Source organism: Puniceicoccaceae bacterium, assembly GCA_040224245.1.
Lineage (GTDB): Bacteria > Verrucomicrobiota > Verrucomicrobiia > Opitutales > JAFGAQ01 > JAKSBQ01.
Window position 1 is genome coordinate 1 of record JBEGIR010000076.1, and the last position, 40,661, is coordinate 40,661.

General features: G+C 53.4%; 37 protein-coding genes and 1 tRNA gene. 24 read left to right on the forward strand and 14 right to left on the reverse strand.

Annotated features, from left to right (window positions below; genetic code table 11):
• Nucleotides 1–102: 102 nt before the first annotated feature.
• A complete protein-coding gene (locus ABQ298_13345; GenBank protein MEQ9825364.1) occupies nt 103–1,083 on the reverse strand; it encodes an aldo/keto reductase in 981 nt (326 codons plus the stop codon).
• Between the two features lie 58 nt (nt 1,084–1,141).
• Nucleotides 1,142–1,218 (reverse strand) — tRNA-Met (locus ABQ298_13350).
• A gap of 200 nt (nt 1,219–1,418) precedes the next feature.
• Between ABQ298_13350 and ABQ298_13355 the strand changes: the two genes are divergently transcribed.
• Nucleotides 1,419–4,634, forward strand: coding sequence for a response regulator (locus ABQ298_13355; GenBank protein ID MEQ9825365.1), 3,216 nt, complete (start codon nt 1,419–1,421; stop codon nt 4,632–4,634).
• Between the two features lie 25 nt (nt 4,635–4,659).
• Here the strand turns inward: ABQ298_13355 and ABQ298_13360 are convergent, their stop codons facing one another.
• Nucleotides 4,660–5,103, reverse strand: coding sequence for a hypothetical protein (locus ABQ298_13360; protein MEQ9825366.1), 444 nt, complete (start codon nt 5,101–5,103; stop codon nt 4,660–4,662).
• Between the two features lie 114 nt (nt 5,104–5,217).
• Nucleotides 5,218–6,282, reverse strand: a complete 1,065-nt coding sequence (gene trpS, locus ABQ298_13365) for a tryptophan--tRNA ligase (protein ID MEQ9825367.1) — start codon at nt 6,280–6,282, stop codon at nt 5,218–5,220.
• 294 nt (nt 6,283–6,576) lie between these two features.
• Here trpS and ABQ298_13370 point away from each other — a divergent pair, with 294 nt between their 5' ends.
• Both ABQ298_13370 and ABQ298_13375 read left to right on the forward strand, forming a co-directional pair.
• Nucleotides 6,577–7,422 (forward strand): phosphopantetheine-binding protein, encoded by an 846-nt coding sequence (locus tag ABQ298_13370; protein ID MEQ9825368.1) that lies wholly within the window; start codon nt 6,577–6,579, stop codon nt 7,420–7,422.
• Between the two features lie 65 nt (nt 7,423–7,487).
• A complete protein-coding gene (locus ABQ298_13375) occupies nt 7,488–8,762 on the forward strand; it encodes a glycosyltransferase family 4 protein (protein MEQ9825369.1) in 1,275 nt (424 codons plus the stop codon).
• A gap of 47 nt (nt 8,763–8,809) precedes the next feature.
• Here the strand turns inward: ABQ298_13375 and ABQ298_13380 are convergent, their stop codons facing one another.
• From ABQ298_13380 to scpB, 3 genes are read right to left on the reverse strand one after another with little or no spacing between them, the layout of a single operon-like run.
• Nucleotides 8,810–10,012, reverse strand: coding sequence for a pyridoxal phosphate-dependent aminotransferase family protein (locus ABQ298_13380; protein MEQ9825370.1), 1,203 nt, complete (start codon nt 10,010–10,012; stop codon nt 8,810–8,812).
• 37 nt (nt 10,013–10,049) lie between these two features.
• On the reverse strand, nt 10,050–11,135 hold the full coding sequence (pheA, locus tag ABQ298_13385) for a prephenate dehydratase (GenBank protein MEQ9825371.1): 1,086 nt from the start codon (nt 11,133–11,135) through the stop codon (nt 10,050–10,052).
• 53 nt (nt 11,136–11,188) lie between these two features.
• Nucleotides 11,189–11,872, reverse strand: coding sequence for an SMC-Scp complex subunit ScpB (gene scpB, locus ABQ298_13390; GenBank protein ID MEQ9825372.1), 684 nt, complete (start codon nt 11,870–11,872; stop codon nt 11,189–11,191).
• 308 nt (nt 11,873–12,180) lie between these two features.
• Here scpB and ABQ298_13395 point away from each other — a divergent pair, with 308 nt between their 5' ends.
• From ABQ298_13395 to ABQ298_13420, 6 genes are all read left to right on the forward strand, one after another.
• Complete coding sequence (locus ABQ298_13395) at nt 12,181–13,764, forward strand: glucose-6-phosphate isomerase (protein MEQ9825373.1); 1,584 nt, start codon at nt 12,181–12,183, stop codon at nt 13,762–13,764.
• Nucleotides 13,765–13,844: 80 nt separating this feature from the next.
• Nucleotides 13,845–14,627, forward strand: a complete 783-nt coding sequence (locus tag ABQ298_13400) for a hypothetical protein (protein ID MEQ9825374.1) — start codon at nt 13,845–13,847, stop codon at nt 14,625–14,627.
• A gap of 130 nt (nt 14,628–14,757) precedes the next feature.
• Nucleotides 14,758–14,910, forward strand: coding sequence for a hypothetical protein (locus tag ABQ298_13405; protein ID MEQ9825375.1), 153 nt, complete (start codon nt 14,758–14,760; stop codon nt 14,908–14,910).
• A 93-nt stretch (nt 14,911–15,003) separates the two neighbouring features.
• The gene (gene rsmI, locus ABQ298_13410) at nt 15,004–15,708 is read left to right on the forward strand and encodes a 16S rRNA (cytidine(1402)-2'-O)-methyltransferase (protein ID MEQ9825376.1); all 705 of its coding nucleotides are present in this window, start codon (nt 15,004–15,006) and stop codon (nt 15,706–15,708) included.
• Nucleotides 15,708–16,670, forward strand: a complete 963-nt coding sequence (locus tag ABQ298_13415) for a hypothetical protein (GenBank protein MEQ9825377.1) — start codon at nt 15,708–15,710, stop codon at nt 16,668–16,670. The genes rsmI and ABQ298_13415 overlap by 1 nt, the downstream gene beginning before the upstream one ends.
• Before the next feature lie 264 nt (nt 16,671–16,934).
• A complete protein-coding gene (locus ABQ298_13420) occupies nt 16,935–18,314 on the forward strand; it encodes an HD domain-containing protein (GenBank protein MEQ9825378.1) in 1,380 nt (459 codons plus the stop codon).
• A 59-nt stretch (nt 18,315–18,373) separates the two neighbouring features.
• On the opposite strand, the gene ABQ298_13425 is transcribed toward ABQ298_13420, so the two are convergent.
• The 3 genes from ABQ298_13425 to ABQ298_13435 are packed head-to-tail and all read right to left on the reverse strand — an operon-like array spanning nt 18,374 to nt 20,979.
• A complete protein-coding gene (locus tag ABQ298_13425; protein ID MEQ9825379.1) occupies nt 18,374–18,799 on the reverse strand; it encodes a hypothetical protein in 426 nt (141 codons plus the stop codon).
• Nucleotide 18,800: 1 nt separating this feature from the next.
• On the reverse strand, nt 18,801–19,610 hold the full coding sequence (locus tag ABQ298_13430) for an endonuclease (GenBank protein MEQ9825380.1): 810 nt from the start codon (nt 19,608–19,610) through the stop codon (nt 18,801–18,803).
• A 4-nt stretch (nt 19,611–19,614) separates the two neighbouring features.
• Nucleotides 19,615–20,979, reverse strand: coding sequence for a DNA cytosine methyltransferase (locus tag ABQ298_13435; GenBank protein ID MEQ9825381.1), 1,365 nt, complete (start codon nt 20,977–20,979; stop codon nt 19,615–19,617).
• Between the two features lie 239 nt (nt 20,980–21,218).
• On the opposite strand from ABQ298_13435, the gene ABQ298_13440 reads away from it, so the two are divergent.
• From ABQ298_13440 to ABQ298_13500, 13 genes are all read left to right on the forward strand, one after another.
• Nucleotides 21,219–22,091, forward strand: a complete 873-nt coding sequence (locus ABQ298_13440) for a hypothetical protein (GenBank protein MEQ9825382.1) — start codon at nt 21,219–21,221, stop codon at nt 22,089–22,091.
• A gap of 236 nt (nt 22,092–22,327) precedes the next feature.
• Nucleotides 22,328–25,087 (forward strand): leucine--tRNA ligase, encoded by a 2,760-nt coding sequence (leuS, locus tag ABQ298_13445; GenBank protein ID MEQ9825383.1) that lies wholly within the window; start codon nt 22,328–22,330, stop codon nt 25,085–25,087.
• 21 nt (nt 25,088–25,108) lie between these two features.
• Nucleotides 25,109–25,951 carry a UDP-2,3-diacylglucosamine diphosphatase LpxI gene (lpxI, locus tag ABQ298_13450; GenBank protein MEQ9825384.1) on the forward strand — a complete coding sequence of 281 codons (843 nt, stop codon included), beginning with the start codon at nt 25,109–25,111 and terminating at the stop codon, nt 25,949–25,951.
• A gap of 77 nt (nt 25,952–26,028) precedes the next feature.
• Complete coding sequence (locus ABQ298_13455; GenBank protein ID MEQ9825385.1) at nt 26,029–27,003, forward strand: MerR family transcriptional regulator; 975 nt, start codon at nt 26,029–26,031, stop codon at nt 27,001–27,003.
• Between the two features lie 109 nt (nt 27,004–27,112).
• Nucleotides 27,113–27,268 carry a hypothetical protein gene (locus ABQ298_13460; GenBank protein MEQ9825386.1) on the forward strand — a complete coding sequence of 52 codons (156 nt, stop codon included), beginning with the start codon at nt 27,113–27,115 and terminating at the stop codon, nt 27,266–27,268.
• Between the two features lie 9 nt (nt 27,269–27,277).
• Nucleotides 27,278–28,699: a deoxyribodipyrimidine photo-lyase gene (locus tag ABQ298_13465; GenBank protein ID MEQ9825387.1), complete on the forward strand. Its 1,422-nt coding sequence runs from the start codon at nt 27,278–27,280 to the stop codon at nt 28,697–28,699.
• A gap of 8 nt (nt 28,700–28,707) precedes the next feature.
• On the forward strand, nt 28,708–29,172 hold the full coding sequence (locus ABQ298_13470; GenBank protein MEQ9825388.1) for an SRPBCC family protein: 465 nt from the start codon (nt 28,708–28,710) through the stop codon (nt 29,170–29,172).
• Between the two features lie 42 nt (nt 29,173–29,214).
• Nucleotides 29,215–29,418 carry a hypothetical protein gene (locus ABQ298_13475; GenBank protein ID MEQ9825389.1) on the forward strand — a complete coding sequence of 68 codons (204 nt, stop codon included), beginning with the start codon at nt 29,215–29,217 and terminating at the stop codon, nt 29,416–29,418.
• Nucleotides 29,419–29,873: 455 nt separating this feature from the next.
• Nucleotides 29,874–30,299, forward strand: coding sequence for an Hsp20/alpha crystallin family protein (locus ABQ298_13480; GenBank protein MEQ9825390.1), 426 nt, complete (start codon nt 29,874–29,876; stop codon nt 30,297–30,299).
• A 75-nt stretch (nt 30,300–30,374) separates the two neighbouring features.
• The gene (locus ABQ298_13485; protein ID MEQ9825391.1) at nt 30,375–30,755 is read left to right on the forward strand and encodes an Hsp20/alpha crystallin family protein; all 381 of its coding nucleotides are present in this window, start codon (nt 30,375–30,377) and stop codon (nt 30,753–30,755) included.
• Between the two features lie 160 nt (nt 30,756–30,915).
• Nucleotides 30,916–31,386, forward strand: coding sequence for an FKBP-type peptidyl-prolyl cis-trans isomerase (locus ABQ298_13490; GenBank protein ID MEQ9825392.1), 471 nt, complete (start codon nt 30,916–30,918; stop codon nt 31,384–31,386).
• A gap of 107 nt (nt 31,387–31,493) precedes the next feature.
• The gene (gene rarD / locus ABQ298_13495; protein ID MEQ9825393.1) at nt 31,494–32,399 is read left to right on the forward strand and encodes an EamA family transporter RarD; all 906 of its coding nucleotides are present in this window, start codon (nt 31,494–31,496) and stop codon (nt 32,397–32,399) included.
• Between the two features lie 3 nt (nt 32,400–32,402).
• Nucleotides 32,403–33,212, forward strand: coding sequence for a TatD family hydrolase (locus tag ABQ298_13500; protein ID MEQ9825394.1), 810 nt, complete (start codon nt 32,403–32,405; stop codon nt 33,210–33,212).
• 42 nt (nt 33,213–33,254) lie between these two features.
• Here the strand turns inward: ABQ298_13500 and ABQ298_13505 are convergent, their stop codons facing one another.
• From ABQ298_13505 to ABQ298_13520, 4 genes are all read right to left on the reverse strand, one after another.
• Nucleotides 33,255–34,670, reverse strand: a complete 1,416-nt coding sequence (locus tag ABQ298_13505) for a TonB-dependent receptor (GenBank protein ID MEQ9825395.1) — start codon at nt 34,668–34,670, stop codon at nt 33,255–33,257.
• Nucleotides 34,671–34,816: 146 nt separating this feature from the next.
• On the reverse strand, nt 34,817–36,550 hold the full coding sequence (locus ABQ298_13510) for an ABC transporter ATP-binding protein (protein MEQ9825396.1): 1,734 nt from the start codon (nt 36,548–36,550) through the stop codon (nt 34,817–34,819).
• 160 nt (nt 36,551–36,710) lie between these two features.
• Nucleotides 36,711–38,090 carry a hypothetical protein gene (locus ABQ298_13515; GenBank protein ID MEQ9825397.1) on the reverse strand — a complete coding sequence of 460 codons (1,380 nt, stop codon included), beginning with the start codon at nt 38,088–38,090 and terminating at the stop codon, nt 36,711–36,713.
• A gap of 102 nt (nt 38,091–38,192) precedes the next feature.
• Entirely contained in the window at nt 38,193–38,780 is a 588-nt protein-coding gene (locus ABQ298_13520; GenBank protein MEQ9825398.1) for a DUF4254 domain-containing protein, read from the reverse strand.
• Nucleotides 38,781–38,954: 174 nt separating this feature from the next.
• Between ABQ298_13520 and ABQ298_13525 the strand changes: the two genes are divergently transcribed.
• Together ABQ298_13525 and ABQ298_13530 are read left to right on the forward strand one after the other, a co-directional pair.
• Nucleotides 38,955–40,184: an ABC transporter permease gene (locus ABQ298_13525; protein MEQ9825399.1), complete on the forward strand. Its 1,230-nt coding sequence runs from the start codon at nt 38,955–38,957 to the stop codon at nt 40,182–40,184.
• A gap of 4 nt (nt 40,185–40,188) precedes the next feature.
• A partial coding sequence (locus ABQ298_13530) for an ATP-binding cassette domain-containing protein (protein MEQ9825400.1) occupies nt 40,189–40,661 on the forward strand: 473 nt, incomplete at its 3' end.

The following is a 40,661-nucleotide window of genomic DNA, read 5'->3' on the forward strand; positions in this document are numbered from 1 at the left end:
TGGCATTCGCATCGCTTCCAGTTGGGTATCGACACAATTCGGGACAATTGTAGGCGTTTTCACAAAATCTCGCGTCGCGGGATGTTCATGTGATGACGATGTTCATTTACCTCCATACCAAAACCCCTTGGGCCAATTGAATGGGTGCAACTCCACTCGCAATGACTCCGGGAGTGGCTTCCGCTCCGAAAGCAACATGTTTTCGGCAGCCTGCTGCTCCGTTCGCACTCCGGTAATGACCGTGCTCACAGCATCGCAGTCGAGTGCGAAACGAGCCGCCGCCTCCCGAATACTGTAGCCTGAACCGTTCAGACACGCCTCAATTCGCCGAACCCGCTGCGCTGTTCTCGCCTGCCGATCACCCGCAAAATAGCGACTGCGGAAGTCTCCTGACGAAAACTCCCGCTGTTCTGAAAATCGCCCCGCCAGTGAACTCTCATCAAACACCACCCTCACAATCACTCCGGTTTCCGTCTGTTTTGCGACCGGAAGCAACTCTGCAGCTGGTTCCTGTTCAAAGAGGTTATAGATCACCTGCACCGTATCCACCAAACCGTCGCGCATGAGATCAATCACCGCATTCTGGTCGTGTTCCGGAGTGGAAACGCCCACCCATCGGATGCGTCCCTTTTGCTTCTGCTGCTGCAACCATTCCAGTGCAGCCGGGTTGCGGTTCCAGGCGCGTGTCCAAGTGTGCAATTGCAACAGGTCGATGCAGTCGGTCTTCAAATTTTTCAACCGTGTCACCAAACTCTGTTCCAGATACGAAACCGGATAGCGATCATGGATCTCGCAATAGGGTGACGGTGGCCACGGACCGGGCATTACCGGATGTATCTTCGTGGCAACGTACACCAAGTCCTTCCCTTTCTGCTCCAGTGCCTTCGCGATCACCTGCTCCGAGCGACCGTCTCCATATCCTGCAGCAGTATCAATGAAATTACATCCCATTTCGATCGCTTTGTGGATCGTTCGGATAGACAGATCCACAGGCTGTTCGCCCCAGTCACTGCCCATCGCCCAAGTTCCAATGCCGATCTCGGATACCTGCACACCACATTTGCCCAACGCACGATAGTTCATCAATATCCTCTCCTGCTGAAATGGCGAAGGCCCAAGGGGGTTTCCCTTGAGCCTTCATTGGGTGCAGGGCCTGGATTTGAACCAGGGACCTTCAGGTTATGAGCCTGACGAGCTACCGGACTGCTCCACCCTGCAACACACATAAAGTTCCATGTATGAATCGTCTCCTGCCTGGACTCAAGCTTTTATTTCAAAAATCCGGATAAAGTGTTTATCGTAAATCTCTGCAGAAGGGTGGATTCTTGAATTGTAAAGGTTGCAAAAGCAAAGTAGACCTATGCGGACTGAAAATTCGAGATACGGCCTTATCAAGGCGCCTTGACGCACCCAACAACATGACCATCAGGATTTCCAGACTACCACTTCCCCCCTTGATAGCCCTGATTCTGCTGCTTGCAGGATATGCGTCCCCATCCCTCTCGGCTGACAGCGATCTGATAACCTCAACACTGGAAGCCACCCAAGATCCACCACCAGAAGCACTTGAGGATGCTCTCAGCCGCATTCCCGCCGCTCTGCAGGAAGCCCAGCGACTAGGGCGCTTTGCGGACACAATCAAACTCCTTGAGCAAGCAGCCCAACTGGCTGAACGCAAAGCAGACTGGGTCGAGGGAACCCGTTTTTGGAAAACAGCGATCAAGCTTGCAAGCCAACACCTCGATGCGTCGGACATCGCGCGCATGCGCATCGCATTCGCAGCCTTCCTGCGTAACGCAGCAACCCCCGACAAGGCCCTCGCTCAACTTCGAATGGCCGAGACTTACTTTCGGGAACAACGAAACGCTCCTTCATCCATCACAGTACAACAGGAAATTGCCCTGATCCTGGCTGAGCAGAACCAAGCCGATGCTTCCCTGGCAGCCGCCAACGCTTCAGTCTCATCGGCCATCGCACTTGGAGACCTGAACCTGATGGGAGAGACCCAGCAAACCCGCGCGCTCTGCGCCATGATTCTGGAGCAAAGCCACCAGCGGGAACTCGCGCATGCCATCCTGCAGCATATTCGCTTGCTGCATGCCCAGGAGAGCATCGAAAAGGCAATCTCGACCCACCATCAGACTGCACTTCAATCGCTCGAAAGTGCTATCGGTTATTTTGCTCAAACTGGAGCGGACGCCAGACGTGCGACCAGTCTGAAACTGAAGGGAGACATTTTCCTGAGAGCGAGTCGCATCGCGGATGCCCGCCGCTACTACGAAGAAGCATACCAGGCCTTCTCAACCACCACCCAACCCTCTGGGCTTGTGGAACTGCAGGTTGCCCTTGCGGTTTTGGAAACCATTAACTCCTCAATGGACTCGGCTCTGTTGTGGATCAATCAGGCAATCCAGTCCTCCAGCACCCACCCAGACCTAGCCTGGATCCTTTTGCTCAAGGCGGAAATCGCCTTACAGGACTTCAATGATACCTTGGCAAAAACCACCCTGCAGCAAGCCATTGCCATAGCAGATTCCCAGCACGACCTCGATGCGCTCATTGCTCTGCATCAACTGCGATCCCTTGTCGAAATTAACCTTGGAAACTTCAGGGAAGGGTTTGATGCGCTCGACACCGCAACGCAGTATCAGGTTCAGCAAATCCATGCTGAAAAGGAACAGATCGAAAAGGCTCGGATTTCCGATTTGCATGACCAGCATGCCACGTTGAGTGCACAATTCCAGGAGCGCGAGCAACTGCTCGAAACCCGACTGTTCGAGTATCAGGTGATCGTACGCAATCTGTGGATCATCGCAGCCATATTTACCGTCTGTTTTGCGGGTTGGTTCGCACTCAAACTGCGCCGAAACCGACGAAAGGAGCAAGAGTTGCAGGAACTCCGGAATGCATTGCACAACAGCCGTGAAGCACTGCGTCAGTCAACTGATGATCACCTCACCTTGTTCAAGCATCTGGCACATGAACTCCGCACCCCAATGAACGGCATTGTGGGATCCATCCCGCTGCTGTATGATACCACCCTGTCCCCACTTCAGGAAAATTGTGTCAACATCCTCGATGTCAGCAGTCGGTCCATCACCACACTGATTAATGACATTTCTGATCTGACCCAACTCAATTCGGGAAGATTGCAACTTGCCAGCGAACCCCTATCACTCGCCCAGATTGTGGAAACGGTTGTACACCTGTTCGAAGCTGACACCGAATACAACAGGGTGGAGCTTCTGAGTGATATTCCTTCCGATCCAATCCCTCTGGTCGATGCCGACCCAAACCGGATCCAACAGATCCTCATCACACTGACAGGATGGGCGCTCCAACGAACACCCGAAGGCCAGGTATCGCTGCATCTGATGTGGCTTGAACCTCACTCAGGAAACAAGTGCAACTTTCGCATCGTTGTCGAAACCAGTGGCTACGAATTGTCACCGGATACCCGAAACCAGCTTTTCGAGATTCACCCTTCCAGCACTCCTCAATCCTCAGCAAACCCATCCAGTATGATGGGCATGTCGCTGACTCAGAAGCTGATCGATATGATGCAAGGAGGCATCACAGTGATTCCCGGCAACCCGGGAGGCACGCGTATCCAGGTGGATCTGCCGCTTCCCATTCATGGGTGGCATCCCGAATGGCACAAGCCCGAGCCTCTTGAACGTTTCCCCCGGAAGCGCGCATTGATCGTTGATTCATCCCAGCGTGCTGCACAGATTCTAGCCCGACATCTGCAGTGCTGGGCCATGCACTCTGAACACGTCGAAGACGTATCTTCTGCCAACAACCTGCTCGAGCACACCCATGGGTTTGATATCATTTTTCTCGACTCTGCTCAGGCAGACCCCGGACTGACACTGCTCGAACAAATAGCAGCTATCCGCAGTCACGCCGATTATTCCCAAACTCCCATCGTTTTAATGACTCGCTTTTCCCAGCAGCAATCCAGCCTTGAACTCCACCGCCAACCCTTCATTTACCATCTCTCAAAACCACTGACTCTTCATCTGCTCCACAACACCCTGTGCCGTATTTTTTCCTCAAAATCTTCCCTGGCAAAATCCTACGCCACCCTTACGCCCGAATCCACATCTGCTGCCGAAGCAGCACCTGAATCCCATACAGAAAATCCCCGCCATCCGCGCGGGTTTCACTTCATGCCTTATATTCTACCGATGCGGCGCGATATCGATGTTGACCCAGGATTGACCATCCTGCTCGCTGAGGACAATCCAGTGAACCAAAAGGTCACCAGTCTCATGCTGAAAAAAATGGGCTATGACATCGACATCGTTCCCAATGGAAAGCGCGCCGTTGAAGCGGTTCAAGAGGGTCGATACGATGTGGTGTTAATGGATAAAATCATGCCCATTCTGGACGGTTTGGGTGCCGCACGGGAGATCCGCAAACTTGAGAACATCACCCAGCCCATCATCATTGCGCTCACAGCGTCAGCCACTATGGAAGACGAAATTGCCTGTCGCAAAGCCAGCATGGATAACTTCCTGGCAAAGCCTGTACAACTTGATAAAATGAAAGCCGCACTGGGCTTTGCCACTCACGAGCTCAAACAGCGCAGACTCGCACAGCAGGAGACTTTCCCGCGAAGCGAAACGTAGCAGCTCGACGTTCCCTAGAACAGGGTTATTCTTCAGTCAACGCTTCGCGCAGCTCGTTGACCTTTGCCTGCAGTTCCTCCCATTTCTGTTCGAGTGCTTCCTTGGCTTGGTCAGCCTTGTCTCCCGAAGTCTCCCCAAAGGCTTTCAACTGTGCTTGTGCATCTTTCTGAAGCTCCTTCACTTCACTCATCAACTCCGCAACACGTTCCTGGTTTTGACTGCTGACCTTCACAACCTTGTCCTTGAGTTCAACAATGGACTTCTCTGTATCTTTCCACTCTGCCGCAGTAAATGACTTGATCTGCGCCCAGCGTTCCTTGCTCAGCTCGACAGCCTGTTCCCAATTCTGGGCAGCCTCAGCTTGTACGGATTCAAGAGTGGTCTGCTCGTCGTTTTCTGTCGAACAGGAGGCAAACAACAGGAGTGAGGCGATCAACAGGCAACTTGAGATGGGATAAAGAGGTTTCATAAGATACGGATTTGAAGGTTTAGCGGCCCACTGCGAAGCCAGTGGATATCCAATGACAATGCTAACGTCGATTGCTCCGGAGTGCAAGCTGCTCACCAGAATTCCCACTTCCGATCATCGCACCCGATCCACAAACCCAACCTTGCGATACACTTTTGACAGCGTTTTATAGGCTCTCGACTGCGCCTTTTCCGCACCGGCTTTCAAAATGCGTTCGAGTTCAGCTTTTTCACTGATGATCGAGTGATACCGCTCCTGTACAGGTTTGAGTGCTTCCACGACCACGTCTGCAACTTCACTTTTAAAAGTGGCATAATTCGCACCCTCAAAATGTTTCTCAAGCTGTTCGATGGTCTGACCCGACAACACGCTGTGTAAGGTAAGCAGATTCGAAATTCCGGGTTTCTCTGGCGCGAACCGCACTTGGGTGTCGGAATCCGTTACCGCACTCATGATTTTCTTGCGCAGTTTCGCGGGTTCCTCCAGCAGGTAGAGCGTACCCCCTTCCTGCTCATCCGATTTTGACATTTTACGCGTCGGCTCCTGAAGAGACATGATTTTTGCGCCCGACTTGGGAATGTAAGCTTCCGGCACATTAAATGTTGGCGAAAAATGGTGGTTGAACCGAACCGCCAGATCCCGGGTCAGTTCCAGATGCTGGCGCTGATCCTCACCCACAGGGACCGCGTTGGCGTTGTATAACAAAATATCCGCCGCCATCAGCACAGGGTAGTACAACAGGCCCGCATTGACCGATGCCTGCGCCTTTGCGCCATCATGGGTGAATTTGAGATCATCACCATCCGACTTGACCTCAAACCCCAGCTTTGCCGCCTTTTCCTTGAACTGCGTCATGCGCTGCAAGTCCCCGATGGGGGTATGGCAACCCAGAACCCACGCGAGTTCGGCATGCCCGATCACATGCGACTGCATGAACAGTGCGGATTTTTCAGGATCCAGCCCACAGGCGATGTATTGCGCAAGGCAGGAGTAGGAGGCATTCCTCAGCTCCGACGGTGTGCGCTTCACCGTGATTGCGTGCATGTCCACAATCCCGAAAAAACACTCAAAATCCTCCTGCATGGTGGTCCAGTTTTTGACAGCACCAATGTAATTACCAATGGTCAGAACCCCGGTAGGCTGTGCGCAGGTGAGAATGACGGGCTTTGCTTCGCTCATGATGTTTTTCGGAATCAAAACGCGAATCCAACACCCCCTTCCGCAGAGGTCAAGTCTCGGTTCCGGTGCTTCATCCGACGACCACACACCCAATTGATTCTCACAACCATGCAACTCATGCCATTGCCTCCATGAGGAAATATTCAGGTGGATCCTTTCATTTCCACAATGGCTGTCACTTGCGCTAAACGGAATAGGTATTGATTCTTGGAATCGAATCAGGCAAAGTCGGGTATTACCGATTCCGCTCCAAAGACGAGTGGAACATGCAACACTAATTTCTTTCAGATTAACGTGGCTACCACCCAACTCACACCTTCGGAAATCGACGCGATCAAGGAATCCCTGCGCCGCTGCTCAGATTCCACAGTCGAAGCCGCCATTGCCTTTCGCACATCGAGGGATCCGGCACTGCTGCCAGTGATCGTCACTGGCATTATCGAACGCTTCCTCGAACCCGATCTCAAACCGCTCCTGAAAAAAGGAGATGACTCGCTCGCACTCTTTGACGATCTGGGCGTCGACTCACTGACCATGATGGAGATTGTCATCCTGGTTGAGGAAACCATAGGCATTTCCATCGAAAATGAAGAACTGCGGGACCTGCGAACCATCGCCGATGTCAAGGCCTTCATCGCAGCAAAGGGAGGCAGTAGTGCAGCATCAGCACCCGCTCCAGATACAGAAAAGTATCCCATCACCCAATCCGAAATTCTCGCCTGCATGCGCTATGCAGATCCATTCCTGTTTGTGGAGCAGGCTGCGATTTCAGGAAAGAAGGCCTGCGGCACTTACCACATTTCTGGGAACGAAAACTTCCTGAAGGGGCACTTTACCAACAATCCGGTTTTCCCGGCATCCATTTCCCTTGAGGCATTGGGCCAGCTCGCCGTGCTGTTCCTGATCAAGGCGGACCCCTCAGACACTGGTGGAACAGTAGATCCGCACACCATTTATTTCACCTCCTGCGATGGCATCCGTTGTCACAAGGAATGTAAACCCGGTGTCGTGTTTGAGATGGAAACGACACTCAAGCGCCTGCGCCACCCCATGGCAACCTTCGAGGGCAACATCAAGGTGAATGGCGAAAAAGTCGTCTTTGCCGAGGAAATCACGCTCCTGTTCGACTACGCAAGCTGAGCTGCGATCATCCATCACGCGGCGCTCGCATCTTTTTTTCCGAGTCCTAGCGATCCTATACCACCATGGCAGGGCACTCATCATCCCGTCCCTCACCGCGGATTTGCTATCTCTACACCACATTCCCACTGGTGAGCGAAACCTTCCTTCAGCGCGAAATGCGGGTGATGCGCACCCAAGCTGCCCATTTGCGCCTTTACAGCATCTGGGGAGGTAAAGCGGAGTTCGAAGGGCAGTCCGTCGAATGTTTTTCACTATGGGAACTCGCAAAACTATTCTACTGGCTCCCCTATTGGATTGTACAAAAACCCAGGGTGGTCGGCGGATTTTTCAAGGACCTCCTGATTCACCGGCCGCGCTATACCCAAAACCTGCTGGAAACCCTGCTTGGATTCGCATTCGCCCTGATCCGCGCGAGAGAGATTGAAGCCTGGAAACCCGACTGGATGCATGCTGTCTGGGCAACCATGCCTGCAACGTCTGCCCTCGTGCTCCAAAAACTCATCGACATCCCCTTTTCCATGGGTGCCCACGCCTACGATATTTTTCAAAAGGGAGGAGACTGCCTGCTCGATGCAAAAATTGAGGCGACCGCGTTCATTCACACCTCAACCAAATTTGCCAAAACCCACCTGCAGGACCGCGGAGCACCCGCCACAAAGGTTCATCTCATCCGACGCGGCTTATCCACTTTTCCTCCACTCAATGATCTTCGAACCGAGATCGACCGCATTCGCTTTCTGTCGATCGGACGCTTGGTGGAAAAAAAAGGCTACGCCGAACAGTTTCGCATCTACCGCGATCTGCGCAAGCGCGGCATTCCCTTTCTCGCCGAAATCATCGGTGAAGGGCCGCTCAAGGCCGAACTCGATGCCCTCATCATCGATTACGATCTGCAGGATTGTGTGAATCTGGTTGGCAAAGTTCCCCACGAAAACATTCAGGCCTACTATCACCGGGCCGATCTCTTCATCTTCACGGGAAAAGTCGCACCCAACGGGGACCGCAACGGACTCGCCAATGTGATCCCGGAGGCCATGGCTCGCGGGATTCCAGTGCTCACCACACCCGACTCAGGCATTGTCGAAAACTTTCGTTCGGGCTATGAGGTCATCATACTTCCCATCCGTCCCGTCGATCCCTGGGTTGAGACGATTCGCAATCTCGTCTCCGACGCCGATATGCGGCAGACCATCGGTGCCAACGCGCGGGACTGGGTCGAAAAACATTTCAACGCCAAGCGCAATACGGGAAAACTGTACCGCCTGATCGAAAAAAACGTTCGTGAATCCAGGCGAATCCAGGCAGAATCAGAACTCCCGGAAGATTCAAATGGCTGATTGGCAGCTATGCTCAAGCAAGAGCGTCCCCCGGCAGCGCATCGCACTCAAAGGTGTTTCTTAACTGCCTTTCGAAACGCATTTTCGATAATTCCGAAATCCTCATCGCTCATGCGCGCCGACGCCGCCGTGCGGATCATGTCCTTGCCCGGAGGCACCGCAGGCGAGGTCGACAATACTCCAAAAACACCATTTTCCAACAGCGTCTTCCAAAAGAAATAGGCACGCATGCGATCCCCGATCACCACCGGAATCGCCGGAGTGGTGCTTCCCCATACATCGAGTCCCAAACTCTCGTAGATGCCGCGCAGACGGGCGGTGTTTTCCCAAAGGCGCTGCAGGTGCTCCGGCTCCTGTTGCAGAACTTCGAGCGACGCCATCGCACACGCCACCTGAGTTGGCGCAATTGCCGCACTGAAAATCGTCTGCTTTGAATGCGTGCGCAAATATTCAATCAGCGCACGCGACCCCGCCACAAAGCCACCCGTGCTGGACAGTGCCTTCGAAAAACTTCCGCAGAGAATATCCACCTCGTCCACACAATCAAAATGATGTGCCGTGCCACGACCCCCTTCTCCCATCACACCAAACCCGTGCGCATCGTCCATCACCACAAAACACTGGTTGGCCTTTGCGACCTCCAGCAACTCTGGAACCGGCGCCAGGTGTCCTTCCATGGAATAGATACCGTCAAACACCAGCAGACGCCCAGTTTGCCGGGGTTCATGCGCCAGGATATCCCGCAGATCCTCCGGATTGTTGTGACTGAAGCGCTCCACCCGGGTATCGGCCAACTTCATGCCGCTGACCAGTGAGGAGTGAATGTTCTTGTCCGCAAGAATCACATCGCCTCGCTGCGCAAAGGTTGCCACCGCCGACATGCAGGAAATGTATCCCGCAACCGACACATGACAGGCTTCCTTTCCAACAAACGCGGCAATTTTCTCCTCCAGCTCCTCGTGAAAACGACGGCTGCCATTGGCAGAGCGTGCTCCTGTCGGACTCGACCCCCATTCATCCAGTGCCTGTTTGCCGGCTTCAATCACTTTGGGGTGTTCGCTCAGCCCAAGGTACTCGTTGCTGGTGATCATCACCTTCTCCTCACCCTGCAACCACACTCTTGTACCGCGCTGTTTGTCAAAGCTGAGGTAGAGCGGATTGTATTTCAATCGCTCTCGGGTAAGCTTGTCGTCCAGACAGCGCTGGGTGATGGGATCGTTCTTCAACGTCGCTCGTTTGAAAATTGCCATATGGGATTGTCCTCTTCTGGGGAAAAACTGAAATCACTCAAAGGCTGCGCATTTGGGTATTGGGATAACTGCCCAACCACTTCACAAAGTTGGATTTCCCCCGCAACTGCTCGAGTGCCGACTGAACATCGGTATCTTCAAAATGTCCGATGAAATCGATGAAAAAGAAGTAGTCCCAGCTCTTGCGGCGCGTCGGACGCGACTCGATCTTGCAGAGATTGATTCCGTGGCGGGAGAAGATGTTGAGGGCCTCCTGCAACGCGCCCACTTCATCATTCAGGGAAACCACGATGCTCGTTCGGTCCTTGCCAGCACCCAGGCGCTTCGCAGGGTCCTTGCCAATCACCAGAAAGCGCGTGATATTGTCACTGCGGTCCTGAATGTTGCGCTCCACGATCGGCACCCCCCATTTTTCGGAAGCCAGTGCACTGGCGATCGCTGCCACACCCGGTTCGCCCATGGCCATCTTGACCGCCAGGGAGGTGCTCTCGACTTCCTTCTGAAGGGCATCCGGTAGGTATCGCAGCAGCCAGTCCCTGCACTGTCCAAGGGCTTGATCCTTCGAACAAACCACCCGGATTTCACTGAGCGGAGAATTGGAGATGAGACAGTGCTCAATATCAAGATACACCTGATTGACGATGAACAGTTTGGTATTCACCAGCATATCCAGCGAATGCCGTACAATTCCATCCGTCGAGTTTTCGATCGGCAGCACCCCATAATCGGCTGAACCTTTTTCAACCAAGGTAAAAATCTCCGGAATCGAACCCACCGGCGTGTAGTGCATGGATGCGCCAAAAATCGCCAGTGCCGCCTGATTCGTATACGTTGCTTCAGGACCGAGAAACGCAATGCGCGTGGGACCTTCGAGTGCCTTTGCCGAGGAGATGATCTCACGATAAATTGCGCGTAAGGCTGCATTTGACAGCGGTCCCTGATTCAGGCCTGATACCTTCTCATACACGATCTCCTCACGGGATGGATCATAAATGGTACCACCTTTTTCCGCCTTGATGCGCCCAATCTCAGCAGCGACCTCAGACCGCTTGTTGAGGATCGTCACCAGCTCACGATCACAGGCATCAATCGATTGTCTCAAATGCTCCAGATGTTCATTCATAGTTCAAGGCTCCAGGGTCTTGCCAGATTTGCATGTTTTCCGCTGCCCAACCCTTATACTTTCAGGTCCAGGGATTCCTGACCATCCTCAAATTCATTTGAAGGTCGGTTCACCCATTCATCCAGCTTGTCCGAGGAAACGATGTCCGAGGTTGGCAGATCCGACAAACTTTCGAGTCCACAAAAATCCATAAACTTATCCGTAGTTCCATACTGAAGTGGTCTTCCGGGTAACTCCGCCCTTCCCCGTGAGATCACAAGATCCAGCTCCAGCAGGCGACTGAGCGCACTATCCACTGACACCCCGCGAATGCGCTCCATTTCAGCACGAGTGACCGGTTGGCGATAGGCAATGATGGCGAGGGTTTCAAGAGCGGCCTGACTCAAACGCAGGGGCTTGGTTTCACCCCGCAACGCGCGCACCCACTCTCCATATTCAGGTGCCACGCAGAGCCGATAACCATCCTTGGTGGACAGGAGTCGGTACACTTCTCCCCGGCTCTCAAATTCGCGTTCCAACTCGCCCATGGCCTCACGAATCGAGGAGGACGTCAGCAAGACGGGAAATCCCACATGAGATGGGGTTTCGCTCTCAGATTCTCCTGCCGACTGGCGCTCACGCTCCTCCAGCTGCTGCTCGCGAACTCGATTGTACACCCATTGAATCTGTTTGATATCCAGCGGGTCGGACGTTGAGAACAACAACGCCTTGAGCCAGGATTTGATATCGAATTCCATGAGTGATGTAAAACAATCAGTTGTGCAGCGCCTGTGCGCAACAGGTCGAAATTGACAAGTGCCATGGGGATTTCAAGTTTCTTTTGCCCCAGCTCCGGACAGTTCGACTCTCGTCAATGCCAATGAACCACTCCGCTGGCATATTCCACATCCACAGAGGCATGTCGCCTGAACAGAGTCAGATTCACGACACATTTGGGTTGCCTGCACGGGTTCGCATTTGAAAAACTCGATGAACTCGAACCCAAGGAGCCGGAATCGGTGAATTGGCGTTTCGTCCTTTGTCAACCACTGCCAATGCAAGCAACATGAGTTCCTGGAATACCTTCTGTGAGCGTTATTTTCACTTTGAGTCCGCAGCACTGAGCCTCGACCTGAGTCGGGTTCGTTTTCCCGATTCGTTTCTGGAGTCGATGGAACCCGCCATGCAGAAAGCCTTCACGGCGATGGCTCAACTCGAACAGGGTGCCATTGCCAATCCCGACGAAGATCGCATGGTTGGACACTATTGGTTGCGCAATGCACGGCTGGCGCCTTCACCCGAAATCCAGCAGGCCATCGAAGCCACGTTGGAAAAGATTCAGTCCATCGCGGATCAGGTTCACTCGGGCCAGATTCGTGGAGCAGACGGAGCGTTTGAACACCTGCTGATCATCGGCATTGGTGGCTCGGCGCTCGGCCCACAATTTGTAGATCGCGCCCTGCGCCACCCAGCAGCCGACCGCCTGCAAACCCACTTTTTTGACAATACCGACCCAGACGGAATCGATCTGGTGCTTGCGGAGCTCAAGGGTCAACTGGGGCGCACGCTCAGTGTTGTCATTTCAAAATCCGGAGGAACCCCGGAAACGCGCAATGGCATGCTCGAGGCCCGCTCCGCCTACGAGCGGGATGGCCTCAAGTTTTCTGAGCATGCGATTGCCGTGACGGGTGAAGGCAGCGCGCTCGACAAGGTCGCACAACAGGAACAATGGATCACACGCTTTCCCATGTGGGATTGGGTGGGTGGGCGCACCAGTGAACTCGCAGCCGTAGGCCTGCTGCCCGCTGCATTGCAGGGACTCGACTACCGTGGCATGCTCACGGGGGCCGCCGCGATGGACCAGCTCACACGCGCGACCACCACACAGGAAAATCCCGCAGCCCTGCTCAGTCTGATGTGGTACTATCTCACGGATGGCAAGGGGTCCAAGGACATGGTGATCCTGCCCTACAAGGACCGGCTCGAGCTATTCTCAAAATACCTGCAACAGTTGGTCATGGAGTCCCTCGGCAAAGAGTGCGATCTGAATGGCAAGGTGGTCAATCAGGGCATAGCGGTCTACGGGAACAAGGGTTCTACCGACCAACACGCCTACGTTCAGCAGTTGCGGGAGGGGTTGCACAACTTCTTTGTTACCTTTATTGAGGTCTTGGAAGCTCGCAAGGGAGCATCCATCGATGTCGACGATGCCACGACTTCAGGTGACTACCTGCAGGGATTCTACCTCGGCACACGTGATGCCCTTTTTGAAAAGGATCGGGAATCCATTACGATCACCGTTCGCAGCGTTGATGCCTTCACAGTAGGTGCGCTCATCGCACTGTTCGAGCGCGCGGTTGGACTCTACGCAAATCTCGTCAACATCAACGCCTACCACCAGCCGGGCGTGGAAGCAGGCAAAAAGGCTGCTGCCAGTATCCTCGACCTGAAAAACCGGATACAGGACCTGCTGCAATCCCGACCTGGCCAGGAACTCAGCGTCGAGGACATTGCGAAGGAACTCGGCTCCAAAGACCTCTGCGAAAAGGTGTTTAAGCTTCTCACTTCCAAGGTCGTCAACGATCCGACCCACTACCGGGGGACCGGATTGCACGACCCCAGATCCGCGCTTTTTGCGTACCTGGGTTGAATTCCCTACAGATTTCTACACCCGTTGAGTCGGCCACTCTTCCCGACTCAACGGTCGTCCTCCCCGAACAACCTCCCCTCATGAAATTGCTCTCACTCGTGCTACGACTGACCGCCATTGCCGCCGCAGTGGTGGTGGTCACATTCTACTTCCGCGGCGGCAATCAACTGACTGACACACGCCAGCTGCTGACACAATCTGAGTCCCGGAATACGGAATTGAATGCGAACCTTGCAAAGGTCGAACAACAAAAGACCGAGTTTCGCGAACGCGTAGAGCACATGACGCTCGAAATTGCAGATCTCAAGCGCGACCTACGACTGCGAGAGAGTGAGGCACTGCTTGTCCGGCAAGAACTCACCCAGGTCCAGGAGAAACTGGAAGAGGCACAATCCAGCAACACAACCCTTCTCTCTCAGAACGAATCCCTTCGCAGGGAAGTCATCGAGCTGAAAGCCCAGGGAATTGACCCCAATCGCGATCCCCGACAACTGACTGCACAGATCGAAACCCACCGCGCCCACATCCGTGAGTTGGAAGCACAGCTAGACGATGCCCATACCGTGATGCGGGGCCTCTTCCCGTCTACTCCCCCGAATCGCCCTGACTTGTCGAACTCCTCACATGGGCGCACCCGTATCCTTCGACTTGAGCCGCAATACCTCCTGCTCGTTCTGGAAGTGGGACGCCAGGAGGACATCTCCGAAACTCAAACCCTCCAGTTGAGCCGTGATGGGGTGCCGTTATCCACTGTCACCGTCAAAGCGGTAGCCGAAGATTTCTGCGTGGTTCAACTCCCTTTGCATGACTCCGATATCCTCACCGATCTGCAGGAGGGAATTGAGATCGACTATCGTCACTAATTTTTCGAGGATGGCATTGATCTGGGACTCAGCTTTCGTATGCTGCCCATATTCGGGTTGATCGGTCCACGTGTTTTTTCCAGACACAGCACCGGATCGTCCGTCCGTATCATTTTTTGATCCATTCAACATGAAAAAGATTCTTAAACAAACCATCGCACTCACCCTGTTGAGTTTGCTTGCTCTCAGCATGAGTGGCTGTCTCAACAAGGCACCCGACGAATCTGCCATGCCCTGGAGCCGTCCTGCCAACTGGGAAAACCAGGTACCTGGGTTCAGATAAAACACCTCTCTCTGTCCCCTGGTCATCGGGGATCACGCCGTTTCGAATTTTCAGTAGGGACGGGTTGCGCTTGTGCACCCGTTCCATCGATTCATGCATTCATCAGCAAACACTCCAGGCACGCTCTATGTCGTTGGCACACCGATCGGAAATCTGGGGGATACCAGTGTTCGCATGAAGGAGACCTTGCAACAGGTGGATGCCATTGCGTGTGAAGACACACGTGTGACCGCACGTTTGCTGCAACACCTCGGTATTCACAAACCGATGGTCAGCTATCGAGACGACAATGAAATCCGGGCCGCCGAATCCTTGTTACAACGACTCCTGCAAGGGGAACACATCGCACTGGTATCCGACGCGGGTGTACCCACCATATCCGACCCAGGGTTTCGCATCACACGGCTCTGTCAGAAACAAGGAATTCCGGTGCTACCGATTCCAGGCCCATGCGCCCTGATTACCGCTCTGAGCGCATCAGGTTTGCCGTCGGATTCCTTTCTCTTCCTGGGCTTTCTTCTCCCCAAGAAGGCAGCTCGAATTCGCACGTTCACCCAATACCTCGATTTTCCTCACACCTTGCTGTTTTATGAATCTCCACATCGCATTACCAAATGCCTGGACGACATGAAACAGGTGTTGGAACCCGAACGTGTGATCTGCGTCAGCAAAGAACTCACCAAAATGCATGAACGTATCGTAAGCGGATCTCTGAGCGACGTTCACGCCCATGTGCTCTCCCGTAGCCTGAAGGGAGAATTTGTAGTGGGCATCGCACCGCGAGGATTTGTGCTGTGATGCCATCGCAACCTGCATCCACCTCTCATGTTTCTCCATGCGTTGCGGCCATCGACATTGGCAGCAACACCATCAAACTGCTCGTGGCTCGCAACGGATTGGCAGGGGTCGAAACCGTGCATCATGCCGTGCAGGAGTGTCGCATCGCCACTGGGATTTCCGACGCACACCCACGTCTCAGTGAGGATGCAATGCGGCACGGAATCGATGCTGTACTCGCCTTGCTCAACCAGGCCCGTGAGAACGAGGCGCAACGCATCCACATCGCCGCCACCAGCGCAGTGCGCGATGCCCAAAATGGACCTGAGTTTGCCAGTCGTATCGAATCTGAATCAGGAGTACCGGTACACATTCTGTCGGGTGAAGAAGAGGCACAAACCATCGCACTGGCATTGGCGCACGATCCTGGCTTGAAAGCCATGCAGCGCTTCACGCATCTCGATCTGGGAGGCGGCAGTCTCGAATACAACGACATCGAAAGCGGAAACCTTCGCCAGTCCGTCAGTCTGCCACTGGGTGCCGTGCGTCTCACCGAACAATGGGTCACAGACCCGAAGGGTGCCTTTACCGCACAGGACGCAGATCGCATCGCAAACCATGTCAAGTCCACCCTGAAACAGACTGGTCTCGTGCAGAATCCACCTGGCATTCCCATCGTCTATACCGGAGGCTCCGTCACGATCGCTCGCGCCCTCGTGCAGGGGCTCCCCATTCAGGCGAAAGCCACTGGAAGTCCCATCGTGAAGCAGCAGCAGCTCCACCATCTGCTCGCTGAGTTGGCACCCCGTTCCTTCGAGCAGCGCATGCAATTCAAACATTTGCCCGCGAACCGCGCTGACGTGGTGTGCGCAGCCCTGCAAATTATCTTGAGTACCCTGGAATATTTCAATTGTGCGCAATTGCAGCATTCCCGTTTTTCCCTTCGACACGGAATCTGCGTAAAACTACTCGAACTACACTAATTTCTGCGCTTTATCTGTAAATATATTCCGAATATTCGCTTTTTTTTGCGAATTCGTTGAACGAAACACCGTTTACACCGTCTATCTCGTTGTAAGTCAATAATGGCAGAACAGTTTAGTTTTTCATTATGTAGTTTTGGGGTTATAAAACTTTCAAGAGACCAACTCTAGGAAGTCATTAAAGGGGGCCGGACACCGGCTCCCTTTTTTTGTACCCGCTTTGGTTTTGCCCTTCCGTTCACGCTCTGCTTCCATCAGCAACGCATGAATCTCTCCGCACTCCATCAGCAACACCCCGACCTTGCCATCCTCACGCAACTACTGGTGGATGCGGGTGGGCAGCCATACCTCGTGGGTGGCAGTGTGCGGGATTTATGCCTGGGAACGATTCCCAAGGATCTTGACATCGAGGTCAGCGGACTGAGTCGCAGTCGTCTGATGCGTGCCCTGTCATCCCGATACGATGTCGATCAGGTCGGAAAAAAGTTTGGTGTCTTTATTCTGAGGGGTCTGCCATTTGACATTGCACTTCCGCGCATGGAAACACCAACAGGGCCAAAACACACTGATTTTGAGATTCAATACGATCCGAACCTGCCCCTCGAACGCGCCGCCGCTCGGCGCGACTTCACCCTCAACGCAATCTACCTCGACTTGAAGTCGGGTGAACTGATCGACCCCCATCGGGGACTGGAGGATCTCGCCCGGCGACACCTGCGCCATACCTCTCATCAGTTTTCTGAAGATCCGCTGCGCGTACTGCGGGCCATGCAATTCATTGCCCGCTTTGATCTCAGCTGCGACCCGACGACGATTGAACTCTGCCGCACCATGCCGTTGTCGGACTTGCCACGGGAGCGCATTTGGGAGGAATTCAAAAAACTCATCCTGCAGGGAGTACACATCCGCAAGGGACTACAGTTTCTTCAAGATGCCGGAGGGCTGAGCCATTTCCCAGAACTGGAAGCATTGGTCGGATGCGAACAGGACCCACACTGGCACCCAGAGGGCGATGTCTGGACGCACACCCTGCTGGCGATGGATGCTTTCGCAAAACGCCGAATAGGCAACGCCGAGGAAGATTTGATTGTAGGGCTGGCAGTGCTCTGTCACGACATGGGAAAACCTCTCACCAGCTTCCGGGAGCAAGGCCGCATCCGATCACCCCGCCATGAAAAGGAAGGGGTACCGATCACCGAACGTTTTTTGCAGCGCCTGACCCGTGATCAACGTATCCTGCAAGATGTGCCGCCACTGGTGCGCGAGCACATGGCCCCGCACCAGCTCTTTGCAACAGATGCAAGCGATGCTGCACTGCGCAGGCTGGCACTGCGCGTGGGCAGGGTGGACCGCTTACTGCGTGTCTGTCAGGCTGACCGCGAAGGGCGACTAGATCCGTGGCAACCCCTTCCATTTCCCGAAGGAGAGTGGGCAGAAAAGCGCTTTGAAGCACTGCAGCTCAAATCGAGCAAACCCAAACCGCTCATCCTCGGTCGTGACCTCATAGAGAAGGGACTAACTCCTGGTCCGCATTTTTCCGAGATTCTCCAGTCCCTTTTCGACGCTCAGCTCGAAGGGCATTTCACAACCCGCGAATCCGGCCTCACATACCTGGATCAGTGGCTTCGCTCTCACAAGCCATGATCTCCCAACTTTTTGCTCTCATCCCTGCAGAAAAGCACCTTCGATCAACAACAATCTGCTCACAGACCCAAGGCCATTTTCCAGGCCTTCCCTGCCTTTCGGGCACTTGAAATCTCACCCAGCGGATCTCGCCCGCCCGGAGGCGCTGCACTGTTGGCCGGATGATCAAATCCGAAGCGAATCCAAACACCATGGATCATCAGATTCATCCCGCCGCTGAACGTATACCAGGGAAAATGAATGCGCGTAATGTCGTGAAGCGGGAGGTCGAACAGGTTCAAGGATTCCTCCCGTTCGAGTCGCACAGCCAGTTCGTCAACCCTGAGCTGCTGTTCCAATTTCCGAAGCTGTGATGGCCAGAGATTTCCAGATCCGTGCGCCCGAAAAGCAATCCTTTCATCGCGCAGACTCAATTTCCCTGGCAAACTGCTGATTCCACGCAACAGCCAGGCCTGTGTCACTAACTTAACAGAGGAGGGTTCCATTTCAAGCCACACTCCGACTCCGATAGCTGCGCAATTCTTTCTCAGAAATACTCGACACAGGAACCAAGCGGTAGTGCTTTTCGTCGACAACCTTGACCAAATCGTCCTCAAGAACCAGCTCAAAGAGTGCGATCAAATCGTCGCTGATGAACTGAGCCGAAACAGGTCTGCAAGCCAGATTTGGAAATTTCTCCGAACAACAGTCCAAATCCTGCTTCGTCTGCACAACCGAAAGCTGGTCTTTCCCTCCCTTCGCCTGCACGGGTATGACATATTGGCACCCATTGCGATCCACTCCTACATAGATTTCATCAACCTCCACCTGACCCACCAATTTCACCGAGGTTCGGAGATGGTTTTGAAGGGAATAGCTCGCAATTCCAAGAAAGAGATCAATCAAGCGATTGTATCGTACCCTGGCTAGCAATGCCTGCTCATCTGAAAGCGAATAAGCGGAGATGATCTCAGGAGTTCCATCTGGGATCTTGATAGCAATGAGATTGGGGTTGGGAACAATGCGATTCGTCTTGACCAGTTTGAACACATATTTACCTCGACCCGCACCCTCAATGATCCATTCCAAATCCTTTGGTTGCGTTGCCAGAATTGCCTCCGGAAATCCTATTCGATACCGAAGGGCATAGATCACGTCACCCAGGTTTTTCGGCAGATCCATGTGCATTACGCGTGCTGCATCTTCCAAATCGCTGCGCAGAAATGTAAACTCCTGCATGCCTTGAGCATAGTTTTCGAAAAAAACCCTCTCAATCAATTGGAGGTAACGATTCGGTTGTGGCTTTCGCAATGACATGAATCTAAGATGCAATGAGTCTCTGACGGTCGAGTTCCGTTTGCGCCTGGGTTCTTTTTTTCGCACCACTCCTGAGCGTTCGTCTGCTCAAAAGCACGGGGACTTTCCAAAATTTTGCGGCCTGCGTCATGTCCATTCGAAGCAAGGCGTCGTCTCCGAGTTCGAGAACACGTTCGGGTTGGACTGGTACGGTCCCAATTGCCCCCATGATCGATTGCGCAACTGCACGGGCAAGCGGTGGAGGCACCGCATTGCCAACCTGCCTTGCACCATGCCATTTGGTGTGATTGAAACGAAACCAGTCGGGGAACCCGTGCAATCGCGCCATTTCCCGAACAGTCACACAGCGATTGTGCTTGTAGTGAATTGGGCGAGGACTGGTGAAAGCTCCCCTGGCTCCATCAGTACCAGCTCGAAGAGTATTGCTCACTCCGTCGGGAGGAAGCTTAAAAAAGCGCGAGATCGGTTCGACCTTTCCGGGTTCCGTCTCGGAAAAGCGTGTGCGAGAGATCTGGCTATGCATCGTCCGGTAACTGGATGTCAGTAGCCCTGGGTTCCAGTTTCTCTGATAACCGAAGTGCCAGGATTTTGCATGTTCACAACGCAATTCGCTGGCATAGTCGGATAGCCCCATCCAAGTCTCCACTAGTGTCTCATCCGAGTGGAGCAAACTTTCAAAGCACTCAGCATCTGGAAGATCCTCGAGCGCATCGCGACACGTCGGACCTTTCATTTTGAGCAAGTCCTTTCCCTGTTCAGGTGGAGAACTAAAAGCTTCAGGATATAAGGGCACTTTCAGTCCCTTCTTTGCTCCCAGCAGAAAAAGACGCTGCCGATCTTGAGGAACCCCAAAATGGGCCGCATTCAGAACCTGCCAGCGTTGGCGAATATGGTAACCATTCCGTTCAAAGGCATCGATGAACTCGTGGAGAAATTTTTGGTGCTTGCCAACTGTCAGTCCCTTCACGTTTTCGAAGACAAAATACGAGGCGTCCAATTCACTCACGATACGCACAAAATCGTTAACAAGTGCATTGCGTGGATCATCCAGCATGCGCTGCCCTATCAAAGAAAACCCCTGACATGGAGCACCTCCAAAAACCACATCCACTTTTTGCATTCCGATAGCGGTTGCCTCCCGAATATGGTCTCCACTGAGGTCCTGAATCGAACGAGGCAAAACGGTACACTCTGGGAAGTTGTAATGGTGAACTGCAGAATGCACTGGATCGATTTCAACTGCCGCCAACACATCGAATCCAGCCTGCTCAAAGCCAAGACTCATTCCTCCTGCTCCTGCAAAAAGATCAACTGCGATGGGCCTTTGTTTCACCATGATCACTCTGTCTTCCCTTTTCTGAAACGTCATGTCTTTCTGAAATTCCAGAAGTCTGGATGAATTCCATCTGTATGAGGACAATGCCATTGAAGCAATCCGGAATCGATTGCACAAGCCAGTATTGTATTATTTTGTTCACCGTTTTCTTTGCCTTCTGTGCTGATCCTCAATATAAGCAAAACTGAGTACTGTTCAGCCTGAAATTGATGAATTGCGCGGGAGTAACGCCTCACAACAATTATCGGATAGAGGAAAAATCGGTTTTGAATATGAAAGCCCACATTGCATTGTTGGCGTGCTTCACATGGGTTTGTGTTTCGAGCGCCACAGAAGCGCAGAGTTGGCCCCAAAACGAGTGGTCGCTCTCTTCCGGATTTGGAACCTACACGGAACAGGTCGATTTCCGCACCCACTTCAGTCCCTATCAGATTGGGGATCGATCCGCATCCCAGCATGTGCGGTTTCGAGGAGAAGTCTTTCCCATGTTCAGCCTGGGATTCACCCGCTGGGTTTCGAAGGATTGGGGCATTGCACTGATGGGCCGGATCTCTCAAACCCAATGGGTCGGAGACCATCAGCCGATTCCCATCCATTTTACCTACAATGCCTGGATGCCCTCACCACCATACCCGGAAATCAACGTGAATCGTCTCGTGCACTCACCCGAGCGACCAGAAGGTTCATGGACAAGCTACCAGGCAATGCTGGGGGTCAAACGACGTTTTCAATCGGGACGTCTGGAGTGGGTAGCGCAAGGCTCTCTTGTGCTGGATTCCACCAAAGAGATGATGTTGGAAAACCTGTATTTCGAAAACACCATTATGATCAGCCGTGGGTCACTCATTACCTCTAGCCTGCTCATGGATCTGAAATCACGACAGCACTCCTACACCCGGGTGGGTGCATCGCTGGCACTGCGCGCCTCTCTTCCGCTGAGTTCAAGGATACGCCTGTTCGCAAACGCAAATTACGTATGGCTGCCATCCAAGCAGCTCAAATTGAAACTCGAATCGATTGAAGCCATCAGCATGTTCTACAATGCAGACACCGTTGAACAAGTCAGCAATCTCGCGCAGACAGATGCGTTCCGCACACCAAACGGCACCGTTTCCATCGAAGTCGGATTGCTACTTCAATACTGAAAATGCACCGTCGTGAACTGAGCCACTTCGGTTGCGCTTCGAATAGTGATCGCAAGGAAGCCTCTACGCTGCTGTTTCACCCGGACGAACCTTCTACCCGACGGCACGCCACACAATCGACTTGACCCCCGTATCGGCTTCGCCTGTTAATCTTTTTTCGGGCCGTTGGGTCTTTCTGGCGCACTGCGTGCCGGTCCAACGTTTCGAAAGTTAACGAAACGATCTTCCTTTTCGCCATGTCCGGACACGCCGACTACAACTTCCGCGCCATCGAACCTCGCTGGCAGGAGTACTGGGAAACCCACCGCAGCTTTCGTGCGGAGGACAATTCCAGCAAACCCAAGTACTACCTGTTGGACATGTTTCCGTATCCATCAGGAGCGGGTCTGCACGCTGGTCATACCGAGAACTACACCGCCTCCGACATCCTTGACCGCTACCAGCGCGCCAAGGGCTACAATGTACTGCACCCCATGGGTTGGGATGCATTTGGATTGCCCGCCGAGCAGTATGCGATGAAGACGGGAACGCACCCGGCGATCACCACGCGCCGCAACATCGAACACTTTACTGCCCAGATCAAGCGCCTTGGCATCGCCATCGACTGGGAGCGTGAGATCAATACGACTGACCCCTCCTACTTCCGGTGGACACAGTGGATTTTCCTGCAACTTTTCAAACACGGCCTCGCCTATGTGGATGAACGCCCGGTCAACTGGTGCCCGGAGCTGGGAACTGTACTCGCCAACGAGGAGGTCATTGATGGACGAAGCGAAGTAGGCGGTTTCCCCGTCGAACGTCGAGCCCTGCGCCAGTGGGTGCTTCGCATCACGGCCTATGCAGACAAACTGCTGGCCGGACTCGATAACGTGGACTGGCCCGACTCCACCAAAACCCAGCAAACCAACTGGATCGGTCGCTCGACCGGAGCAGAGATCGACTTTGAACTCGACGGCCATGACACATCCCTGAAGGTCTTCACAACGCGACCGGACACCCTCTTTGGTGCAACCTACATGGTCATCGCACCAGAACATCCCCTGGTGCGACAGCTCACCACCGAGGCTCAACTGACAAAAGTCGAAGCCTACGTCGCGCAAGCCGCCAACAAGAGCGATCTCGACCGGACAGATCTGGCCAAAGAAAAAACCGGCATCTTCACAGGATCCTACGCAATCAACCCCGTGAACGGAGCCAAAATCCCCATCTGGGTCGCAGACTATGTCCTGATGGGCTATGGGACCGGAGCGATCATGGCAGTTCCCGCACACGATACCCGCGACTTCGAATTTGCCACCGCATTTGACCTGCCCATCGTGCAGGTGATCGCCGACCCTGACAACGCCGATACTACGCTGCCTTACACCGGAGATGGACGACTCGTCAACTCCGGCCCCTTCGACGGCAACACCGTAGAGATGGGGAAGTCTGCCATCATCGATTGGTTGGCCACTCGCAATGCTGGCAAGGCAACCGTCAACTACCGCCTTCGTGACTGGCTCTTCTCCCGACAACGATACTGGGGAGAACCCTTCCCAATCCTGTGGGTGGACGAAGCCGCCTACAAGGCAGCGATCAACGCCAAGGGCCGCGTTGCAGACTTTCTTCCGGAATCTCCAATCACTTACAGCGACAGCGATGGCACGACTCACTTCGCATTGCCTGTTGTTCCCGAATGCCTGCCACTCACCCTGCCCGAAACCGACAACTACAAACCCTCAGGGGATGCGCAGAGTCCGCTGGCCAACATTCCGGAGTGGGTGAATGTATGGGTCAATGTTGAAACTGGCGAGACCTTGTCGGGACTCAACCCCCGGCCCGCTCCGAGTGAATGGGTCGCAGGTCGGCGCGAAACCAATACCATGCCCCAGTGGGCAGGTTCGTGCTGGTACTACCTACGCTACTGTGACCCACGCAACAGCAAGCACTTGATCGACCCCGAAAAAGAACGTTACTGGGGAGTTCCCGATCTCTATATTGGCGGTGCTGAGCATGCCGTACTGCACCTGCTCTACGCGCGGTTCTGGCATATTTTTCTACACGAAATTGGAGTGGTTACCACACCGGAACCTTTCACCAAGCTGTTTCACCAGGGCATCATTCTCGGAGAGATGGAATACCGGCTCTATCGCGACAGCGATGGAAACCCTGTCTCCGCAGACTCTATCGCAGATCCAAATCAGTGGTCTGGCACTGTCGAGAAACTTGATGAATCGCAGGTGCAAAAGAGCAAGATCAACAAAGTTGACATCTATCACCTACCGGACAATGCCAACATCCGAATTGAAGCCAAGGCCTTCAAAATGAGCAAAAGCCGGGGCAATGTGGTCAATCCCGATGACTACATTGAACGCTATGGAGCTGATTCGCTGCGCATGTATGAGATGTTCATGGGTCCTCTTGCGGACATGAAACCATGGAGTTCAAATGGCATTGAGGGACCGCACCGATTCCTCAAAAAAGTGTGGAAACTCATTGTTGCCAAAGACGGTGGACTCAGCCCAGCGTTGATTGATGGAGACGAAAAGAATCTCGACACGCTCAAGTTGCTCAACGCAACCATTGAAAAAGTCAGCTCTGACATCGAATCCCTGAGCTACAACACCGCCATTTCTCAGCTGATGATTCTGGTCAACACGCTGCAGAAAGCAGATACACTCGCGCACTCGACTGCCAAAGCATTGGTGCAAATGCTCGCTCCCTTTGCCCCGCACCTCGCCGAAGAACTCTGGGAACGTCTCGGTGAAGCACCTTCCGTCGCCTACGCACCCTGGCCAAAACCCGTTGAAATCCAGGCACAGGATGATCAGGTCAAGGTGATCTTTCAGGTCAACGGAAAGCTGCGCGGCGAGGGTTGGTTTGCGGCACATGCCAAACAGGATGAGGTCGAGGCAGTTGCGCGTGCTGAACCACGGGTAACGTCCCAGATTGACGGCAAGCAGATTGTCAAAGTGATCTACGTGCCTGGCAAAATTCTGAACATTGTAGCGCGTTAGCCTTCGCCCACAGAACTTCCCATGGGTCCATCACGCTTTCTCCCCGACAGCTATCAAACCGGTGACAGGATCGCCGTGCTTGCTGGAAGGGGTGACTACCCAAAACTCATGGTCAACCGTATGCATCAGGCGGGTGCTGAGTGCTGTCTCATCGGCTTTGAAGGCGAAACCTCGGATGAACTGATCCAGCAGTTTCCTCAAGATCGACGCTGTACCGTCAAGGTCGGTCAAATCAACCGAACGCTCAAGGCGATGCGTGGCTTTGGAGTGCGCTTCGCCATACTGGTGGGACAAATTCGACCGGGCCGACTCTTCCGTGGTCTTCATCCCGACCTGAAGGCTGTTGCCATCCTCAGTCGACTGAAAGAGCGTAATGCCGAAACCATCTATGGAGCCATCGTCGCCGAAATGAATGCCATTGGCGTACATGTGCTCGATGGACGTGCATTCATCGATGACCAGCTGGCAACACCCGGGATGATGACAGGAGGCAAACAGCGCGTAGATCCGACTACCCTTGAACACGGCATCCGCATCGCAAATGAAATCGCCCGATTGGACATCGGTCAGGGTGTTGTCGTGAAGCAAGGAACCACCCTCTGCGTGGAGGAATTCGATGGAACTGACTCCATGCTCCGACGCGCTGCCCGATTTGAGACGGACGGAAAACTCTTTGTCAAAACCGTAAAACCCTCCCAAAACTTCGCAATTGATGTTCCGGTCTTCGGAGAAACCACCCTGCAATGCATGGCAGAGGGAGGCGTGCATGCCGCAGCATTGGCAGCAGGATCGACCATCATGTTGCACAAGGATCGCGTCATCCAAAAAGCACAGCGCATGGGCATTGAACTGCTTGGATTCTAAAACGTTCCACTGCTGCACTGAAAATGTTAAGACGGTACTTGAACAACGCGCTTCGATTGTTTAAGTAATGTCTAACAATGAAATCTCCGGATTCCCATTCCAATATTTTTCGCATCGGTGCTGTCGCCAACATCACAGGCTTGTCGACCCACACGATCCGTGCCTGGGAGCGTCGCTACGGCATGGACCTGTCGGATCGCTCCGAAGGGGGTACCCGACTCTATCCGGAGGACTCGGTCAAGCGATTAACGCTGATCAAAGCCCTGCTCGACAATGGTGAATCCATCAGCATGCTGTGCGATCTCACTCTTGAAGAACTGGAGAAGCGCCTTGAAGGACATGGAGGCCCCTCCCGAAAGTCAACTCCTCCCACCCGGACCGACGGTCCCGTGCGAATCGTCACCTTTGGCCCTCACAACCTCACTCGCAAAATCTACAAACCGGATGCTTTTGTCACTGCGCAGATCCTGCTGCAGACCACCAGCGAATCCGAACTTCGCAATTTCCTCAAAACCACAGATGAAGTCCCCAATTGTGGAATTCTATACTGCGATATCATCCCTACACACCTCGTCGACATGGTCTTCGACCTTGCGGGAAAATATCCGGATATACAGTGGTTTGTGATCTTTGAACTCGGCTCCAAACGCGAGTTGCTGATGCTCAGTGAAAAGGGAATACGCACACTTCGAGGTCCCATCCCCGACACCATCGCCATTGACCTGATCACCGCCATACTCCGCCCAGGAGTTGCCACAGAAGCAAGCGAAACAGAGAGCGCGTCGTCCAGCCCTCAACCCATTTTCACACCTGCACAATTGATTCAACTCACGGATCTGCCAAGCAGTATCAAGTGCGAGTGTCCCAGCCATATGTCTGCGATCATCCACAGTCTCAATACCTTCGAAAAATACTGCAAGAGCTGCGAAAATGATTCGGAAGAAGATGCCGCGCTTCACGCCGAACTAGGACGGGAAACCGCCCGTGCCCGCGTCATCATGGAAAAAATGCTGCTCAAAGTTTGTGCACATGACAACATCCGCCTTCAGTAAGACTATACAATATCTAAAAAAATCCTTCAATTCTTCCTTATTCACTGCTTTATCTATATTTTTTCTATATTTTACTTGAATAACCCCCGATCATGATTTGAATTAAATCATGATTTTCAAGCGACGCATTGCCGTAGACTCAACCACTGCTGAACTCAACCCCAGCAAACAGGGAACAACAGCACTGCCGCACAAAACCCTCCATCACACCCTCAACGCCTCACCAAACCAGCGGGGATGTATTTCCAAAGACCCGCTTTCCTGAATCATCGAGATGGACGAATCCATTGGCATTGTTTGGTTCAGGCGAGATCTACGCCTTCGAGACAACCCCGCATTGCAGGCTGCATCCGAGCACTGCCGCTACATCTTACCCATCTACTTGCACGATCCCTCATCCGAAGGAAACTGGACCGCTGGGGCCGCGAGCAAATCCTGGCTTCATTACTCACTGCAAGCGCTTCAACAAACCCTCCGCAGCCAGGGTTGCCCACTGCTCATTCGCGCCGGACATAGTCGCGAAATCCTGAGTGATCTCATCAACGAAACTGGCGCAACCCACCTCTTCTGGAACCGTTGCTACGAACCCTCTGCCATGGCACGGGATGCCTGCATCAGGCAGAAATTCAAACCCCAAGGCATCCATTCCCAAAGCTTTAATGCGTCACTGCTCGCTGAGCCGTGGGAGATTGCCAATCAGCAGGGAAAACCATTCCAGGTCTTCACTCCGTTCTGGAAACACCACCGTCAGCACATTGCCGACAGTAAACCCCTTCCTACTCCAGACTTGAACGGGCGCGCACTCCGCTCCATTCCCACCGGAATTCCTCTTGAGGAACTTCAATTACTTCCCCACCCCCGCTGGGACAGGGGATTTTGGCAGCGCTTCACTCCCGGAGAACAAGGCGCACAGGAAGCACTCGATTCATTTGTGCATGAGGAAACAATCCTGCGCTACAGCACTGATCGCAACCGACCCGATCTGAAGCAGACCTCGCTCCTCTCTCCGCACCTGCATTTTGGAGAAATTTCGGTACGCCAAGTCGCACACCGAGTCTCTCAGCTCGGACACGGAACCCACGAGAGCATTCACACCTTTCTCAGCGAAATCGGATGGAGAGAATTTGCATATCACCTGCTCTACCATTTCCCACACACAACCCAACATCCGCTTAAGGACAAATTTACAGATTTCCCCTGGCGCGAAGCCCCTGAACAGCTCGACGCGTGGAGAAGGGGCCAAACCGGCATTCCTATCGTGGATGCAGGGATGCGCGAACTCTGGCAGACGGGCTGGATGCACAATCGGGTTCGCATGATCACAGGTTCTTACCTCGTCAAAAACCTGCTCATTCCATGGCAAAGCGGTGCGTCCTGGTTTTGGGACACTCTCGTCGACGCCGACCTCGCAAGCAATACTCTGGGCTGGCAATGGGTTGCTGGCTGCGGAGCCGATGCAGCTCCATACTTCCGCATTTTCAATCCCGTTCTGCAGTCCGAACGCTTTGATCCCAAAGGGATTTACCTGCGCAAATGGATCCCTGAACTTGCGTCCGCCTCCGAACGCCTGATCCACACCCCATGGCGCGACCCCAACCTGCTGCGCAAGAGCGGATACCCGGAAAAGCAGATCAGCCTCATTGAGTCCCGCAACCGCGCCCTGGCTGCCTACGAAACCATGCAACAGTCCCACTGACATTCGCCATGTACGAATTCCATCACGAAACCATTCTCAATGCTCAGATCAACACCGTGTTCGATTTTTTCTCAGATGCACAAAATCTGGAGCGAATCACGCCAACTTTTCTTGGATTTCACATCATCACCCCGACTCCGATCAAAATTTCTCAGGGCACCTTGATCGATTACAAACTTCGAATTCACGGAATCCCCATGCGATGGCAGACGCACATCTCAGAATGGAATCCACCGTATTCCTTTACCGATGAACAACTTAAAGGACCCTACCAGCAATGGATCCACCGACACACCTTTGAATCCATCGGCGATGGCAACGCAACCCGCATGCGTGACCATGTGAGATACTCCATCTTTGCAGGAAAACTGGTACACTTCCTGATAAAGAAAGACATCCAAACCATTTTTAAGCATCGCACCCAGGTCATTGAGTCCATTTTCAATACCGAAATTCCGTCTCACGCCACCTGATGTCAGCTTTCATTTCACTCAACTAAAATCCAAAATCAAATCATGAACCATACAACAATCACCTATGAAGATCTCAACGCGATGCTCTCTGTCATCGCATATCTGCACGGAAAAATTTGCGAGGGCAGCATGGTCCTCGGCGAAAACTTCGATCTCATCTCCGAAGACCTGATTGCCGAAATCGGAGCCTTCGTTGACGTCGAAAGCAGTCACCTTCAACCCTGCCGCCTTCAGCCTGCTGCTTGAGTCCTCTCTGGCGGGAATCCTGACTCCCGCATGACTTGTTTTCGACTCCGGAGGAAGCCATTGCTTCCGGAGTCCCCTCCCTCAATACCACCCACCTCAACTACTCTTACTTCGTTGCGAACGAACAAAACCGCAACCCAAACCAACCTCATACCCCGGATCTGCTTTCCCGATCAGAATCCGCGATTTCAGCACCTGAAATCGACACCTCGATACCCTCACTTATTCCTTCCGGATGGAGCAACCTCTTATCTGCGTCAAATTGTCTCCACCAATCAAACTACCGCCTCATTGAGTCAAATTGTCTCATTACGAATAGACCTTAAATTTCTGTAATTCATTGCGGTTCAAGGCTTTTATTGAATTCAAAAAGATGGCAGCAAAGTTGCATTATTGATGCTGTTCTCTTCGGAGCACACCACAATTTCATCAACATCAACAAGGAGACAATACACATGAAACTCATCAAGTACGATAACAGTTACCTGGACCCATTCACCAACTTCGACCGCTGGTTTGATGACGCCTTTTTCGGGGCCGACCGGCGACCGCTGTTCAACCGTCTGTTTGATGGAGTCACCAGCAACCAGCTTCCGGTCAACCTCTACGAGGACAGAGATAACTACTATGTCACCGCCGAATTGCCGGGGTTGAGCAAAAAGGACGTCAAGATTGAACTCGAAAACGCAGTTCTTACCATTTCGGGGGAACGCAAGCGCAAGCAGGACGAATCCGAGTCCAGCGTCAGTTTCAGCCGCTCGATTACTGTTGGAGATGACATCAACCCGTCAAAGGTCAAAGCGAGGATGCAGGACGGTGTACTTACCATTACCCTTCCACGCGAGGAAGAACGCAAGCCGCGCACGATCACTGTATCCTGAATTCACCGGACCCGGGCAGGAGCACACTTCCGCCCGGTTGTCCTATCCAAGAACAACAAATGATTTAAAACCAACATGAATACTACACTTTCCAAAAGCGAAACCACTCCCAACACTCAAACCACGGCTGTTCAGTATCGGCGACCCGCCTACGAAGTCGTCGAACTGGAAGGCGCCTACGAGGTTCACGTCCAGGTTCCCGGATGCACCAAGGAAGGCATCCAGATTCATCACGAAAAAGATGTGCTCACGATTCAGGCGAGCCGCCAGAATGTTGTGAATGCAGACTGGAAACGCATCCATCGCGAGATCCCCGAATCGGATTTTCAGCTGAAGCTGAATCTGAATGTGGACATCAACTCGGAGCAAATCACCGCAAAGACCGAAGACGGAGTGCTGCGCATTCATCTTCCGATCACGGAAGAGGCAAAACCCCGCCAAATCTCGGTGGACTGAGACACGCTACGCTTCAACTTAAAAAAAGACGCTGCTGATTGGCAGCGTCTTTTTTTTATGAATCAGACTCCACACATATTCCACTTGCGATCATCGCTCATTGCCATTGAACCAGCGCAACCGATTTGCTAGCGTCGCAATCCTTAGCAAAACCATCACCATGCATCTCAACCTATCTCTTGCGTGCCGAATCGCACTCTTCACTGCCTCATGGCTCTGCACCTCCAGCATTGTCAGTGCATCGCGTTGGGCTGAGCAGGGGAAAACCTACCTTGAGCAGAATCAAAACCGCTCCGGTGTTATCACACTCGAGAGTGGTTTGCAGTACCGCATCCTCATTCCCGGCAAAGGCGAAAAACCGGGACCACGTTCAAACGTAGCGGTCTACTATCGCGGGACGTTGTTCGACGGTACTGAGTTCGACAGTGCATCCATTACCCGGCCCCCCGTGGTGCTCAATGTCTCCCGCGTGATCCCCGGATGGAAAGAGGCTTTGCAATTGATGCCAGTGGGTTCCTTATGGGAATTGACCATCCCCTCCGAACTCGCCTACGGCCGACGCGGGGCTGGGAAAGACATCCCGCCCGATTCCGTTCTTATTTTCGAACTCGAACTGGTGGAAATTCGCTGATCCCATAAGCCATGCACCAACCTGCCATGCGGCAACTCCACCCACGAGCCATCCTGTTCTGACCTGAAGAGTCCGCCTTCCATGGCGGAGACATCCACTACCTGCGCATGGAAACCCATCAACACAAAAAGGGCCTCGCCGCCGTCTCGCTCGCCTTCGGCATATGGGGCATCGTCGTGCTCTTCTGGAAACAGCTGGAACACTACGGGTCGGTCGAGCTGATCCTCTATCGACTGCTTTGGGGATTTGTCTTCGGTTTGGCACTCGTCAGTCTTCGTGGAACATTTCCGGATTACCTCGCGGCCCTGCAAAGCGCCCGCCAGTTGCGCATCCATTTGTTCAATGGCCTGCTCATCACTGCAAACTGGCTGGCCTATGTCTATGCGATCACGCACGAGCATATCCTCGAAGGCAGCCTTGCGTATTTCATGGTGCCGATTCTCAACACTGCGATGGGATTTCTTCTGCTCAAGGAACGACTGCGCCCACTTCAGTGGATCGCCATCACCTGCGCATCCTTCGGTGTTCTCAACGAAGTCATTCAGTTTGGTCGCATTCCTTGGCTCGCCCTGATCATGGCCGGAACTTTTGCCTGGTACGGTATGAATAAAACCAAGAGCGAACTCGGTCCGCTCACGGGTCTCACCCTCGAGATCACATTGATGCTTCCACTCGCCATGATCAGCTTTGTCTGGCTGTTTTTGAGTGGCCAGGCAGTGGCCAACCCAACACAGCCTGGCGACTGGATCTGGATGATGTCCACCGGGCTTGTCACACTCACCCCACTCGTCCTGTTTGCCTATGGTGCCCGTCGCATTCAACTGACCACGATCGGTGTGTTTCAGTTCCTCGCACCAACCATCAAATTTGCCATCGGGGTCTTTGTTTATCACGAGCCATTCACCTCCTCAAAGCTCATCACTTTTGCCTTCATCTGGGTGGCGCTGGTACTCTACCTCATCCATCTGTTCCAGCGGCACAAGCACCCCATCGATGCCCCATCGGCTCCCTGATCCATGCTTTTCTACGACGCCCATTGCCACCTGCAGGACCCACGTTTCGACCACTGCCGGGATGCGCTCTTGGAGAACTTGACATCCAGCGCTGTCAGGGAATGTATCAGCAATGGAACCAACCCCGAAGACTGGTCGACCCTGGCCCGCCTCTCCACTCATCCGAAAGTACGACCCGCCTTTGGACTCCACCCCTGGAAGGTAAAGCACGCAACTCCAGACTGGTTTGAGCAGCTTGAACAAAGGCTCATCGAACACCCGGGAGCGCTGATCGGGGAAATTGGACTGGATCGCTGGATACGCGACCCTCAGTTTCCCAAACAGATGGAAGCCTTTGAACGACAGCTGGAACTCGCCGCATCCCTCAACATTCCACCCTGCATTCATTGCCTGCGCGCATGGGGTCACCTGCAAAACGTCCTGGAACGCTACGCCTCACGACTTCCAGGATTTTTACTGCATTCCTACGCAGGACCCGCTGAAATGACAGAGAGGTTTGTGAAACTGGGAGCCTATTTTTCACTCTCCGGATATTTCCTTCATCCAAAGAAACAACACAAGTTGGAGGCTTGGCGAAGCATCCCGCTGGAGCGCATTTTGATCGAAAGCGATTGCCCCGATATGGAGCTTCCCGCACAGGATCACCAGCCGATTCCAAATGCTGGGAAGTCCTGCACCGAACTGAACCATCCCGGCAATCTGCCCGCGATTTACGCCTTTGCGGCCAAAACTTTTGGGCACGAAAGCACAGCGTTTGCCTCGCAGGTAGAGCAAAATTACCACAGGTTATTTGCGCAAACGACTACCCATTGAGGACGATGCCGCAACCAACCATTGATTACCCGTCAACGGATCTTAGCTGAGAAAATACCCTCGTTCCTTGATGAGTCGCACCACCTTCGAAGGCACAAACTGTTCCCAACTTGCATCACCGCTCTGAATCTTCTCTGCGATCACGCGTGACGCATGGTAGGGCAGGGGTGATGAGGGCGTCGGAAGATCCACAATGTATCCGTTGTCCATCAGATACAGGTGCAGGTGCAGCAGGTGTTCCGGCAGCTCCAGATCCGACGCCGTGAGTGCCCTTCCAGTTGCTTCGTCCACGGATGGATACACATACATCTTGAGTCGATTCTTAAAGAGTCGGCCAAACGACTCGAGAATGCCACCAGGAAGGTTCTCATAGTAGGTTTCTCTGAAAATTTCCTTCAACAGGGGTTGCCCGATCACAATTCCGATGAGGTGCTGGGTATACTGCTCAAGATAGTGCTGCAGTCGGTAAAACTCACCCATGTCCGAAATCAGGACATGCTTGCGCATCGCACCAATGCAATCGACCCGTGCAAGAAAATCATCGTAATCAATGGCCCCGCCAGTGCGCAGATTGCGCATGGTAATCTCCATGATCTCGATCGGGCGAACTCCTTCCGCAATCTCCTCCTGCAGAAACCGCGCTCTGCCACGTTCAAGCATGTCAATATTGACCTTGGTCACAGGCCGGAAGTATCCGCGCTCCAGCAATACGGATTTTTTGTAGAAGGTATCACTGGGTTGCAGAATTTCGCCGTCCGGACCAAACAGGGCAGCCTGACAGACCCCCTTTTGCACCATTTTCAAACTCGCAATGCGGTTGTCATGCATCGAGAAGTCGTCCCCCGACATCTTAAACATGTCGATCTCGATGCGATGCCCTGTCAGGTTATCTTTCAGGGAAAGCAACATGCGGTCGAGATCGTCCCAAAACATGTAAGCAGCATAGATGAGATTCACCCCCATCACCCCGATCGCTTCCTGCTGCGCCAATCCATCTTCATCAAGCAGCCGGTAGTGCAGGATGATCTGATTGACAGGCCCCTCAGGCCGCATCTGCAGTCGAACCCCGGTCCACGCATGGCACTCGCGCGGTGCATGGTAACCCCTCGCCACCACTGTGTTCGCAAAGACAAAAAACCGCGTATTGCTACCCCGCTTTCGCGCGAGTCGCTCGACCAGCAAATCGTATTCGTGGTCCAGCATTTCCATCAGTCGCTCCTGGCTGACGTAGCGATCTGCAGGCCCATAGATCGCATCGCTGAAAATCATGTCGTATGCAGACATGCTCTTGGCCACCGTTCCAGATGCTCCACCCACTCTGAAAAACCAGCGCGCAGCCTCCTGTCCCGCTCCGATCTCTGCAAACGTGCCGTAGAAGCTGGGATCCAGATTGATCTGCTGTGCTTTTTCGTGAGTGGAAAACCGTTGGGATGAGACGTTGCTGTCAGGTTGTTTCATGGTCGAAAAGAGAGGAATCGATACCTGCGCAAACCCTACGCATTGCACTGCGACATTCAACCCATTCCCCAAATTCGCGAGGGCCAAGCTTTGCGGCGTACCCCAACACGTTTACATCGAGGACATCATTCCCGCGCGACCCGCATTCAGACACCCACCTGATTGGTGTAGAGCTTTCGGTACAACTCGCAGGAATCCATCAACTCAGCATGTGTGCCCTGGGCCAGCAGGCGTCCCTTGTCGAGCACCAGGATACGGTCGACAAAGCGGATGCTGCTGAACCGGTGTGCGATGATCAGTGCCGTCACTCCATCAAACAGATTTTCAAGGGCCATCTGAATTTTTTCCTCACTCTCGCTATCGAGCGCAGAAGTCGCCTCGTCCATGATCAGGATGGGGGCATGTTTTAAAAATGCACGCGCCAGCGCGATGCGCTGCTTCTGCCCGCCACTGAGGTTCAGTCCTCGCTGTCCGGTCTGAGTCTGGTATCCCTCCGGGAGAGACAGGATGAAATCGTGGATGTACGCCTTCTTTGCTGCGGTTTCGACCTGTTCCATTGATGCTTCCGGATTTCCCAGCTTGAGATTCTCAAGAAAGGTGCCCGAAAACAGCACGGGTTCCTGCAATACAACGGCGATGTGCTTGCGAAGCGACTGCAGTGAAATCGATTTTACATCGTGACGATCCAAGCAAATGGAACCGCTGTCGGGATCGTAAAACCGGGGTAACAGCTGTATCAGTGTGGATTTTCCGGCCCCACTCGGTCCAACCACCGCAACCTTCTCTCCCGGTTGGATGCAAAAGCTGACTTCCTGCAAGGTGGGTTCCTGCCCATAGGAAAAATTCACATTCTCAAACGCAATCGAACCTTCAACCTTTTCCAATTCAACCGGGTGTTCCGCTTCACGCACAGCCACTTCATGGTTCATGACTTCTTCAAGCCGCTCGAGCGCACCGCGGCCACGCTGAAAGCGACTCGATAACACACCGATCTTTTTCACCGGCTCGTAGCACAGGTACAGCGCCGCGATCATGGTGAACAGATCCGATTGAGAAATATCGAGGAAGTAGGCCGCGACAAACGCAATGCTCACTCCAAAAACTGTGATGACTTCGATGGTTGGAGACAGTGCGTGATAATACGCGACCACCCGCAACTGGGTGCGCATGAACTCCCGAATCCTGCCCATGAAGTGGTCGAAAAACCTTCCTTCTGCACGAAAAATTCGGATCTCCCGACTCCCCAGTACCGCATCGGAGACCATCTGCGACAGATCTCCCAACTCCTCTTGCTGCTTCTTTACCTTGTTAAACAGCTTTTTTCCAAGCTTCTGAACCGGAAGTACGCAGATCGGAATCACAAACAATGATCCCAGCATCATCGAAAAGCGTACATCCATGAACGACATGTAGATCAAAAAGCCCACCGCAGCCAACAGCTGCAGTGGCTGCTTGACCACATCAACCGCATTCTCCGTAAAGGTTTGCTGTATGATGGTTGCATCAGCCGTAAGACGCGAAACCAGATCCCCCAGTCCCCGATTGTTAAAATAGGCGACTTCCACCTCCAGCAGTTTCTGGTAGTAGCGGCAGCGAATCTCTTCGAGGATCATCACCCCGCCTTTGTTGATAAAATACACATTCAGATAACCACTGACTCCGCGCAGGATGAAAATGATCGGAATGCCAAAGACCGTGAGCAGCAGTCGTCCCAGCTCCATGGTTTCACCATCGGCAAAAACTCGTGGCAGTACCCATCTCATCATGCCGGGAATTCCCGCGCCACTGGCAATGGCAAAGAGGATACCAAAAAGAATGCCCCAGACGTAGAAGCGTTTCCCGTCCTTGAGCGATACGATGTATGGCCAGAATTTTTTCATGTTTTGGGGATCGCTGAATTACTCACCCGAGAGATGGGGAAGGAGCACCCAGCTCGATCCGGTGTTCAGCACTTCAGTCGCACCCTTTCACGCTGAGGAGATCCTGAAACACGCCACCTCATCCTTCCTGAGCCAAGCGTGGAACGCCACCCAACTGAAGTCAATCTGCAACATGCTCATCGCACTCCAGTCCAAAGTGCCGCCCGAAAGCAATCCAGTCGGGTTCCTTCTGCCATTGCCCGGTGTCCTTCGGGGTCCACGAATCGGTCAGTCCGCTCACCCGTTTCATCAAACGCATGGTGACTCCAAAGCGCTGCGGGATGCGGGTGTGCGCCGCAAATTTTCGCGAGAAACTTGTATCATCCAGCACCAACAAAACATCCAGGTAGCGATCCCGAAGAGCGCAGGCCAGTTGGCGATTACTCCGGGTATCGTCAAAAAGATTGTGCGCCACATCCACCCACGAACTCCACTGGGTCTGCAAGCCTTCGGCATCGCGCGTGATCAGTGTGATTTCGGCGTCTGGCCGACTGTAGCGCAGTGCTTTCAGAAATCGAATGCCTTGCGTAGGCCACTCCCCGAGATGCTGGTGCAAGACCGCAATACGTGTCTTACGCACGGGATAGCTGGAGAAATCCACCAGTTTCTTCCGGTGATTCATGCCCAATCGCTCAAAGGGACGGAACAGGATTTTCCAGCGGTTGTGCGTCCACAACCAGTCGATCAGGCATTCTTCATCTGATCGCAGCTTTTGCTCGAGCCAGCGATTGCTGGCGAGTGTGATTTCGGCGGGATTCTTCTCACAACAAAGTTCTTCAAACTCCACTCGTGCACGCCAGAATGCAATGCGCTGCGGCAGGATCATCACCATCGATGCATCGTATTTTTTTGCCAGCAGCCCATGCAGTTCTGTCGCAGCAGTCACTCGACCAAAAAAGGGAATGAGCGTGCCCTGCTCGCGTGTATTCTGATCAAACAACAAGGCTGCAACCCCATTATTGCGCATGACCTCAGTGATCACCTGGATGCCTTCCTTGCGTGACACCAATCGAAACCCGGCCCGCTCGCGGTGACGCTTCACCATCGCATCAATGCGAGGGTTTCGATTCGGTCGGTACATCACGGCAGTTTGCTTAAAGGCCACACCAGCCAATGCTGGCCAGGCGTTTGTGGCTTCCAGCATGGAAAAGTGCATGCCAAACAACAACACCGGTCGGCCACGTGCTGCCATGCTCTCCGCAAAACGCTTTTGCTCAGGGGTCACCTCCAGGCAGCGCAAAAAGCGCTGCATGGAAAAATGGGGGACCGCGAGCGTGAAGAGGCCCATTTCAGCAGTGCGGATGCAAACCCGACGAACGGTTCGGTGCAGCCATTCGGGAGAGCGCTCCGGAAATGCGTGGTGCAGGTTTGAATAAATCAGGTTGCGACGCTTTGACGGAAACCAGAAAAAGAGGTGTCCGACACCGTGACAAAATGCACGGGCTGCCCATTCCGGTATGCGGGCAAAAACCCAGCCAACGAAAAATACGAGATAATACATGGATGGTCTCAACGATACATGCAACCTCACCTCGCTGGGACGTGGATCTTCCCAGAGGATCTTCGGGGTTCGCATACCCGATTCAAACAGACTACCCAGCCGTCAGGATGATGTTCCATACAACTGCGGGTTCAGGCTCGGATCATTGTACATCTTAAACTGGAAATACACACGGTAAGCGCGCTTTCCCTCCTGGATCTCCCTCAAAAATTGTTCCAAAATCCCCGTAAGATCTGCGCGCTGCTGCCGGAGCACCTCCAGCTTCTGCTCACACTTGGCACGGTGTTCAGCGCTCACGTCACTGCGCTCAGTCTGCTCCACCATGTGGTAAACCTTGAGCGCCATGATCGAGAGACGGTCGATGATCATGCCCGGGGTTTCTGAATTGACCGGGGCATTGGCAACATCTGGTTTTAGCAGTTCAAAGAGAAACTGATCCATGCGCTCGATGAAATCATTGCGCTGCTGGTTGTAGGCGTCAATTGCCCGCTTCGCGCGGTAAACATATTCGAACCCCTGATCATCGCGACGCGCGCAATCTTCTTCATGCCAGAGGTTGTAGTTCCGCCGATGATTCCCATGGACAAAAACCCAAAGCCCATCCAACCCCGAGGGATCCTCATCGACCTGGTGCCACTTGGCAGTCCATTCCGCTTGCATGTCGGCAATCTCGCTTGCAGTGATCTTCATGCTCCACCCTTAGGCAATCTACCCGAGCGGAGCAATCTCATTTGAACCGCAAACCCGGGTTCACCGTACCCCGTCTTGCGTTCCATGCCCCGTCACCAAGAAAAGCATTGCGCTCACAGAATGCGTTGCTTGAGATGCTGTGCCGGTCGCAATCATCGGAATCGCCAATCGCTCATGCCCTGGTCGCTCTACATCGCACTCAAACAGTTGTTTCCAAGCGGAAAGGGGTTTTCCTTTTTTGCGCTTGTTTCCATCCTCGGCGTGTCGCTCGGAGTGGCCGTTTTGCTGGGGGTACAAACCATCATGAACGGGTTTGGAAGCCAGATACGGGAGAGCCTGCTCAAGGTAAACGGTGATATCCGAGTCGAATCCAACCGGGTGATCTTTGACTGGGAAAACGTGGAGCAATTCATCGAGTCCATGGAAGGAGTTGAGGACGTCAGCCCCTATGCCCACGGAGTCGTGATGCTGCAACATCGCAACCTGCCCGTCTTTCCCGCCGTCATGGGAGTGGATCTGAGCGAACCCGAACCATTCATCCCCATCCGCGAATTCATGGTGCTTGGGGATTTCGCAGACTTGCATGATGACTCCATCCTGCTGGGTTCCACCCTGGCGCAACGCATCGGCGCGACGCTCAACAGCAAAGTCGAGCTGTTCACTCCGTTGATGCTTGATCGACTCAAACGCGATGAAGTGCTATTGCCACGTGAGGTGACGGTGGCAGGCATTTTTCAGACCGGTCGCAACGACATCGACTCCAACACCGTCATTTCCTCGATGCGTCTGATGCAGGATCTTTACGGACTCGACGAAGGCATTCACGGCATGGCCATCCGAGTCACTGAAGGCCACAGTGTTGAAGCCGTTGCCGACCGAATCAATTCACAGCTGAGCAGCCCTCTTCGAGCGGTAACCTGGCTCGAAACCAATCGTGAATACGTTTTCGTGCTTCAATTCGAGAAAACCATGATGACGATCATCATGTTTTTCATCATATTGGTCGCGTCATTTTCGATTGCGAGTTCGCTGATGATTTCCGTGATCCGCAAAACCCGCGAAATTGGGCTGCTTGTGGCCATGGGTGCTCGCGCTCGCGATATTGCCGCAAGCTATTGCATCCAGGGATTGATCATCGGTATCACAGGTGTTGCCTGCGGTATCGCGCTTCAGGGCATCATCCTGCACTATCGCAATGAAATTGTCTGGACCTTTGCCGAGCTGACCAACAGTTCCTCTGCGCTGCTTCGCTTCTATCAGTTCAATGACATACCCGCGAAGTACGAGTGGGGTGATTTTTACGTGGTATCTGGCACCACGATCCTGATATGCCTGCTTGCGGGACTCGTTCCAGCGATGCGCGCCCTTCGTCTCAATCCCGCCGATGCCTTGCGCAGTGAATGATGCAATGAATTCAACAACCGCACCCGTTACATCAGCCGACCCGGCCCTGCTGCGCGTCAGGGATTTGCGCAAGACCTTTGTGGATTCCGGTGCTCCGATTGAGGTGCTCAAGGGAGCCTGCCTGGAACTGCAGCACGGCGAACACATCGCGATCACAGGTCAGTCGGGTTCCGGCAAATCCACATTTCTCAACCTGATCTGTGCCCTCGAAACATGCGATTCCGGAATCGTGGAATGGGACGGCGAACCCATCCGCAACCGTGACCACAAACGCCTCGCCACCATGCGGGGTCAGTTCTTCGGATTCATTTTTCAGACCTTCTACCTGATCCCGGAGTTGAACGCTGTCGAAAATGTGTTGATCGCTGCCCGACTGCTTCGCCGGGTGGACCGTGCCTGTCGGTCCCGTGCGCAACATCTGCTGGAGGTTGTCGGGTTAAAGGACCGGCTGAAACATCCCGTTCAAAAACTGTCCGG

Coding starts and splice junctions, on each gene's coding strand:
- ABQ298_13345 (MEQ9825364.1), bottom strand. CDS start 1,083: ATGAACTATCGTGCGTTGGGCAAATGTGGTGTGCAGGTATCCGAGATC.
- ABQ298_13355 (MEQ9825365.1), top strand. CDS start 1,419: ATGACCATCAGGATTTCCAGACTACCACTTCCCCCCTTGATAGCCCTG.
- ABQ298_13360 (MEQ9825366.1), bottom strand. CDS start 5,103: ATGAAACCTCTTTATCCCATCTCAAGTTGCCTGTTGATCGCCTCACTC.
- trpS (MEQ9825367.1), bottom strand. CDS start 6,282: ATGAGCGAAGCAAAGCCCGTCATTCTCACCTGCGCACAGCCTACCGGG.
- ABQ298_13375 (MEQ9825369.1), top strand. CDS start 7,488: ATGGCAGGGCACTCATCATCCCGTCCCTCACCGCGGATTTGCTATCTC.
- ABQ298_13380 (MEQ9825370.1), bottom strand. CDS start 10,012: ATGGCAATTTTCAAACGAGCGACGTTGAAGAACGATCCCATCACCCAG.
- pheA (MEQ9825371.1), bottom strand. CDS start 11,135: ATGAATGAACATCTGGAGCATTTGAGACAATCGATTGATGCCTGTGAT.
- scpB (MEQ9825372.1), bottom strand. CDS start 11,872: ATGGAATTCGATATCAAATCCTGGCTCAAGGCGTTGTTGTTCTCAACG.
- ABQ298_13395 (MEQ9825373.1), top strand. CDS start 12,181: ATGAGTTCCTGGAATACCTTCTGTGAGCGTTATTTTCACTTTGAGTCC.
- ABQ298_13400 (MEQ9825374.1), top strand. CDS start 13,845: ATGAAATTGCTCTCACTCGTGCTACGACTGACCGCCATTGCCGCCGCA.
- ABQ298_13405 (MEQ9825375.1), top strand. CDS start 14,758: ATGAAAAAGATTCTTAAACAAACCATCGCACTCACCCTGTTGAGTTTG.
- rsmI (MEQ9825376.1), top strand. CDS start 15,004: ATGCATTCATCAGCAAACACTCCAGGCACGCTCTATGTCGTTGGCACA.
- ABQ298_13415 (MEQ9825377.1), top strand. CDS start 15,708: ATGCCATCGCAACCTGCATCCACCTCTCATGTTTCTCCATGCGTTGCG.
- ABQ298_13420 (MEQ9825378.1), top strand. CDS start 16,935: ATGAATCTCTCCGCACTCCATCAGCAACACCCCGACCTTGCCATCCTC.
- ABQ298_13425 (MEQ9825379.1), bottom strand. CDS start 18,799: ATGGAACCCTCCTCTGTTAAGTTAGTGACACAGGCCTGGCTGTTGCGT.
- ABQ298_13430 (MEQ9825380.1), bottom strand. CDS start 19,610: ATGTCATTGCGAAAGCCACAACCGAATCGTTACCTCCAATTGATTGAG.
- ABQ298_13435 (MEQ9825381.1), bottom strand. CDS start 20,979: ATGACGTTTCAGAAAAGGGAAGACAGAGTGATCATGGTGAAACAAAGG.
- ABQ298_13440 (MEQ9825382.1), top strand. CDS start 21,219: ATGAAAGCCCACATTGCATTGTTGGCGTGCTTCACATGGGTTTGTGTT.
- leuS (MEQ9825383.1), top strand. CDS start 22,328: ATGTCCGGACACGCCGACTACAACTTCCGCGCCATCGAACCTCGCTGG.
- lpxI (MEQ9825384.1), top strand. CDS start 25,109: ATGGGTCCATCACGCTTTCTCCCCGACAGCTATCAAACCGGTGACAGG.
- ABQ298_13455 (MEQ9825385.1), top strand. CDS start 26,029: ATGAAATCTCCGGATTCCCATTCCAATATTTTTCGCATCGGTGCTGTC.
- ABQ298_13460 (MEQ9825386.1), top strand. CDS start 27,113: ATGATTTTCAAGCGACGCATTGCCGTAGACTCAACCACTGCTGAACTC.
- ABQ298_13465 (MEQ9825387.1), top strand. CDS start 27,278: ATGGACGAATCCATTGGCATTGTTTGGTTCAGGCGAGATCTACGCCTT.
- ABQ298_13470 (MEQ9825388.1), top strand. CDS start 28,708: ATGTACGAATTCCATCACGAAACCATTCTCAATGCTCAGATCAACACC.
- ABQ298_13475 (MEQ9825389.1), top strand. CDS start 29,215: ATGAACCATACAACAATCACCTATGAAGATCTCAACGCGATGCTCTCT.
- ABQ298_13480 (MEQ9825390.1), top strand. CDS start 29,874: ATGAAACTCATCAAGTACGATAACAGTTACCTGGACCCATTCACCAAC.
- ABQ298_13485 (MEQ9825391.1), top strand. CDS start 30,375: ATGAATACTACACTTTCCAAAAGCGAAACCACTCCCAACACTCAAACC.
- ABQ298_13490 (MEQ9825392.1), top strand. CDS start 30,916: ATGCATCTCAACCTATCTCTTGCGTGCCGAATCGCACTCTTCACTGCC.
- rarD (MEQ9825393.1), top strand. CDS start 31,494: ATGGAAACCCATCAACACAAAAAGGGCCTCGCCGCCGTCTCGCTCGCC.
- ABQ298_13500 (MEQ9825394.1), top strand. CDS start 32,403: ATGCTTTTCTACGACGCCCATTGCCACCTGCAGGACCCACGTTTCGAC.
- ABQ298_13505 (MEQ9825395.1), bottom strand. CDS start 34,670: ATGAAACAACCTGACAGCAACGTCTCATCCCAACGGTTTTCCACTCAC.
- ABQ298_13510 (MEQ9825396.1), bottom strand. CDS start 36,550: ATGAAAAAATTCTGGCCATACATCGTATCGCTCAAGGACGGGAAACGC.
- ABQ298_13515 (MEQ9825397.1), bottom strand. CDS start 38,090: ATGTATTATCTCGTATTTTTCGTTGGCTGGGTTTTTGCCCGCATACCG.
- ABQ298_13520 (MEQ9825398.1), bottom strand. CDS start 38,780: ATGAAGATCACTGCAAGCGAGATTGCCGACATGCAAGCGGAATGGACT.
- ABQ298_13525 (MEQ9825399.1), top strand. CDS start 38,955: ATGCCCTGGTCGCTCTACATCGCACTCAAACAGTTGTTTCCAAGCGGA.